The sequence below is a fragment of the Streptomyces sp. NPDC004065 genome, from assembly GCF_044903565.1.
Lineage (GTDB): Bacteria > Actinomycetota > Actinomycetes > Streptomycetales > Streptomycetaceae > Streptomyces.
The window spans coordinates 112898-170568 of the sequence record NZ_JBJDQT010000013.1 but is presented as its reverse complement, the minus strand read 5'-3'; the positions used below and the strand labels follow the sequence as shown (position 1 = coordinate 170568).

General features: G+C 74.6%; 48 protein-coding genes and 2 pseudogenes (2 of these 50 running past the window's edge). 28 read left to right on the top strand and 22 right to left on the bottom strand.

The features are described 5' to 3' along the window. From ACI2LW_RS16675 to ACI2LW_RS16640, 8 genes are all read left to right on the top strand, one after another. Positions 1–313 carry the 3' portion of an AAA family ATPase gene (locus ACI2LW_RS16675; protein WP_404731917.1) on the top strand. 1799 nt of this gene lie to the left of the window's left edge, so 313 of the gene's 2112 nt are visible here — the last part of the coding sequence; the start codon falls outside the window, past its left edge; the stop codon is at positions 311–313. Further along, on the top strand, positions 306–2597 hold the full coding sequence (locus ACI2LW_RS16670; RefSeq protein ID WP_404731916.1) for a WD40 repeat domain-containing protein: 2292 nt from the start codon (positions 306–308) through the stop codon (positions 2595–2597). The genes ACI2LW_RS16675 and ACI2LW_RS16670 overlap by 8 nt, the downstream gene beginning before the upstream one ends. Positions 2598–2960: 363 nt before the next feature. Next, the gene (locus ACI2LW_RS16665) at positions 2961–3554 is read left to right on the top strand and encodes an RES domain-containing protein (RefSeq protein WP_404731915.1); all 594 of its coding nucleotides are present in this window, start codon (positions 2961–2963) and stop codon (positions 3552–3554) included. 486 nt (positions 3555–4040) lie between these two features. Next, on the top strand, positions 4041–4430 hold the full coding sequence (locus tag ACI2LW_RS16660) for an XRE family transcriptional regulator (RefSeq protein ID WP_404731914.1): 390 nt from the start codon (positions 4041–4043) through the stop codon (positions 4428–4430). Positions 4431–4710: 280 nt separating this feature from the next. Continuing rightward, a complete protein-coding gene (locus ACI2LW_RS16655; RefSeq protein ID WP_404731913.1) occupies positions 4711–5310 on the top strand; it encodes a DUF6058 family natural product biosynthesis protein in 600 nt (199 codons plus the stop codon). 405 nt (positions 5311–5715) lie between these two features. Continuing rightward, positions 5716–6555 (top strand): hypothetical protein, encoded by an 840-nt coding sequence (locus ACI2LW_RS16650; RefSeq protein WP_404731912.1) that lies wholly within the window; start codon positions 5716–5718, stop codon positions 6553–6555. A gap of 332 nt (positions 6556–6887) precedes the next feature. After that, positions 6888–7472, top strand: coding sequence for a DUF4232 domain-containing protein (locus tag ACI2LW_RS16645; RefSeq protein ID WP_404731911.1), 585 nt, complete (start codon positions 6888–6890; stop codon positions 7470–7472). A 79-nt stretch (positions 7473–7551) separates the two neighbouring features. Further along, on the top strand, positions 7552–7968 hold the full coding sequence (locus tag ACI2LW_RS16640) for a hypothetical protein (protein ID WP_404731910.1): 417 nt from the start codon (positions 7552–7554) through the stop codon (positions 7966–7968). Positions 7969–7987: 19 nt separating this feature from the next. Here ACI2LW_RS16640 and ACI2LW_RS16635 read toward each other — a convergent pair whose 3' ends face one another. The 8 genes and pseudogenes from ACI2LW_RS16635 to ACI2LW_RS16600 form a co-directional block, all read right to left on the bottom strand. Continuing rightward, complete coding sequence (locus ACI2LW_RS16635; protein ID WP_404731909.1) at positions 7988–8947, bottom strand: hypothetical protein; 960 nt, start codon at positions 8945–8947, stop codon at positions 7988–7990. Positions 8948–9507: 560 nt separating this feature from the next. Next, positions 9508–10614, bottom strand: a complete 1107-nt coding sequence (locus ACI2LW_RS16630) for a CU044_5270 family protein (RefSeq protein WP_404731908.1) — start codon at positions 10612–10614, stop codon at positions 9508–9510. Beyond that, positions 10611–11396 carry an RNA polymerase sigma factor gene (locus ACI2LW_RS16625; protein ID WP_404731942.1) on the bottom strand — a complete coding sequence of 262 codons (786 nt, stop codon included), beginning with the start codon at positions 11394–11396 and terminating at the stop codon, positions 10611–10613. Before ACI2LW_RS16625 ends, ACI2LW_RS16630 begins: the two co-directional genes overlap by 4 nt. Before the next feature lie 74 nt (positions 11397–11470). Beyond that, the gene (locus ACI2LW_RS16620) at positions 11471–12910 is read right to left on the bottom strand and encodes a phosphatase PAP2 family protein (protein ID WP_404731907.1); all 1440 of its coding nucleotides are present in this window, start codon (positions 12908–12910) and stop codon (positions 11471–11473) included. Between the two features lie 834 nt (positions 12911–13744). After that, positions 13745–14956, bottom strand: a complete 1212-nt coding sequence (locus ACI2LW_RS16615; RefSeq protein WP_404731906.1) for an NAD(P)/FAD-dependent oxidoreductase — start codon at positions 14954–14956, stop codon at positions 13745–13747. A gap of 93 nt (positions 14957–15049) precedes the next feature. Next, complete coding sequence (sigJ, locus tag ACI2LW_RS16610) at positions 15050–15994, bottom strand: RNA polymerase sigma factor SigJ (RefSeq protein ID WP_404731905.1); 945 nt, start codon at positions 15992–15994, stop codon at positions 15050–15052. Positions 15995–18016: 2022 nt separating this feature from the next. After that, positions 18017–18718: pseudogene (locus tag ACI2LW_RS16605) on the bottom strand (ferritin-like domain-containing protein); the annotation flags it as partial. 176 nt (positions 18719–18894) lie between these two features. Continuing rightward, entirely contained in the window at positions 18895–19731 is an 837-nt protein-coding gene (locus ACI2LW_RS16600) for an SDR family oxidoreductase (RefSeq protein ID WP_404731904.1), read from the bottom strand. Between the two features lie 119 nt (positions 19732–19850). Between ACI2LW_RS16600 and ACI2LW_RS16595 the strand changes: the two genes are divergently transcribed. After that, positions 19851–20636 (top strand): TetR/AcrR family transcriptional regulator, encoded by a 786-nt coding sequence (locus ACI2LW_RS16595; RefSeq protein ID WP_404731903.1) that lies wholly within the window; start codon positions 19851–19853, stop codon positions 20634–20636. 15 nt (positions 20637–20651) lie between these two features. On the opposite strand, the gene ACI2LW_RS16590 is transcribed toward ACI2LW_RS16595, so the two are convergent. Next, positions 20652–20954, bottom strand: coding sequence for a muconolactone Delta-isomerase family protein (locus ACI2LW_RS16590; protein ID WP_404731902.1), 303 nt, complete (start codon positions 20952–20954; stop codon positions 20652–20654). 146 nt (positions 20955–21100) lie between these two features. Between ACI2LW_RS16590 and ACI2LW_RS16585 the strand changes: the two genes are divergently transcribed. The 4 genes from ACI2LW_RS16585 to ACI2LW_RS16570 all read left to right on the top strand — a co-directional run bounded on the left by ACI2LW_RS16585 (position 21101) and on the right by ACI2LW_RS16570 (position 24458). Beyond that, positions 21101–22015 (top strand): LysR family transcriptional regulator, encoded by a 915-nt coding sequence (locus ACI2LW_RS16585; protein ID WP_404731901.1) that lies wholly within the window; start codon positions 21101–21103, stop codon positions 22013–22015. Positions 22016–22300: 285 nt separating this feature from the next. Continuing rightward, positions 22301–23008 (top strand): SDR family NAD(P)-dependent oxidoreductase, encoded by a 708-nt coding sequence (locus ACI2LW_RS16580; RefSeq protein ID WP_404731900.1) that lies wholly within the window; start codon positions 22301–22303, stop codon positions 23006–23008. A 97-nt stretch (positions 23009–23105) separates the two neighbouring features. After that, entirely contained in the window at positions 23106–23489 is a 384-nt protein-coding gene (locus ACI2LW_RS16575; RefSeq protein ID WP_404731899.1) for an SgcJ/EcaC family oxidoreductase, read from the top strand. A gap of 222 nt (positions 23490–23711) precedes the next feature. Beyond that, positions 23712–24458 carry a DUF4142 domain-containing protein gene (locus ACI2LW_RS16570; RefSeq protein WP_404731898.1) on the top strand — a complete coding sequence of 249 codons (747 nt, stop codon included), beginning with the start codon at positions 23712–23714 and terminating at the stop codon, positions 24456–24458. Between the two features lie 58 nt (positions 24459–24516). On the opposite strand, the gene ACI2LW_RS16565 is transcribed toward ACI2LW_RS16570, so the two are convergent. After that, positions 24517–25038, bottom strand: a complete 522-nt coding sequence (locus ACI2LW_RS16565; protein ID WP_404731897.1) for a MarR family winged helix-turn-helix transcriptional regulator — start codon at positions 25036–25038, stop codon at positions 24517–24519. Positions 25039–25352: 314 nt separating this feature from the next. Next, a complete protein-coding gene (locus tag ACI2LW_RS16560; protein ID WP_404731941.1) occupies positions 25353–27188 on the bottom strand; it encodes a SpoIIE family protein phosphatase in 1836 nt (611 codons plus the stop codon). Positions 27189–27813: 625 nt separating this feature from the next. Between ACI2LW_RS16560 and ACI2LW_RS16555 the strand changes: the two genes are divergently transcribed. After that, positions 27814–28266: a hypothetical protein gene (locus ACI2LW_RS16555; RefSeq protein WP_404731896.1), complete on the top strand. Its 453-nt coding sequence runs from the start codon at positions 27814–27816 to the stop codon at positions 28264–28266. A gap of 227 nt (positions 28267–28493) precedes the next feature. On the opposite strand, the gene ACI2LW_RS16550 is transcribed toward ACI2LW_RS16555, so the two are convergent. From ACI2LW_RS16550 to ACI2LW_RS16535, 4 genes are all read right to left on the bottom strand, one after another. Then, entirely contained in the window at positions 28494–29129 is a 636-nt protein-coding gene (locus tag ACI2LW_RS16550; protein WP_404731895.1) for a hypothetical protein, read from the bottom strand. Positions 29130–29143: 14 nt separating this feature from the next. Beyond that, a complete protein-coding gene (locus ACI2LW_RS16545; RefSeq protein ID WP_404731894.1) occupies positions 29144–29848 on the bottom strand; it encodes a rod shape-determining protein in 705 nt (234 codons plus the stop codon). 248 nt (positions 29849–30096) lie between these two features. After that, positions 30097–30471 carry a TraR/DksA family transcriptional regulator gene (locus ACI2LW_RS16540; RefSeq protein WP_404731893.1) on the bottom strand — a complete coding sequence of 125 codons (375 nt, stop codon included), beginning with the start codon at positions 30469–30471 and terminating at the stop codon, positions 30097–30099. A 210-nt stretch (positions 30472–30681) separates the two neighbouring features. Further along, positions 30682–31008 (bottom strand): TraR/DksA C4-type zinc finger protein, encoded by a 327-nt coding sequence (locus tag ACI2LW_RS16535; protein WP_404731892.1) that lies wholly within the window; start codon positions 31006–31008, stop codon positions 30682–30684. A gap of 346 nt (positions 31009–31354) precedes the next feature. Between ACI2LW_RS16535 and ACI2LW_RS16530 the strand changes: the two genes are divergently transcribed. The 5 genes from ACI2LW_RS16530 (at position 31355) to ACI2LW_RS16510 (ending at position 37745) form a co-directional block, all read left to right on the top strand. Then, positions 31355–32350 (top strand): HAMP domain-containing sensor histidine kinase, encoded by a 996-nt coding sequence (locus tag ACI2LW_RS16530; protein WP_404731891.1) that lies wholly within the window; start codon positions 31355–31357, stop codon positions 32348–32350. 2 nt (positions 32351–32352) lie between these two features. Further along, complete coding sequence (locus tag ACI2LW_RS16525) at positions 32353–33036, top strand: response regulator (protein WP_404731940.1); 684 nt, start codon at positions 32353–32355, stop codon at positions 33034–33036. Positions 33037–33843: 807 nt separating this feature from the next. Next, positions 33844–36243 (top strand): protein translocase subunit SecD, encoded by a 2400-nt coding sequence (gene secD, locus ACI2LW_RS16520; protein ID WP_404731939.1) that lies wholly within the window; start codon positions 33844–33846, stop codon positions 36241–36243. 282 nt (positions 36244–36525) lie between these two features. Further along, positions 36526–37383, top strand: a complete 858-nt coding sequence (locus ACI2LW_RS16515; protein WP_404731890.1) for a hypothetical protein — start codon at positions 36526–36528, stop codon at positions 37381–37383. Further along, positions 37380–37745, top strand: coding sequence for a hypothetical protein (locus tag ACI2LW_RS16510; RefSeq protein ID WP_404731889.1), 366 nt, complete (start codon positions 37380–37382; stop codon positions 37743–37745). The genes ACI2LW_RS16515 and ACI2LW_RS16510 overlap by 4 nt, the downstream gene beginning before the upstream one ends. On the opposite strand, the gene ACI2LW_RS16505 is transcribed toward ACI2LW_RS16510, so the two are convergent. Then, entirely contained in the window at positions 37715–38956 is a 1242-nt protein-coding gene (locus ACI2LW_RS16505) for a hypothetical protein (protein ID WP_404731888.1), read from the bottom strand. The genes ACI2LW_RS16510 and ACI2LW_RS16505 overlap by 31 nt on opposite strands. Before the next feature lie 158 nt (positions 38957–39114). On the opposite strand from ACI2LW_RS16505, the gene ACI2LW_RS16500 reads away from it, so the two are divergent. Next, entirely contained in the window at positions 39115–40149 is a 1035-nt protein-coding gene (locus ACI2LW_RS16500; RefSeq protein ID WP_404731887.1) for a hypothetical protein, read from the top strand. Between the two features lie 155 nt (positions 40150–40304). On the opposite strand, the gene ACI2LW_RS16495 is transcribed toward ACI2LW_RS16500, so the two are convergent. Next, positions 40305–41243, bottom strand: a complete 939-nt coding sequence (locus ACI2LW_RS16495; protein WP_404731886.1) for an NAD(P)-dependent oxidoreductase — start codon at positions 41241–41243, stop codon at positions 40305–40307. A 122-nt stretch (positions 41244–41365) separates the two neighbouring features. On the opposite strand from ACI2LW_RS16495, the gene ACI2LW_RS16490 reads away from it, so the two are divergent. Continuing rightward, positions 41366–41854 carry a hypothetical protein gene (locus ACI2LW_RS16490; RefSeq protein ID WP_404731885.1) on the top strand — a complete coding sequence of 163 codons (489 nt, stop codon included), beginning with the start codon at positions 41366–41368 and terminating at the stop codon, positions 41852–41854. 186 nt (positions 41855–42040) lie between these two features. Then, positions 42041–42805, top strand: coding sequence for a DUF4142 domain-containing protein (locus ACI2LW_RS16485; RefSeq protein ID WP_404731884.1), 765 nt, complete (start codon positions 42041–42043; stop codon positions 42803–42805). A 141-nt stretch (positions 42806–42946) separates the two neighbouring features. Here the strand turns inward: ACI2LW_RS16485 and ACI2LW_RS16480 are convergent, their stop codons facing one another. Then, a complete protein-coding gene (locus ACI2LW_RS16480) occupies positions 42947–44620 on the bottom strand; it encodes a glycoside hydrolase family 13 protein (RefSeq protein WP_404731883.1) in 1674 nt (557 codons plus the stop codon). A 213-nt stretch (positions 44621–44833) separates the two neighbouring features. Further along, on the bottom strand, positions 44834–45823 hold the full coding sequence (locus tag ACI2LW_RS16475) for a nucleoside hydrolase (protein WP_404731882.1): 990 nt from the start codon (positions 45821–45823) through the stop codon (positions 44834–44836). A gap of 807 nt (positions 45824–46630) precedes the next feature. Between ACI2LW_RS16475 and ACI2LW_RS16470 the strand changes: the two genes are divergently transcribed. Next, positions 46631–47407, top strand: coding sequence for a hypothetical protein (locus tag ACI2LW_RS16470; RefSeq protein ID WP_404731881.1), 777 nt, complete (start codon positions 46631–46633; stop codon positions 47405–47407). Positions 47408–47523: 116 nt separating this feature from the next. On the opposite strand, the gene ACI2LW_RS16465 is transcribed toward ACI2LW_RS16470, so the two are convergent. The 3 genes from ACI2LW_RS16465 to ACI2LW_RS16455 form a co-directional block, all read right to left on the bottom strand. Then, a complete protein-coding gene (locus ACI2LW_RS16465; protein WP_404731880.1) occupies positions 47524–48876 on the bottom strand; it encodes a tetratricopeptide repeat protein in 1353 nt (450 codons plus the stop codon). Between the two features lie 354 nt (positions 48877–49230). After that, positions 49231–50376 (bottom strand): hypothetical protein, encoded by a 1146-nt coding sequence (locus tag ACI2LW_RS16460; protein ID WP_404731879.1) that lies wholly within the window; start codon positions 50374–50376, stop codon positions 49231–49233. Between the two features lie 305 nt (positions 50377–50681). Continuing rightward, the gene (locus ACI2LW_RS16455; protein ID WP_404731938.1) at positions 50682–51863 is read right to left on the bottom strand and encodes a PP2C family protein-serine/threonine phosphatase; all 1182 of its coding nucleotides are present in this window, start codon (positions 51861–51863) and stop codon (positions 50682–50684) included. A 244-nt stretch (positions 51864–52107) separates the two neighbouring features. Between ACI2LW_RS16455 and ACI2LW_RS16450 the strand changes: the two genes are divergently transcribed. From ACI2LW_RS16450 to metG, 5 genes and pseudogenes are all read left to right on the top strand, one after another. Then, positions 52108–52551 (top strand): hypothetical protein, encoded by a 444-nt coding sequence (locus tag ACI2LW_RS16450; RefSeq protein WP_404731878.1) that lies wholly within the window; start codon positions 52108–52110, stop codon positions 52549–52551. A gap of 299 nt (positions 52552–52850) precedes the next feature. Continuing rightward, positions 52851–53738: pseudogene (locus ACI2LW_RS16445) on the top strand (hypothetical protein); the annotation flags it as partial. Positions 53739–54199: 461 nt separating this feature from the next. Then, the gene (locus ACI2LW_RS16440; protein ID WP_404731877.1) at positions 54200–55189 is read left to right on the top strand and encodes an endonuclease/exonuclease/phosphatase family protein; all 990 of its coding nucleotides are present in this window, start codon (positions 54200–54202) and stop codon (positions 55187–55189) included. Positions 55190–55295: 106 nt separating this feature from the next. Further along, entirely contained in the window at positions 55296–56969 is a 1674-nt protein-coding gene (locus ACI2LW_RS16435; protein WP_404731876.1) for a VWA domain-containing protein, read from the top strand. 202 nt (positions 56970–57171) lie between these two features. Next, positions 57172–57671, top strand: partial view of a methionine--tRNA ligase gene (gene metG, locus ACI2LW_RS16430; protein WP_404731875.1) — the start only. Its footprint extends 1213 nt past the window's final position; only the first 500 of its 1713 coding nucleotides appear in the window; it begins with the start codon at positions 57172–57174; its stop codon lies off the right edge, out of view.

The following is a 57671-nucleotide window of genomic DNA, read 5'->3' as shown; positions in this document are numbered from 1 at the left end:
CCAGCAGGTCCAGGGCTTGCCCCCCGACGTTGCCCTGGCGTTGCTCCAGGCCGCGGCGTACGCCAAGGGGCAGGGAGTGCCCTGGGGGGAGGTCTGGCCGACCATCGCCGGCGTCTTCCTCATGCCGAAGCGGCTGCCGGCCGACGAATGGGACCCGATGATAGAGAAACTTCTCAGCGGGCGGCTCAGCGGCTATCTCGCGCATGCCGTGGAGGACGACCGGCGCGTCTACCGGCCCGCGCACGAGGAACTGGTCGACGTGCTCCTCGATCCGGATGCGGGCCTGCTGGACTTCGGAGGCCGGGATGCGTGACAGCACCGACAGCCGGCACACAGCCATCCACCGCGACATCGCTGCCGCACTTGCCGGTCTGGTCCCCGCGGATCCGACCATTCCGCCCCATCCCTATCTGCGCCGGCATCTCGCCGAGCATGCCGCGGAAGGAAACGTGCTGGATGACGAGCATGTCCCGCCGGCGCTGCTCGCCTGGGAGACCAGCTCCGAGGTACGCCGGCTGCTGGCGACGGAGGACAACAGGTCGGACAGGCGGCAGTGGCTGCACGCCTGGGCCAGGCTGGAGCCGTTCGCCCGCCATACGGATCCGGTGTCCCGTCTGACCAGTCTGCGGCTGTCCCACTACGCTGCGGCCTCGCTGCCGCAAGCCCGGGCCAAGGAGACGGCGCCGCCACAGACGTTCAACGCAACGCCGGTGACCCCGTTGTGGAGCCACTACGCCAGCCCGGTGCCGGCCTGGGCCGCCACGCCCAGCGACGTGACGTCACTGACCGCAGTCGAAAGCGCGAACGGCAAGGTCAAGGCCATCGCTGCCGGCGACAAGGGCGGAACGCTCCGCATCCTGCGCCTGGACGGGAGCCTGGCACACGCCCCCATCGAGGTGCACCGGGGCGCCATCAGTCACCTGCTGCCGCTCAGAGGCGGCCTGATCATCACCGCGGGCACGGACGGCTGCGTCGCCGCCGTGGACGCGGTCCACGGCCGGCTCATCCGCCAGGTCATCGTGCGCCGGGAACACACCTGGGTCAGCTCCCTCACCGCCTACCATCCCACCGGACACCTGCCGCTCCTGCTTGCCGCGTTCAGCGACGGCCATGTCGTGGCCTTCGACCCGGGGCGCTTCCAGGCCCACGCCCTCGCGCTGCCCGAGCTCGAGGACTCCTCAGCAGTCATGTGCAGCGTCCAGATGCCTGATGGGCACGCATGCCTGCTTTTCACCCAGCGCGATACCGTGAACTGCTTCGACGGCCACACCGTCTCTCAGCACTCCCGCCACCCAGCCCGCGTCCGTGCCCTGCTGCCCATGCCCCGAGCAGGCCAGTACGCCGTGGCCGATGAGGACGGCCACGTGTCCCTGTACGACCTGACGGCCACCGCGGTCGGCACGGCGCCCCTCGCGACCGCGCGCCACGCCGCACCCGTGACGAACTTGCACGTCACCTCTCTTGACCAGCAGCCGGCGCTTGTCTCGGCGGCAGGCGACGGCACACTGCGCCTCTGGCGGATTCCGGGTCTTCGACCCATCGAGGGGTCCTTGCCCGCGCACACGGCGCCGGTCACCGCGATGACCCACGTGGACGTCGCCGGCCAGAATCGTCTTTTCACCGCAGGCGCAGACCGCGTCGTGCGCAGCTGGCCAGTCGACCGCCAGACCTTCGCGCAGGCCCCGAAAGCCTGGAATCACATCACCGCGAGCGCCTTGTCGCCTGCTCCGAGACGTCTTCTCGCCGCAGCCCGGGCGTCCCGGATCGTCGTCTGGGATCTTGCGACCAACAGGCATCGAACCCTCTTGAAGGGCCGCAAGGTGACTGCCCTGGCCTGGCCCCGTCAGCACGGTCGTCTGCTGCTGGCCGCCGCCCTGAGCGACAACAGCATCGTCTGTGCCGACCCCGTCACCAAGCGGCAGACCGGGCCAGTGCTGCGCGGCCACTTCCTGCCGGTCAATGCGCTGGTGGCGTTGTCGGCCGCCCGAGGCGAACTGCTGGCCAGCGGGAGCGCTGACGGCCGGGTCTGCGTGTGGGACCTGCAGACTGGAGGCCTGCTCGAAGACTTCGGCCACCACAGGTTCAGCGTGCGCTGTCTGGCCACCCACCAATCCGGGGGCAGGGCTTTTCTCGCGTCCGGCGGCAGCGACGGCGCCGTCCGCGTGTGGGATGTGGACGGACTCGGGCAGGTCGGCCGGTCGATCAGATGTGATCAGGACATCATCAATGATCTGGCGTTCGTTTCCTGGCACGACGGGGGGCTGCTCATCGCCAGTGCCGGTCAGGACGGCACCTTGAAACTGTGGGACGTCGAAACAGGCCGGCTCACCGACGAGCTCGCTCTCCACGACGGCGAGCTCGGAGCTGTCACGGCTCTTCGCCTGCCGCTGGACAGAACCGCCCTAGCGGTGGCGGGCAGGACGAGCATCCACCTCTGGGACGCGACAGCCGGCCGTCACCTGCTCCGCATCGTGACGGGTGCGCCCCTGCGCACCTTGAAGACGGTGTCGGATCCCGATGGTGCGGCCTCCTCGATACTGCTCGCTTCCGGCGAAGCGGGGACCATGGCCTTCCGCCTCCACCATGATCAACTGTGAGGTCGTGCGCCGTCCCCTTGCACCAACGCACCGCCTGTGCACCGCCCATCATCCTGGCGGGAAGCGGACACGCGGCTCGCACGACGAGAGAATCTTCAGCCACGTCGGTCAGGCGCCCACGCCCTGATCACCCCTGTCAGAGCGGCACGAGTGAGGATCCATGACAGTCGCGTTATCCGGCCCGCCCCCGGCACCCGATGCCGCAGTGCGCCCTTCGGCGGACGCAATGCAGCAGAACAGGAGACAAGCCGGCGAGCAGGAGGGGTACCAGAAATGACCATCCCGCCCGTAACTCTGACCGCTGCCCCGGCCGAGGGCGTGTGGCGTCTTGGCTGGGCCCACAATCCCGTCAAGTACAACCGAGTGGAACCGGACACTTTCGACGGCTCGGCAGCCGGCCGGTACAGCCTGTACTCCTACAGCACGCTCTACTGCGCCTCCACGCCGGCAGGATGCTACGCGGAAGCCTTGGCCCCCTACCGCATCGGCCCCAAGATCCGCGAGCTCATGGGCAGCGCCGGAAACAACAAACCGCACCTGATGGCCATGGGGCACATCCCCTCCAGTTGGCGGGAGGAGCGCATCCTGGTACGCCTCATCCCCACCGACCGGACGCAGTTCCTCGACATCGAGACGGATGAAACCCGGGCGGTCCTCGCATCGGACCTCAAGGAAGAACTCAGCGCCATCGGTGTCACCGGACAACTGACCGACGACGACCTGCATGGCCCGAACCGGCGGATCACACGCCAGATCGCCGCATGGGCCGTCGCCCAGCGCAACGCGGACGGCCACCACCTCGTCCAGGGAATCACCTACCGCTCCGGGTACGGCGGACGGCGCTGCTGGGCCATCCTCCGCGACACCGAACTCACCGAGGTGGAACGCTGCGCCATCCGGGTGGAGGACGTCGCCCTGCAAGAGGTGGCCGACGAGTACGGCCTCACCGTCAGGTGAGCGGACTGCGTCGCTTGGCCGTACGTACCGTCGCCCGATCAGGTTGTCGCGCGCGTCCGGCGTCACGCTTCTGCAACTTGATGCACCGTAGTAAAAGCCCAGCTCACAGCAGTACACCGGCAACACCTGGTGGAATTCAGGAGTGTTTTTAGGGCGGAAAACCGTAGAGTAAGCCCACCCTAAACGGGTAGGCTTTCATCAACGCCACTGAGGAGCAAGCATGTTGACCGACATCACCTTCATAGCGCGCCACTTACCCAGCACACGGCGGTGCGGACACGGCACCACGAGCGAGTCCCTCATCGTCAGCGTCTCCTCCAGGCCGAGGTGGTGTGCTGCCTCCAGCAGCCAACCGGACACCGGCGACCGCGGCGCTGCTCATCACAGCGGCTGCGGCTTCCGGTCGAGCCCCACCACCCCCGCAGCCTTCGCGCACTGAGCGCCGATCCTTTGCCGCCTCACCGCCGGCCAGGAAACGAGGAGATCATGCAGACTCAGCAAGAGACCACCGCAGAAGCCGAGGCCCGCGCACACCGCGACACAGCCGGACAGCCCATCGCCGAGATCGCCCGCTTCCTGCAGGAGACTTTCAGCCAGCGCATTGCCGCACTCATCGCAGGCGTGGACGACGCGCGGCAGGTCGGCCGGTGGGCAAGGGGACAGAACGCCCCCCGATTCGACTCCGAGTTCCGCCTCCGCACCGCCTACCAGGTCTTCACGTACATCGCCAACTGCGAAAACCAGCACACCGCCCGAGCATGGATGATGGGGATGAACCCGCAACTCGAGGACGACTCGCCCATCGAAGCCATCGCCGACGAACGCTTCAAGGACGTGATGGCCGCCGCCCGCTCCTTCCGCCGTGGCGATCTGTAGGTACACGCAGAACCCCGTCGCGCTCGTTCCGCAGCTCAGGGTTTGACGTTCTCGTAAGGCACGGGTCTGGCGTCCACGCGTCGTGCGCCGTGGCAGGAGGCGGGGAGGCAGGCTGCCGGGCGCGGCCCGGCGGCTTCGCGTTTCTGCGTCTCCTGTCCGGCGAAGGTGCGCTCGGGCTGTCGGGGTCCCTCGATGGTTCGGTGGGGGCCGAAGTGTTCGGTCGGTAGCGTGCCGGGGCTGTGCGGGAGGTGCCCGCGCTGTGAGCGCCGGAGGCGATGGCATGTCGGAGGCAGACCTGAGGCAGCGGGTTGCCGAGCGGTTCCGCGAGGTCAATGGCGTCCATCCGATGACGGATGCGGATGACGTGTATGTCAGCGCGCAGTTCGTTGCCCTGGAGGAACTGTGCGCGGTCCAGGGCCGCGATGCCGATGCGGTGCGTCGGCTGATGCTGGGGCGGTGTCTGCCGCTTCCGGGGTATCTGCGCTCCGACGGCGCCGAGATGGTGCCGGCCGACCTGTTCGCTCTCGCCGGCCAAGCCGGCGGCGTGGAGCTGCTCGAAGCGTGGTTCACCGCTCACTGGGCCGACCCGGTCGCCGGGAAGGCGGAGTGGGACGCGTATCTCAGCGGGCAGTACGTGTGCCTGCACTCGGTGACCCCGGCCACCATTCAGCGCAAGGATCACCTGACGGCCGCGATCAGCGCCGCAGCGAACGAGCCGGATGCCGGTTCGGCACGCTGGTCCGAGCGGCTGCACACGCTCGTCGACGAACTCGATTCGCTGGAACCGGCGTTCACGGCCTATGACCGTCTTCGGTTCGGCGGGCCCACATCGCGGGACACCTGCATCGACGCCATGCGTGCCCGCTTCCCGCGCCCCTGACCCGGATCCATGGTGGCGTTCTGGAGTCCGGGGTGCTGTGGCCGGTGGCCGCAGCGCTTCCTCCTCTCCGTCACTGGCTGTCAGGCGGGCTCGAAGAACCGCTCGGGTGCGGCGTCGGCCACGGTGAAGGGCCGGAAATCGGGGTCGGTGAGGATCCGGTACAGGAACTCCGTGGTGGTCGTCGTAGCGGTACCAGTACTCGGAGTCCTTCCCCTTGGTGAGGATCGGCCATGCGTTCACCGCACCGTCGGTGACGTGCCAGAAGAACATCCGCACCGGTTCCCCAGGGGATCAGCCCGCCCGGCCTGATCACTCGCCCGCGTCCGCGAGCCAGGAAGCGCAGGCGCGCAACCGGTTGAGTCCGTTTCGCTCCCGGCAGCACCCGCTCAGTGCCACTCTGGTGCCATGGCAAGCGAAGCTCCGCCACCTGGCCGTGCGCCACGAGTTCTCAACCCCCTGTGGATCATCGCACTGTTCCTGGGGCTCTCCGAGACGACCGTCGGCATCGCGGCTGCCCAGTCGAGCGGCTGGGTCCAAGGCCTGCTGGCGGTGTTCGCCGTCGTGTTCCCCGTATTGGTGTCCACCGCGTTCTTCATCATCCTGTGGCAACGGCCCGAGGTGCTCTATGCGCCAGGTGACTTCCCGGAGCATGTGTCGATCGGCACCTACGTGGACAGCATGCGCCGCCGGTCGGCCCCGGCCCCGGACCCCGACACCATCCAAGCGGTCGTCACCGACATGCTGCGCACCGTCCTTCCGCCCGCTCTGGACAGCACCTCGGACTCTTCCAGCGTCCTGGAACAGACACTGGACAACGCCAGCAGGGTTCTGGCGGAGCGCACGCTGACCGTCGATGTGAGTGCCATCACGGAGACCCCAGGAGATCTGTTCCAGTGCACGGTCTTCAGCACTCAGACGGTGAGCAACTTCCTCGACTCCCTGTGGACCTATCTCCGTGAGTTCGTTCCGCCGTTTCGGTATGGGCGGGACTGGGTTCTCCTGGACGAAGAGAGCAGTGCGACGCTCAGGAATCTGGGGTCCTTCTGGGCTGCTCGCAACGGAACTGAGGAGGATTACAGACTCCTGAGCGGGGTGGGGATCACTCCGCTGTCGAAACTCAGTGCCGTCCGCTTGGACAGCGGCAGGATGGGCTCCCGCTCCCGCAGGAATCGAGCCCCGGGCACACCCCCGAGGGGGCTTCCGTACCCCCGGGGCACGGGCGGGCTGGGCCGGGCTCCCCGTTAGACGGTGCGGACGGTGCGGTCGCCGAGGGCGTGGTCGGCGGCGCACGGTGGTCGGCGCCATCGGTCCGCACGTGCCGGGCTGCCGGGCTGCCGGGGTGTCCCGGGCGGGCGTCCCAGCGTTGCGTGTTTTCGCAGGTGGGCGGGGGTGGGATCGTTCCAGCGTCGCAGGGTGGGCGGGGGTTGTTGTCCCAGCCGGGTGGGGCGTCCGACGCTGTGGCCGTCGCACCGGCCGGGGCGGCCGTCCGTCCGGCGGCGCCACGGCATCCCGGTTCAGTCGCGGTGGCCGGGCGCGGGCGGGTGCGACCTCGTACCGATCAGAGAAGGAACACGCAGATGAACATGAAGTCCCTCGCCGGCCGCCGTGCCGCTGCGGTCGCGGCCGTGGCCGCGGGTCTCGCCCTGGCCCTCGGGTCCGGTGTGCAGGCACAGGCCTCCGCCGGCGGGTCGAAGGCGGTCGGCGGGAAGGGCGCCGTCGCCGCCTGCTCCCAGAAGGTCCTCGGGGTGTCCGCCGTGAAGGAGCCCGCGGACGGCAGGGACGCCCGGCACCTGCTCCTCGTCGTGCAGAACGCCGGCGACAGGCCGTGCAATCTCTACCGCCACCCTCTCGTGCGGCTCGGGGCCGATGCCCGGACCACGGTGCCCGTGATCGAGGAGAGCGACCCGGACCCGGGGGTGCCCGTCACCCTCGCTCCGGGGCAGGAGGCCTACGCCGCTCTGCTCGTCAGCGGCGGCGCCAGGGACGAGTACGAGGCGAGGAGCATCACCCTCGGCCTCCAGGGCCGTACGCCCGGCAGCACCGCGGGCAAGCCGATCGACGTCCCCATGCCCGTCGCCACGCTGTACGCGGACGACGGCCAGCGTGTCACCTACTGGACGACCGCTCCCGGCTTCGCCCTCGACTTCATCATGTCGAAGTGACGGACCCCGGCCGGGGTCGGGTCCCGTTCGGCCCAGCAGTTGTCGAGTTGCCGAGTTCTCGAGTTCGGGAGGTTCAGTGATGTCCATCAAGTCCGTCGCCGTCGCATCTGTCGTATCCGTCACGTCCGTTGTGCGGAAGGCCGCGAGTTTCGCGGGGGTGGGCGCCGCCGTCGCGGCCATGTCCCTGAGCGGCGCGTCCGCGGCCCACGCGGAAGGTTCCACCCAGGGCTGCCCGTACCCCTACGTCTGCTTCTACGTGGACAACGACGCCCTGCTCGCGGGCCGGCCGATCTCGATGTACCGGGACGTCACCAGCGGCTATCAGCCGGTCACGCCCCGGCCGCACTACGGAGTCCTCAACACCCGGAACGACGACGTGGTGTACCTGCGGCTGCAGGGCGGCGGCTCGGTCTGCCTCGGGCCCAACTCCCAGACGGTGTTCGCCAACGCCGTCACCGTCAACGGCATCAGGATCTCCAGCAGTTCCAAGTGCTGAGTCCGTCGGTCGTCAGTCGTCAGTCGTCGGTCTCCGTCCCGTCGTACGTGGTGGTCATGGGGATCCAGCCGGAGGGGTGGCGGTACCAGTAGCGCGGCAGCCCCTCGATGCTGGTGGTGCGGAACGGGCGGCCGTGGTCGTCGATGCGCACCGTGCCGGTGCGGCCCCCCGAGGACCAGTCGAGTTCCAGGTACCAGTCGCAGGTGCAGGTCTCGGTCCGTGCGGAGACCAGCAGGACCTCCGGGTCCCGCAGGGACACCCGGTAGGGGAAGTCGATGGCGGGGGCCGGTCCGTCCGGGTCGTTGCCGGGCTTCGAACGGGCCAGGGGACGGCGTGCGTCGAGGTCCACGGAGAAGTGGCGGGGGACGAGGACGGCGCCGCAGCCCTCGTACATGGAGTAGGCGCTGCCCCGGCCCGCGGCGGGGGCAATGCGATTGACCACGCGCACGTGCAGTGCCTCCAGGACGACGGCGGCGTCGCCCCGTCCCTGCACCGAGATCCGCAGGTTGGTGGTGCGGCCGTGCACCGCGTGCTGGGACGCGGCCCACACCGCGGCGTCCTGCGGGGCCGGCGGCGGGACCTGCCGCGGTGGCTCGGCGATGACGTAGTCGTGGTCGCAGTCGAGGCGCCAGATGTGGGAGTCGGCCGTCCAGGTGAGCGGGGTCGGTGAGGAGACCGTGCCGGCGCTCGTCCGGTCCCTGGGCGGGCGGTCGCCGCTGTGTGCGGCCGGGGACGAGGGGAACGGGGTGGCGCGGGCGTCGGCCGGGCTCTCGCGGTCGCCGGGAGGGGGGTTGGAAGGGGAGGCGGAAGGGGGGTTCGCAGCGGAGGGCGGGCCGCCGTCGCGGTGCGCGGCCGGCGCGGAGGGGCCCGGGGTGGCGCGCGCGGTGGCCGACGCCTCGTCGCCGCCGGGAGGGCGGCCGGCGGCGGATGCGCTGAGGCCGGCGAGCGCCACGGCGAGCGAGGCGGCCGCCAGTGCCATCGAGCGCATGGAACGTCGCCGTGGGCGCCCGGCGTGCGGGCGCCCGGCGCGCGGCCGCGGGGCCGGCGGGGAGGTCGCGTCCGGGGCCGAGTCGGCGAGGGATGTCGCCTCCGGGCGTGGAGCGGGCGTTGGCGGGGTCGCCTCGGGGCGCGGAGCAGGCGTCGGCAGGGTCGGCCCAGGGCACGGAGCGGGCCGGGAGGTCGGCTCCGGGGTCCTGGGCTCCGGGCTGTTGTGGCGCGCGGCTGCGGCCGTTGCCGCCGTGACCGTGCTGTCGTGGGGTGTCGGCGGCCGCCGGGGAGCCGATGGACGCGCCGGGCGCGAAGGGAGCGAGGGGCGCGGACGTCTGCGTGCCGCGTGGGCCAGGATCCACTGACGGTGCAGTTCCACGCGTTCCTCGGGGGAGGCTCCGCACAGTGCCCTGGGCACCAGGCCCGGCGCTCCCCGTACCTGCACGCTCCTGCGGCCGGGATGGTTCCACCCGGCCGCTCCGCCGTCCCGTCGCCCCCGGCCGGTGGGCCGTGGACGGCGGGGGCGGGGGGCCGGGGACGGCCGGCGGCGGGTCAGCCGGCGGGATGCCCGTGTGCCTTGGGCTTCGCGGGTGCCTCGCCGTGCCGGTCGGTGACCGCGCGCTGCAGGACGGCGTCCACGCCGAACAGGGTGTCGGTCGTGACGCCCCTGGCCCGGTCCTTCAGGTACGAGCGCGAGCCGAGGTAGGCGAGGGTGTGCCTGTCGAAGATCCACTCACTGCGGGTGGCGGAGGAGGGGTCCACCCGGGTGATGCCGATGCCGTGGCGGCCGGCGGCGTCCACGGCGTCGGGGATCACCGTCACGCCGGGGATCCGTTCGACCGCCTTGTAGAGGGCGGAGGCGTTGGCGGGCGGCATGATCGTCGAACGCAGCAGCTCGCCGACCGCCTCGAACACCGCCTGGTCCCTGGACTCGCCCTCCGTCACCCTGGTCCGGGCCTGGAGCAGCCGGAGCAGGTCGTCCGGATCGGTGGGCAGCGCGGCCAGCCACTTGTACGTGGGGCGGTCCACGCCCACCGGTACCGGGCCGGCCGACTCGACGGGGATCACCTGGCCGGGCATCACGGCGTCCTTCCCCGTCTCGCGGATCCATCCGGTCCTGGCGACGGGGCGGGGGTTCTGCGAGCTCCAGACCTCCCGCTGGTGCGCGGCTCCGAGCCGCACCGGGCCGTCGAACGTGCCCGTGTTGTCGCGGACCAGGCTCCTCACGTACACGAACTGGCTGTCCTTCACCGGTGTCGCGTCGGTTTCCATGGCCGCGGCGGCGATCCGGTCCAGGGTGACGGTCGCACCGTTCGCCGGGGCGGTCGTGGTGGCCGCCCCGGTCGCCGGGGCGGAGCCGTGGCCGCCTCCGGTGAGGGTGAGGGCGAGCGCCCCGGCCAGCACCGCCGACGCGGCGGGCAGCAGCAGCGCCGGGCGGGGCAGCCGGCGGCGGTGCGGCGCCGCCGTGGCCGGCGCCGGGGTGGAGGGGGCGGGGGCGGTGTCGCGGTCGATCCGCTGCATCAGGACTTCCTTATGGTGGAGACGACGGCTCGGCGAGAGGTCCCATGCGAAGGGAGCGGCCAGCAACTCCTCGGCCCGGCTCCGGGGCGTCCCGGCGTCGGGCAGCTCGTCGGCGTCGGGCAGCCTGTCGGCGTTCATCGGGTTTCCTCCTGCAGAAACAGGGCCGCGAACGCGGCCTCACCCTCCACCTCTCCGCGGCGGCTCTGGGGTTCCGTCCTTTCCCGGCCGGACGGGGCGGATTGCCGCGCGGACAGGGCGGATTGCCGCGCGGACAGGGCGGCTTCCCGCGCGGACGGGGCGGATTGCCGTGCGGACAGGGCGGCTTCCCGCGCGGACGGGGCGGATTGCCGTGCGGACAGGGCGGCTTCCCCACCGGACGGGGTGACGCTGAGCCGGGCCAGTCGCGCACGGGCGCGCGACAGCCGTGAGCGCACCGTGCCGACCGGCACGCCCAGCGCCTCGGCGGCCTGCCGGTAGTCCAGACCGGCCGCCACGCACAGGGCGAGCACCTCACGGTCCTTGCGCCGCAGCCGGCTCAGCGCGTCGTGTACCAGCGCGAGGCGGCGGGCGTCGTCGATCCGGCCCGCCGCCTCTTCGGCGAAGTCCTCGACCGGGGGCGGGGGCGGGTAACGGGCCAGGAAGGAGATCCGGCGGCGCAGCCCGCGGTTGGCGTTGTGCGCCTTGTGCGTTGCGATGCCGAGCAGCCAGGGCTTGAGGGAACCGCCTTCCGGATCCACCGTCTCCCGGGTGCGCCAGGCGGCGAGGAAGGTCTCGGACATCGCCTCCTCGGCCTCCGACCAGTTGCCGGTCAGCCGCAGGGCGTGGTGGTAGACCGCCCGCGCGTACCGGTCGTACAGGTCGGCGAAGGCGGCACGGTCCCCTGCCCGTATGCGCGCGCAGTGGCTCTGCTGGTTCTGTATGCCTCACGCTGTGTACGCTCCGCGCGGGCGGGGCGGTTCCTGCGGGGTTCCCGTGGCGTGCGCCACACCGCCGATCAGATCGGTTCCGGCTGCGGTTCCGGCTGAGGGACCGTCATGACCCTCGGTTCCCACGCGGCGGTGGTCCGTACGTAGCCGTGGATCACCGAGATCATCGCCAGCAGGAGCAGCGGCCCGAACAGCCACGGGTACTCGGCCATGCGCAGCGGCAGGAAGCGGTACGACAGCAGCAGCGCGACGAAGACGGCCGTGCCGTGCGCGACGAGCACGACTCCCGAGCGCTCCCAGCCGCGGTCGTACGCCCGCAGGGCCGCCTCGATGGTGAGGACGAACACCACGCCGGCGATGAGGTCCGCGCCGTAGTGGTAGCCGAAGCCGAGCGTCGCGGTGAGCGTGGCGAGAAGCCAGAACGTGCCCGCGTACCGCAGGAAGCGCGGGCCCTTGCGGGAGTGGATGAAGATGGCGGTCGCCCAGGCCGTGTGCAGGCTGGGCATGCAGTTGCGCGGGGTGATCCCGTCGAACGGCATGGACTGCGGGGCGGTGACCGGCGGCTGGGTCCCCGGCCACAGGTTCGCCACCGTCCAGTGCGTGTCGAACGGTGTGTCCGCCGACCACAGGCTGACCGACGCCCAGTGCTCGGTGCCGGTGCCGTAGGCGAAGACCGGCCCGACCACGGGGAAGATCATGTAGACGGCCGGCCCGAGGAGGCCGATCACCAGGAAGGTGCGCACCAGGTGGTGGCGCGGGAAGCGGCGCTCGGCCGCGACGCCGCGCAGTTGGTACAGCGCGACGGTGACCGCGGCCACCGCGAGCTGTCCGTAGACGATGTCGAGGATGTTGAAGCCGATGAGGCCGCTGGCGGTGACGAGCCGGCCGGCCAGCCAGGACGGGTCGCCCAGCGCGTGATCGGCCGTCGCCACGTACTGGTCGAGCACCGTGGGGCGGGTCTTGGCGGTGATGAACAGCCATGTGTCGCCGGTCTTGCGGCCGGTCACCAGCAGCAGGCCCAGCGCGACGCCCTTCAGCAGCAGGACGCGTTCGGCGCCGGTACGGCGGGTCAGGGCGATGACCGCGCAGCCCAGGATCACCCACAGCGCGCCGTTGCCGAAGAGCTGGCCGCCGCCCGTATCGGCGTCCACCGCCCAGCGGACGAGCGCGAAGGCGATGTCGATGCCGACCGCCGCGCCGAACGCGATGAGCCGCTGCCGCCAGGTGAGCACCAGCATCATCAACGCCATCGCGCCGTACAGCAGGCCGCCCGACTTGGGGGCGGCGATCACCTCTCGCGCCTGGTTGGTGAGGGGGCCCCGCTCGCCGTAGCGGCGCGCGGCGAACTCCAGCGCGACGAGGAGCCCGAGGGCCACCACGCCCGCCGCGGCCCAGAGTCCCGCCCGCGCCCGGGGCCCCACGGAGAACGCGGTTCTCCGGTCTGTGCGCGGGAGGTCCCGCGAGGGTATGTGTCTCACTTCTCGGCTGCTTCGTCGGATGTCGGTCATGCCAGGGTGATGGGTCGCTCGTCGCCTTCCGGCCGCAATCGCCGTCCCGTCACGGGGAGTCGCTCATGGAAGCAAGACGGAAAGGCCGCGGCCCGGGTTGCCCGGGTCCGGTCGCGGCGCGGCCACGGCGGTCCGGCCGCGGTACGGCCACGGCGGTCCGGTGGCGGCGCGGCCACGGCGGTCCGGCCGCGGTACGGCCACGGCCCGCGGCGCCCGGGTCCGGCCGGGGCGCCGGCATGAGGGCCGGGCCGGTCGGGCCGGTCTGGCCGGTCTGGCCGGTCTGGCCGGGGAGCGTCCGGCGGACGCGGAAGCGGACGGCGGCCCGGCGGGGTGGCGCAGGGCGGGGTGGCGCAGGGCGCGGTGGGGTGCGGGGCGGATGTTTCGCTCCTGGTTCCGGCGCGGCTCCCGGTTCCGACGCGGCTCCCGGTTCCGACGCGGCTCCCGGTTCCGACGCGGCTCCCGCAGCGTGGGACAGCTCGTCCCCCTCGGCCCGCCCCTGCATGCCATCCCTGCCCCTGGTGTGCGTCTTCGGCGCGGACAGCCACAGTCAGCAGCGGTGTCCCAGACCCCGACGCCGAGGGAAGCACAGGCGATCCGTGCAGGTCAATAGCCATGTAGGCGCACAAACGCCCTCGCTTGGGACGTCGTGGGCACGGGGCCGTCGCCCGCTTCCCGCTTCCCCGGCCGGGGAACAGGTCCGGGACCTGCGCCTTTGACGCGCCCCCGGCCCGGTCGCGGGCCGGGGCGGACCGGGGGCGGACCCGCGCCGCTCACGCGCGAAGCGCCCGACCCGCAGGGGCCGGGCGCCCGTGGCGGACGGCTGCTCCGCGGGCGTCAGGCGGCCGTGGCGACCGCCGGGTCCGCGGTGGCCGGTACCCGGACGGTACGGCGGCGGCGGACCGGCATGCCGAGTGTGGGGTGGGCGACGCCCCAGGCCGCTCCCTTGCAGACCAGTTCCTTGTAGAGGGCGGCGAGCCGTCCGGTCAGGGCCGCCCGAACGGCGCGGTCGTCGGCGGTGACGTACTGGATCAGGCCCTCCGAGCGGCCGAGCGAGATGCACTGGTTGAAGTAGCGCGGCCGGCCGGTGGGCAGCTTGCCGCCGGTCAGGCGGGCCGCGATGGCGTCGGCGGCCTGCCACGCCATGGGAACGCCCGAGGCGCAGGACATCCGCAGCGGTTTGCCGCCGGGGCCGGTGGCCAGGGCCGCGTCGCCGATGGCGTACACGTCGGGGTGCGAGACCGAGCGCATGGTGCCGTCGACCACGATGCGGCCCGTGCCGGTGACCTCCAGGGTGGTGGCCGCGGCGATCGGGTGGACGGCGAATCCGGTGGTCCACACGGTGACCGCGGCCGGGAGGGCCGTGCCGTCGGCGGTGGTGACGCGGTCGGCCCCGACACCGGTGACGGTCGTGTGTTCGTGCACGGTGACGCCGAGCCGGCCGAGGACCTTGCGCAGGTGGCGGCGCCCCTTCGGGGAGAGCCAGTCGCCGAGGCCGCCCGCGGCGGCGAGGGCGACGTCGAGGTCCGGGCGCGCCTCGGCGATCTCGGTCGCTGCCTCCAGGCCGGTGAGTCCGCCGCCGACCACGACCACCGGCTGTCCGGCGTCCAGGCGGGCCAGGCGCTCACGCAGCCGGAGCGCTCCGTTCCGGCCGGCGATCTCGTAGGCGTGCTCGGTGGCGCCCGGGACGTCCCCGTCGGTCCAGGTGCTGCCGAGGGCGTACACGAGGGTGTCGTACGGCAGTTCCTCCGTCTTCCGCTCACCGGTGCCGTCCGGGCCGGTGACGGTGACGGTCCTGTGGTCGGCGTCGACGGCGGTGACCTTCGCGTGCCGGAAGGCGACGCCGGTACCCGCGAGCATCTCCTTCAGCGGGCGCGGCCGGAGGTCGCCGCCGGTGGCGAGCTGGTGCATCCGGACCCGCTCGACGAAGTCCGGCTCGGCGCTGACGAGGGTGATGGCGACGTCCTCGCGGTGCAGCCGCCTGGCGAGGCGTCCGGCGGCGATGGCTCCGGTGTATCCGGCTCCGAGGACGACGATGCGGTGCTGCATGTCCCTGCTCCTGTCTTCGGCGGGTTCGCCCCTTGAACCGGGCAGGCCGCCGATTCCTGACAGGAAGACGGTGTGAAGCACCTCACATGGGGGTCAGAAGGCGAGGAACAGGGGTTCGCCGTGGTCGGTGGCCGCCCACCGCCTGGTCGCGCGTTCGAGCTTGTCGGGGTTGACCTGGTTGCGGAACGCGGCGATGCCCTCGTCGGTGACCTCCAGGCACATGACGCCGATGACCCGGCCGTCCAGGACCGCCACGAGCGCGGGGCCGCCGTTGGCGGTCGCGGCGTAGATCCCGGGCGAGCCGCCGACCAGGTCGCGCTTGGCCTTGCCCGGCTTGAACAGGCCCCGCAGGAACGTCGCGACCGCGAGGGCGCCCTCGAACGCCTTGGCCCGGGCCGGGACCTTTCCGCCGCCGTCGCCGATCGCGACGGCGTCCTGGGTGAGCAGCCGGACGAGCGGCTCGGTCCTGCCGCTGGTGGCGGCCGCGAGGAACTCCTCCACGACCCGCCGGGCGGCGGCCTCGTCGACCTCGGCGCGGACCCTGCCCTCCGCGACGTGCTTCCTGGCGCGGTGGAAGATCTGCTGGCTGGCGGACTCGGTGATGTCGAGGAGGCCGGCGATCTCCCGGTGCGGGTAGTCGAAGGCCTCCCGCAGCACGTACACCACGCGCTCGTTGGGCGACAGCCGCTCCAGCAGGGCGAGGACCGCGTACGAGACCGACTCGCGCTGTTCGGCGGTGTCGGCCGGGCCGAGCATCGGGTCGCCGGCCAGCAGTGGCTCGGGGAGCCACTGCCCGACATACGTCTCGCGCCGCGCCCGGGCGGAGGTGAGCTGATTGAGGCACAGGTTGGTGAGGACCTTGGTCAGCCACGCCTCGGGGACCTCGATCCGGTCGGCGTCGGCGGCCTGCCAGCGCAGGAAGGTCTCCTGCACGGCGTCCTCGGCCTCGCTCGCGGAACCGAGCAGGCGATAGGCGATGGCCTCCAGCCGGGGCCTGGCCGCCTCGAACCGGTCCACGTCCTTCATGGTGAGGCCCATGGCCGGGATCCTAGCCCGCCCGGCGGCGGACGGCGGGGCGGGGCCTCGGAGGGCCGTGCGGGACCTCGGAGGGCCGTCCGACCTCGAAGGGCCATCCGGGATCTCGGAGGCCGTCCGGGATCTTCGGGGACCGTGCGGGACCTCGGAGGGCCGTCCGACCTCGAAGGGCCGTCCGGGACCTCGGAGGGCTGTCCGGGATCTTCGGGGACGGCGCGGACCTCGGAGGGCCGTCCGACCTCGAAGGGCCGTCCGGGACCTCGGAGGGCCGTCCGGGCTTCGCGCCGGGCGCGGGCCCACGGGCGCGCCGGTCGGGGTCTACGGGTTCCGCGGGTGCCGCTCACCGTCCCGGGTCGTGGTCCGTCCCGCGGCCGGGGCCCCGGGGTCCGCGCAGCCCAGGGCGCGCAGGATGCGGGTCAGGTCCGAGGGGGCCGCGGCGAGGCGGACCGGGGTGCCGGCGTCGTCGAGTTCGGCCACGTGCCAGCCCCGGGGGACGGTGTCGCCGTCGTCGCCCCGGGGCCGCCGTATCCGCTCGAGGCTGAGCCGCTGCGCGGGGATGCGCCTGGCCGCGAACCTGCCCGGCCCCGCATGCGGGGTCACCGCGGGCTCACCGCCACCGAGGACGATGTGGGTGCCGAAGCCATGGGGGTTGTAGTCGGTGTGCTCCAGGAAGCGGGCCGGCAGGAACGCCTCAGCCTCCGTCTCCGGCTGCCCGGTGGCGGGTCCCTCGGGGCCCTCGGGGCCCTCGGGGCCCTCGGCGTTTTCGGCGTTCTCGGGGCGGTCGGATCCCGGGTCTCGCGGCGTGGCCGGCCCGCGGGGGGCGCGGACCCGCGTGGCGTGCCAGGCCCCGGCGAGCAGGGCGAGTGTGGCCAGCGAACCGGCGGCCGCCCAGCTGATCGTGGTGGGAGAGCCCAGCGGGGACGTGGGGTGGAGGTAGCACAGCGGCAGCAGCCACAGCGCCGTACCGGCGAGCACGCCCGCGAACGGCAGGGCGGAGGGGAGCACTTCGTCGGCGGGGAGCCGGCGGGCGCGCAGGCGCAGCAGCGCGACGGCACCGGGCCAGCCCGCCGCCAGGACGAGGCCGGCCGCGACGGCGGCCTGCGCCCGCGCGGTGGAGACGTGCTCCTGCCACACGTGGTGCTCGCCGGCGATCCGCATCACCCGGCCACGCCAGACGGTCAGTCGGACCTCGTCGCCGGGGCGGTACTCGAGGGCCGCGTCCCGTGGGACCCCGGCCGTCTCCAGCGGCGGGTGCCCGGCGAAGTGCAAGACGCTGCGCTGCTTGGGCCCGTTGACGTCGATCCGCTCGATCACGGCCGGTGCGGTGCTCAGACAGTCCCGTGCGGGCGGCTCCCGGTCGGCGTCCCGCGGCTGTGCGGCGGAGGTCCCGGCGGGGCACGGGGCGGCCGACCGCCATGCCCGCTCGTCCGCGGCCACACCCGGTACGAACCACGCGGCCGCCGCCGCGCACGCCAGGAGCAGCGCGGCGAGGGCCAGCGGGCGGGCCGGGCCGCCGTACCCGGCGGTGCGGTGGGAGACCACGGCGAGGTGGTCGGAGGCGGGCTTTCCGTACTGGTGGAGCAGCGCGCGGAGGGCGGCCGTCCGTCTGTCGAAGTCCTCCTCGTCGTGCGTGCTCGCGTACGGCAGGGGGAGCAGCCGCACGCGTCCGTCGCGCAGCACCACGGCGACGCGCAGGGTGGTGCCGCGATGGCCGTGGTGGCGCTGTACGCGCAGATCGGCGATGTCGCTCCAGGCCACGCCGCGGCGGCGCAGCAGCGTCCGCCGGCGCAGACCGTGCGCGTCACCGCACACCGTGGCGGTCACCCAGTACAGCGCTGTCAGGCCGAGGGAGGCGAGCAGCAGCCCCGCGAGGAGCCACACGTCCAGCAGGCCGCCGCCGCGCAGGAGGCGCAGCACGGCCAGGGCCGCGCCGGCTGCCCCCAGCGCGACGAGAAGCCACAGGGCGCGGGTGTGTTCGGTGCGGATGGTCACCACATCAGCGGTGGTCGTGCGTACGGGCATGTCGGGCTCCAGTACCGCGGAGGTCACCGCGGCGGACGAGGTCATGACGTCGGCCACGAACCGCGGGCGGCCCACGCCCAGACGGCGCAGGGCCGGTCCGTGGTCGGCGGCCACGGCCAGGCAGACGGCGAGCAGGAGCAGCCGCCACAGGAGCATGACCGGGCGGCGCAGCGGGCGGGGCAGCCCGGCTAGCGCGGTGTGCAGTCGTGCGCAGTGGAACGGGACGTGGCGCTCCTCGTCGGACAGAATCCGTCCCGCCACGTCCGAGGTGAGCGGGTCCTGGGCGCCGTCGCGCAGGGCGCGGTAGTACCGCAGCGCGACCACTTCGGCGATCATCAGGACCAGCAGTTCCGTGCGCAGGCCCAGGAGGCGTCGCAGCCGTACGAAGACCGTGTCGCTCCAGTGGCCGGTCAGTGTCGGTCTGCCGCCGGCGGCCAGGAGCCGGGCGAGCAGACGGGCGTGGTTCTGCTCCTCGGCGACGAACAGGCGGGCCGCCCGCGCGTAGTCGGCGTCACCCGCCCGGTCCGCCTTGCCGACGAGGCTCGAGCCGTCGCCGTCCTCGCCGACCTGGAAGCGCTGGATGCCGGCCCACACCGCCGGGTGCAGTGTCGCCCCCCGCGTCCAGTCCGGGTCGCCCTGGGCGCGCCGGCGCTCTCGCTCGTCCTCGAACCGCCGCGTCCACTCCGCGAATGCGCCCTCTGGCACCGGTCTCCTCCCCGGGACCCGGCCATCGCGTCCCAGGAGGACGACGAAGGGGCGCCACGAAGGGTTGCAGGAGTTCCGCGAGGGAGTGCTGAAGCGTCCGCGGGGGGCCGCAGCGTCCGCGCGGGGGTGGGGTGCGGGAGTTCGCGGGCCGTGCGCCGGTCGACGAGCGGGCGGGGTCAGGCCAGGCCGCCGTTGGCGTACAGGATCTGGCCGTTGATCCAGCGGGCGGGGCCGGCGAGGAAGGCGACCGCCTCGGCTATGTCCTCCGGCGTGCCCAGACGCTCCAGCGGGGCCGCCTGGGACAGCCGGCCGATCGCGGCCTCGTCCTTGCCGTCCAGGAACAGGGGTGTGGCGGTGGGGCCGGGTGCCACCGCGTTGACGGTGATGTCCCTGCCGCGCATCTCCCGGGCGAGGATCAGGGTCATGGCCTCGACTGCTCCCTTGCTCGCCGCGTAGGCGCCGTAGGACGGGAACCGCAGACGGGTGACGGAGGTGGAGAAGTTGATGATCGCGCCGCCGGCGCGCACCCGCCGGGCCGCCTGCTGGGAGACCACGAACGTGCCGCGGATGTTGGTGCGGTGCATCCGGTCCAGGGCCTCGAGGTCCAGCGTGGCGATCGGGGACAGCAGCATGATGCCCGCCGTGTTGGCGACCACGTCGAGGCCGCCGAACTCCCGCTCCACGGCGTCGAACGCCGCCGTCATGGCGTGCTCGTCGGCGACGTCGCCGCCCACCGCGATCGCCCGGCCGCCGGCGGCGGTGACCGCGGCGACCGTCTCGTCGGCGCGGGCCTTGTTGCCGGCGTAGTGCACGCCGACCGCGATGCCGTCCTCGGCCAGGCGCCGGACCACGGCGCGCCCGATGCCTCCGGACCCGCCGGTGACGAGGGCGACCCGGGGCGCGGCGGGCGTGGGGGCGGCCGGGGCGGTGGCGGGAGCAGCGATGGGAGTAGTGGGCGCGGTGGGCGCGGTGGGCGTGGTGGTGGCCGGGGCGGGGGTGGGTGTGTCGGTCATGGTGGTGTGATCCTCACGTAGCCGCCGGGAGCCACACCTGTGGTCACATCGGCGATAACCGTTCTGACGCATCAACGCTAACACATCACCGATGCGGCGCAACTGTTATCATTGATTCCATGGCAACGGTCGAGACGAAGACGGCGCAGCCCCGCGAGCGGATACTGCAGGCCGCGACGGCTCTGCTGGCCGAGGGCGGCCGGGAGGCGGTGTCCACGCGTGCGGTCAGCGCCGCCGCCGGGGTGCAGGCGCAGACGATCTACCGTCACTTCGGCGACATGCAGGGGCTGCTCGACGAGGTGGCCCGGCGGGGGTACGCGTCCTATCTGGCCGCCAAGCAGTCCCAGGGCGACGACGGCGACCCCGTGGCGCAGCTGCGTGCCGGCTGGGACCAGCACGTCGCCTTCGGCCTGGCCAACCCCGCGCTCTACCGACTGCTCTACACCGAACCGCGGCCCGGGCAGCAGCAGTTCGCGGTCACCGGTGACGCCCACCGGGTGCTGCTGGGCATCGTCGAGCGGGTGGCCCGGGCGGGCCGGCTGCGGACCGGCGTCGAGGACGCCGCGGCGATGGTCCACTCCTCGGGCATGGGGGTGACGCTCACCCTCATCGCCGCCCAGGCCGACGGCAGGCTCGCTCAGTACGCGGGTCTGTCCGAGAACGTGCGGGAGGCCGTACTGGGCTCCGTGCTCGTCCCGGCCGACGAGGCCGCCGCCCTCCCGCACCGTGCGGCGAACGGCCCCGCGGCCGTGCACGCCGTGGCCCTGAAGTCCCTGATGAGCGACGGGATACGGTCGCTGAGCCCGGCGGAGCGCTCCCTGCTCGGCGAGTGGCTGGACCGTATCGCCTCCGGGGACGGCACCGCCGGGACGGCCCGGGAGGAGGGCGACGGCGACCGCCCCTGAGGAGACGCCAGGGACTCAGGAGGTGGCCCGGTCGCGGCCGGGGTCGTTGGGATGGGACTCCAGCGGGGTGACCGCGAAGGTCATCCAGGGATGCAGCGGCAGCGTGCCGAGCACCTTCTCGTGCAGCTCGTCCTCGTCCGCGGCCCGCCAGATCCCGATGCTGCGCAGCTCCCCCACGGGCCGCCACAGCCGCGCCAGACGGCCTTCGGCGGCCAGGTCCCTCGCGCGGACCGCCTCCGCGGCCCGGCGCCGGTCGACCTCCTCCTGGCTCGTGCCCTCGGGGACGGTGGTGGTGATCTCGACCAGGAACTCCCGCATGGCCGTACTCCTCTCCTACGGCGCCCGCGCCCGGCGGGACCGGAGCGCGCCTACCCGCCCCATCGTCCGTCCGGCGCCCGTCGGCGGCCACTACCCGCCTCCTCCGGCCTGGGAGGTTCGTCCTCCCAGCGCCGTAGCATGACCGCGTGGAGCTCCGCCAACTCCGGTACTTCGTCGCGGTGGCCGAGGAACTGAACTTCGGCCGGGCCGCCGAGCGGCTTCTGATCGCCGGACCGTCGCTGTCCCAGCAGATCAAGGCACTCGAGCGCGACCTCGGCGTACGGCTGTTCGACCGCGACCGCCGTTCGGTGTCGCTGACCCCGGCCGGGGAGGCCCTCCTCCCGCACACCCGGTCGCTGCTGGAGCACGCCGACGACCTGCGGCGGCGGGCGCGCGGCCTGTCGGACCCGGAACCGGTCCGGCTCGGCTACGTCAACTGGCTCCCCCCGGACCTGACGGCCCGCACCTCCGCCGTCGCGCAGGTCCACGTCGACACCTGGGTCGCCCCCTCGCACAGCCAGGCCGCCCGGGTCGCCGACGGCGGCCTGGACCTGGCCGTGTGCTGGGTGCGCACCGAGGACCTGCGGCGGCTCGGCCTGCGGGCCCGGCTGCTCGGCGCCGACCGGCTGTACGCCGTCGCCGCGGGCAAGGACACGAGCGCGGTGGCCGCGCGCGAGACCGTCGTCCTCCTGGACGACGACACCACCTCCTGGTCGTCCTGGAACGCCTACGCGGAGCACCTGTCCCAGGACACCGGGGCCCGCGCGGTGCGCGTCGCGGCCGGCGGCATCACCGGCGCGGCGTTCCACGGCCACGTCCGCCGCCTGGGCCGGCCGGTGGTCAACTCGCCCAAGGACCAGTCCGCCCCGCTGCCGCCCGGCCTCGTCCGGCGGCCCGTCGTGGCACCCGAGATCCACTGGACGTGGTCCCTGGTGTGGCGCGAGGACGAGGACCGGAAGGCGGTGCTCGCCGTGGTCGACGCGCTGTGCGACGACGTCGGCGACCTCGGACTGCACGGTCCGGACGCCTGGCTGCCGGACGGTGACCCCTACCGCCGCTGAAAGCGGCCGCCCACACCCCGGGGACCCGGCCCCGCTGCCCTGCGGCGGGGCCGGGAACCCCACTGACCTGCGGTGGGAGTCCGTACCTCCCAGGTGCGAGCAAGCCCGTCCCACCCAGGCCGCCCCGGCCTTTGACTCCTTCCGGCCGGCCACCTACGGTCAAATAGTCGACCGGTCGGCTAGTAGATCTCTCTCCGGATCTCACGGGCTCCCACGGGACCGGGATCTCAGGAACCCGTCCCGCTCGACACCCTCCTCCTCAACCACCCCCGGAAAAGGGTCATCATGAGCAACCAGAAGGTCGCAGTCATCACCGGCGCCTCGCAGGGCATCGGCGCCGCTCTCGTGGACGGCTACCGCAAGCTCGGTTACGCGGTCGTCGCCACCTCGCGCACCATCGCCCCCGCCGGCGACCCGGGCGTACTGACCGTCCAGGGCGACATCGCCGATCCCGCGACCGCCGAACGGGTGATCGCGGCCGCCGTGCAGCGCTTCGGCCGCGTGGACACCCTGGTCAACAACGCCGGGCTGTTCGTCGCCAAGCCGTTCACCGAGTACACCCAGGAGGACTTCGACGCCGTGACCGGGGTGAACACCGCCGGCTTCTTCCGCATCACCCAGCTGGCCGTCGAGCGGATGCTCGAGCAGGGCGGCGGCCATGTCGTCGGCATCACCACCAGCCTGGTCGACAGCGCCGACGCCCGGGTCCCCTCCGTACTGGCCTCGCTGACCAAGGGCGGCCTGCAGTCGGCCACCAAGTCCCTCGCCATCGAGTACGCCAGCCGCGGCATCCGCGTCAACGCCGTGTCGCCCGGAACCATCAAGACGCCCATGCACCCGGAGGAGACCCACGAGTTCCTCGCCGCACTGCACCCCGTCGGCCGGCTGGGCGGGACGGACGACGTCGTGGACGCGGTGATCTTCCTGGAGAACGCCCCGTTCGTCACCGGGGAGATCCTGCACGTCGACGGCGGCATGAGCGCGGGCCACTGACCGGATGCCCGGCACGGACGCCCGGAACGGATGCCCGGCACGGACGCCCGCACGCCCGGAACGGATCACCCGCACGGATCACTGAAGGAGAACCGTGATGCACGGTACGCACGACGGCACGGCCGACACCGAAACGGTCCTGCGCGACGTCCTGGACCTCTGGAAGGAAGCGGTCGACGGACATGAGCCGGAGCGGGCCGCGTCCGTGTTCACCGAGGACGCGGTCTTCCAGGGGCTGCGGCCCTACAGCGTCGGACGGCGGGGCGTGGCGGACTACTACGCGTCCCAGCCGCTCGGCCTGAGGGCCGACTACCGGGTGCTGGAGAGCAGACGCCTGTCCGACGACGTCGTACTCGGCTATCTGGCCGTCGACTTCTCGTTCACCGACCGGCCCACGCTGCACGTCAGCCTCGGTGTGGTCCTGCGTCGTACGGGGGACCGCTGGCGGATCAACCACTACCAGGTCTCCAGCCCGGTGTAGCGCGGGGCCGGCCGCGACGGGCGCGGGGCCGGTCCCGAGCGGGCCGGTCCCGCCCGCCCACGGCGAGCAGCGCATGGCGAGCGGGGAGCGGCACACGGGGAGCCGGGGAAGGGGTGCGGCTCGCAGCGCATGGCAGCGTGCAAATTTTACTCCGGGCAATGATCCGTTCCCGGTGGGCGTCCGTACCTCCAGGCGTACCCGCCGCTCGTGTCTGGAGGCACCATGCCCATCTCCCGCAGCAAGGCTGGAACGGCCGCCGTGATCGGTGCGCTGGGACTGACCGTCACCGCGCTGGTCTATCCCGCGATGCTCGGTGTGCAGAACACGTCCGGCTCGCCCAGCCGCGTCATCGCCAACACCCGCTACGGCCCCCTCACCGAGGCCGACCGGGACTTCGTCGTCAAGGTGCGCTCGGCCGGGCTGTGGGAGTACCCGCTGGGGGAGATCGCGCTCAAGAAGGGCTCGACCCCGGAGATGAGGGAGGCGGGCAAGCACCTGATCGTCGGGCACGCCGGACTGGACGAGCTGTGCCGGAAGATCGCACCCGAGCTGGGCATCACCCTGCCCAACCAGGCGTCCCCGCAGCAGCAGCAGTTCGTGGCGACCTCGGCGGCGGCGTCCGGCAGGCAGTTCGACACCACCGCCGCCAACATCATGCGGATCACCCACGGGCAGATCTTCCCGGCCATCGCCAAGATCCGCGCCACCACGGAGAACACGCTGGTGCGCGAGCTGGCCGATCTGGCCAACGACACGGTGCTGGACCACATCACCGTGCTGGAGAAGACCGGGGTGATCAACTTCGGTCAGGTCAACTTCCAGCAGACCACCCCGCCGAAGCTGCCCCAGGACCAGGTCACCCCGCCCCCGCCGCAGCCGGGAGCCCCGATGGTCGCCCTGACCGCCCGGCCCGACCTGAACGTCAACACCCGCTCGCCCGCACCCAGTCCGTCCGCGGCCGCCAACTGAATCGGGGGGCCGCCGGCGTTCGACGGCCAGGTCCGCGCCCCGGCGTGCGCGGTACGAGTCACGCTCCGTCCGGCAGCGCCGCCTCCGGGGTCCAGCCGAGGGGGTGCAGTTCCTGGTGGAGGTGGCCCTCCCCGGGGGCCGGGAACTCCTCGCCCGCCTCGTTGAAGACGGCCAGGGCCTCGATCAGCGCCGTCCGCTGTGCGGGGGCCAGCCGTTCCACGACCGCGGCGATCTCCGCCCGCCGGCGGGCCATGACGTGCTCGACGGTGCGCCGCCCCTCCTCGGTGAGCTGCAGCAGGTTCTCCCGGCGGTTCCCGGGCTTGGGACGGCGGTCGGCGAGCCCGGCGGCGATCAGCCGGTCCACCATGCGCATGGCGGTGGACGGCGCCACGCCGAGCAGTTCGGCGAGGACGACCAGCTTGGTGGCGCCCCGGGTGAACAGCACGACGAGCATGCGGAACTGAGGGAGCGTCACCCGCTCCTCGACCTCGGCCAGGGAGCGGGCCGAGACCGCCACCAGCAGGCGCGACGCCGTGAGCACCGCCCGGGTGACCGCGTCCACGTCGTCCGCGTCGGACACATCGGATGCGCCGGATGCGCCGGATACACCGGCCGCGTCGCCGATCGCCCCCGCGGGTCCCCTGCCACCTGCGGGAACCGCGGACCCCGCGGGTGCGGTGGTTCGCCTGGTTCCCGTGGTCCTCATGGGGAAGTAGCGGTCGGGCATGGGTCCTTTCTACCGCGCCCGGGTCGCCGCCCTTCCACCCGATGGGAACAGATTTTCCTTTCCCATGACCCGGCCCGGGGCGCGGCGGGACGCGGCGCGGCCACCCCGCGGGCGCACCTCGCGGGCGCACCCCGCGGGCGCACCCCACGGACGCACCCCGCGGGCGTTCATTCCTCCCGGTCGTGTCCGGGGCGGCGGGTGGGGTCCTCGACCGGAGCGTCCTGCTGCACGGAGCCGGGTGCGGCGCGCTCCGGTGCGGCGGGGCTGTGCGGGGACTGCGGGGGCGGGGGTGGCCGGCGGTCACCGGGCGCGCCGACACCGGCCGCCGGCAGGCGCAGGGCGAGCAGGGCCACGTCGTCGCCTCTCGGCGCGAGGCGCTCCAGCAGCTCGTCGCAGAAGTCGTCCACGGTCTCCCCGGCGGGCCGGCGGGCCAGGACGGAGGCGTGGTGGCGCAGCTTGGCCATGCCGAGGTCGATCGGCCGGTCACGGCTCTCCACCAGGCCGTCGGTGTAGAAGAGCACGGTGCATTCCGGCGGCAGGTCCATGTGCGCGTCGGGCCAGTCCAGGCCGAGGTGCAGGGTGGCGCTCATGCCGATCAGCGGGCCGTGGCCGCCCTCCAGGAAGCTCGTCTCGCCCTCGTGGGTGACCAGCAGCGGCGGCGGGTGGCCGGCGTTGACCCAGCGCAGCCGCCAGGGGCCGCCCTCGGGGCCCTCGACCCGCGCGAAGACGAGGGTGGCCATCGGGGCGTCGCTGGTGTTGGTGACCGCCTCGTCCAGCCGGCGCATGATCCGGCTGGGCGGCTCCCCGTGGTCCCAGGCCAGGGCGCGGAGCATGTTGCGGACCTCGGCCATGTGCGCGGCGGCCTGCAGATCGTGGCCGACCACGTCCCCGATGACCAGGGCCAACACCCCGTCGCCGAGCAGGAAGCCGTCGTACCAGTCCCCGCCGATCTCCATGGCGCGCTGCGCGGGCAGGTACCGGGCGGCCATCCGCAGGTGGTCGACCTGCGGCAGCGGGGTGAGCAGCCGGCGCTGCATGGTCTCGGCGACGTTCCGCTGCTCGTGGTAGAGCCGGACGTTCTCCAGAACGAGCCCGATGCGCCGGCCGATGTCGGCCAGCAGCCGCACCTCGGCCTCCGAGTAGTCCGCGGGGTCCTCGGCGCGGGCGACCGTCAGGATGCCGTACGGCCGCTGCCGGGAGTGCAGGGGCACGATGACGGCCGAGCGCCCGCCGAGCCGCTCGAAGAGCACACGGTGGGTCCCGGCGAGCGGCGCGCCGGGGTCACCGGCCAGGCCGGCCAGGTCGGCGGCGGTCAGCAGGACGGGCCCTTCCCGCCTCAGCTGCCGGATCGCCGCCGTACCGGCCCGCTCCGGCAGCGGCCCTTCCAGCCTCCTCGTCCGGCGCGAATGGCGGCGGCTGCGGACGGCGGCCCGGCGCAGCGTGTGCGGGTCGCCGCACAGGTCCAGCGCGGCCCAGTCGCCCAGTTCCGGCACCAGCAGCCGCAGCAGACGGCGGATGCTGCCGGAGATCTCCACGGTGGAGATCAGCACGGAGGAGACCTCCGCGACCAGGTTGAGCCGGGAGATGAGGGCCTCGAGTGCGGCGGTGTGCTCCGCCGCCTGCTCCTCGGCCCTGCGGTGCAGGCTGTAGTCGTGGAAGACCACGGCCATTCCGGCCTGCCGGCCCTCCAGCCGCAGCGGCGTGGACGACCAGATGATCGGCACGACCGTGCCGTCCGCCCGCAGGAAGTACTCGTCGCTGCCCTCCTCCGGGGACCGGCCGCCGAGGGGAGCCAGCATCGGGCACTGCTCGCGCGGCACGGTGGTGCCGTCGGGGCGGCGGTGGAGCAGGTCGTGCGCGTCGCGGCCGATCATCCGGTCCGCGGGCAGTCCCAGCAGCCGCTCGGCCCAGGGGTTGGCGCAGGTGATGCGTCCGGCCGCGTCGACCGTGAAGACACCGGCGCCGAGGTCGCGCAGGACGGCGTGGGCGAAGTCCGGCTGCACCAGGCATCCGGCCGCGTCGACCGGGCCGTCCGGCGCGTCGACCGGCCCGGCCGGCGCGTCGTCACGGACGCCCGTCCGCCGTGATGCCACGAGCCTCACCGCTCTCGGGGGCCGCCCACCCACCCGTTCCTGGGGTCCGTGCGGGTGCGCGTACGGGTTCCTGGGGTTCTCGGGTCCGTGCCGGTGCGTACGGCCCCCGGGTGCCCTGGTCCCCGGGTTCCTCTCACCCCGATTGTGAACCGCCCCCGTCCGGTGCGCCCCCCGTCGGCGCCCCCACCCGGCGCGCCCGACCGGCGCGCCCCCGACCGGCGCGCCTCCAGCCGGTGGCCGTGCGGGTGAGGACGCGGGACGCGGGAGGCGGGACGCGGGAGGAGGGAGGAGGGACGCGGGCGGAGGGACGCGGGAGGAGGGAGGAGGGACGCGGGAGGAGGGAGGAGGGACGTGGGAGGAGGGAGGAGGGACGCGGGAGGAGGGAGGAGGGACGCGGGAGGAGGGAGGAGGGACGCGGGAGGAGGGAGGAGGGACGCGGGAGGAGGGAGGAGGGACGCGGGCGGAGGGACGCGGGAGGAGGGAGGAGGGACGCGGGAGCGCTGCCTCGAAGCGTTTCCACGAACGGCTTGTCATCATGGTGCGTTCCACTGGCCCGGGCTGCCGGGCCGGACGCGTGAAGGAGACTCCCGTGGAAGAGGAGACGCCGCTGCCGCGGCTGCTGTGCGACGTCGGGGCGCTGGCCGGCGGCTCGTCCGACGCCTCCGGGGTGGTGTGGAGGCTCGCCGAGTCCGGGCGGCAGCTGGACGCCAACGTCGTGCGGCTCGCGCCGAACCGCCGGGTGGACACGCACACCGAGCACGACCTGGACGTCCTGCTGCTCGTCGTCTCCGGCGGCGGGCTCCTCGGCAGCGGAACGGCCGACGAGCCGCGGCAGCTCACCGAGGGCTCCCTGGTCTGGCTGCCGCGCGGCTCCACCCGCAGCATCACGGCGGGCCCGGACGGCATCGCGTACGTGACCGTCCACCGCCGGCGGCCGGGCCTGCGGATCGGCAGCGGCCCGCCTCCGGGACCGCGGCAGGAGGGGTGACCGGGAGGGGCGGCGGCGACCGGGGGCAGTGGGGCACCGCCCGGCTCATGTGGACGCCGGCGCAGGTGGGCGCCGTTCAGGTGGGCGCCGACTCCGGGCCGACACCGACTCCGGGCCGACACCGACTCGGGATGGACACCGACTCCGGGCGGACACCGACTCGGGGTGGACGCCGACTCCGGGCCGACACCGACTCGGGGTGGGCCCCGGCTCAAGTGGGCCCCGGCTCAGCCGGACGTCGTCCAGCGCGGGGCCGTGCCGGCCCATGCGGCGTCCCAGGCCGCGAGGTTGCGGCGGGCGATGACCAGGCAGGCGGCACCGTAGGCGGCGGCGCCGAGCCCGGCCGCGCCCAGGGCGGCGAGGATCGCCCAGCCCATGGAGCGGCTGCGGATCTGGTCGGTGCTCAGCGGCGGCCCGGTGAGCCGGCCCTCCGGGTCGGCCCACACGGTGACGGTGCTTCCCCGGGTCAGTCCCGGCTCGACGTCGGTGCGCACCGTGCGCGGCCGCCCGTCCGGGCCGGTGAGGCGGACCTCGACCGGATAGCGGGTCTTCTTCTCCTCGGCCGAGCCCGGCTCCGGATGGCGCGGCGCGTCCCGGACCAGGACCGCGGCGGTCCGCTGCCGCGTCTCCCGCTCGTGCTCCGCCTGGCGCGCGTAGTGGCGGTACGCCGTGTCGCCGGCCAGGAACATCGCGGCCGGCATGCCCAGCAGTACCGCCACGAACAGGCCGACGGCGATCCAGCCCTGCAGTACGTCGGTGGCGCGGCGCAGCGGGTTGCGGCGCAGGCGCCACAGCAGGACACGCGGGAGCGGTTCGCCGCCGTGTTCCGGGGGCGGCTGGGCCCGGGGGACGCCGCCGGGCATGACACTGCCTCCTCTCAGCGACAGGACGGGTGGGCGTGGGCGGCCCGCAGCAGCGCGGCGGCGCCGCGGACGGCGGCGGTGTGCGGCGCCGCCACCGTCCTGATCGGCGCGTGCAGCCTGCCGGTGAGGTGGTACGTGACCTCCGGGCGCAGTGCGCCTCCCCCGGCCAGCAGGGCGCCGCGGGTCAGGGCTTCCAGGGCGAGCGACGTACGGTCCTGGCGCAGCATCGCGGTCACCATGGCGGCCACCGCGTCGCCGAGCTCGCGGGGCGGACCGCCGTCGAGGTCGGCGGTGCCGAGCGCGGTACGGCGCGCGTCGACGACGGCCCCGTCCGCGAGGAGCACCACCTCGGTGACGTGGGCGCCGACGTCCACCACGAGCAGCGGCCGGGTCAGGTCCGCGCCCGCCGCCACGGCGACGGCCCGGGCGGCGGGGACGGTCAGCACGCTGCGCGGCCGCAGCACCTCCACGGCGCTGCGGGCCGCGCTGCGGTAGGCGACGCCGTCCAGCACGGGAGCGGCCACGACGACGAGCGGCCGGACGAAGCGGGGCAGGCGGTGTCCGAGCAGCCGTTCCAGCATCCGGGCGGCTCCGGGGGTGTCGACGACGGCGCCGCGCTGGACCGGGTACGCCGCGCCGGCGCCGGCGAACGTCACCGTGGGCACGTCCAGGACCAGCCCGCGGCCTGCGATCCACACCCGCGTGCGGGCGCTGCCCATGTCGAGCGCGACGCCGCAGCACCGCCGGCAGAGCGGCCATGGGCGGTGCCGAGGCCCCGAGCCGGGAGCCGGATCCGGGCCGGGGACGGGGACGGGGACGAGGCCGGGATCGGGGACGAGGCCGGGGACGAGGCCGGGGACGAGGCCGGGGTCGGGGTCGGGGTCGGGGTCGCGAACGGGGACGGGGACGGATTCCGGGAGGGGGAGGACGAAGGGCTCGGACTCGGGGCGAGGGCGGTCCGGCGCGGTCACCGGCCGGCCTCCCTCACCTGTTGGCAGCGGGCGCAGTAGCGGGCCTGCGGCACGATCGCCAGCCGCTCCCGTTCGACCGGGCGCCGGCACAGGTGGCAGTCGCCGTAGGTGCCCTCGTCCATCCGCCTGAGCGCCGCCTCGACGTCGGCGAGGACCATCCGCGCGGAGGCGGCGAGCTTGACGCGGACCTCCACCTGCGCGGGGGACCGCTGCTCGATCAGGGCGTCGGCCCGGGAGGTGGCCGAGGCGGCGATCTGCCGCAGCTGCTCCTGGCGGAACAGCCGCTGCTCCAGGAGGTTCTCGCGGTACGCGGCGAGTTCCTCGGGGGTCGGACGCGTGGCACGGTCGGCGACGGTCTGCTGATTCACCACTTCACCCCTCGGGCAGGGCGGGACGGACGGATGGACGGATGGACGGATGGATGGAGATGGACGGACGGACGTTGTGCGCCGGGCCGGGCCGGGCACCGGACCGCGGCCGGGGACACGCGGACGCGCCCGCGGCGGTGGACGGCGGTGGACGGCGATGGCGGACGGCCCTGGGTGGCGGCGGGCGGCCCCGGCGGCGGGTCGGGCCGCCGGTCAGGCCTCGCGGCGCAGGCAGGGCACGCAGTGGCGGGTGTAGGGAAGGATCTCCAGGCGCTCGGCCGGCACCGGCCTGGCGCAGCCCACGCAGGTGCCGTAGGTGCCGTCCTCGATACGGGCGAACGCCTCGTCGATCTCTTTCAGCACCCGTTCGATGGCCTCGCGCTGCGCGGACATCAGATGATCGTCCGCCATCTGCCCGGTCTCCCGCAGGGCCCGCAACTGGACCAGCCGGGTCCCCCGGGCGTGGTCGAGGCGCCGGCGGGCCTCCTGAGCGGTCGGGCGCCCGGGGCGGGACTCGGTCCGTGCGGCGTCGAGCGACATGGCGAGGGCCTTTCCGTCGAGTCGGGAGGAGGGTGGGACGTGTCTCCACCCTCGCCGTTTCCGGGGCCGGTTCCCATCGGGTCCGGACACCATTTGCGGGGGGCCGCGGGACCCATACCGCGGCCGTATGGGTGGGCCGCGCGCCCTGAAATGGGGACCGGAGCCCATCGACGGCGCCTCGGGCCCGGCGGCAGGATCGGCGGGGAGCAGGGCCGCATCTCGTCCGGGGGCGCGATGCCCGACAGTAGAGGCAGACCGCAGTGGAGGCGGACCGCAGTGGAGGCGGACCGCGGTAAAGGCAAACCCAGTGGAGGCGGACCGCCGCACGGAAGGAGGCGTCACCCCGGTGTCCCTGTTCTGGCGGATCTTCGGGCTCAACGCCGTGGTGCTGGGCACGGCCACCGCGCTGTTGCTGTGGGCCCCGGTGACCGTGTCCGTCCCGGTGGTGCTGACCGAGGCGGTCATCCTCGTCGGCGGCCTGGTGGTCATGCTCGTCGCCAACGCCGCCCTGCTGCGCTGGGGCCTGTCCCCGCTGGACCGGCTGACCCGGCTGATGACCACCGTGGACCTGCTGCGCCCCGGCCAGCGGCTGCCGGTGGACGGCGGCGGCGAGGTCGCCGAGCTGATCCGCACCTTCAACGCCATGCTCGACCGGCTGGAGCAGGAACGCGCCACGAGCAGCGCCCGCGTCCTGCTCGCCCAGGAGGCGGAACGGCGCCGTATCGCCCAGGAACTGCACGACGAGGTCGGCCAGAGCATGACCGCCGTCCTGCTGGCGCTCAAGCGGGCCGCGGACGAGGCCCGGGAACCGCTGCGCGAGGAGCTGCACCAGGCGCAGGAGATCACCCGGGAGAGCCTGGACGACGTGCGCCGCCTGGTGCGGCGGCTGCGGCCGGGCGTGCTGGAGGACCTGGGCCTGGTCAGCGCCCTGACCTCGCTCACCTCCGACTTCGCCACGCACACCGGGCTGGAGGTGCGGCGCCGTTTCGGCACCGACCTGCCCGCTCTGGAGCCGGAGACCGAGCTGGTCCTCTACCGGGTCGCGCAGGAGAGCCTGACCAACGTGGCCCGCCACGCCGACGCGCGGCGGGTCGAGGTCGCCCTCGGCCGCGCCGACGGCGCCGTACGGCTCACCGTCACCGACGACGGCCGTGGCGTCAGCGCGGCCTGCGAGGGCGCCGGCATCCGCGGGATGCGCGAGCGGGCCCTGCTCGTCGGGGCCGGCCTCGACATCGCCGACGCGCCCGGGCCCGGGACCGGCACCCGGATCCGGCTCACCGTGCCCCTGCCGGCGTCTCCGCCCGCGCCGGCGTCCGCGCCCGCCCCCAGGAAGCAGCAGTGACCATGCACGACTCCCCCCACGACTCCCCGCCCGCGACGACCCCGATCCGCATCCTGCTCGCCGACGACCACGCCCTCGTACGGCGCGGGGTGCGGCTCATCCTGGACCAGGAGCCGGACCTGCGGGTCGTCGCCGAGGCCGGTGACGGCGCGGAGGCCATCGAGATGGCCCGCACCCACGACGTCGACCTCGCCGTGCTGGACATCGCCATGCCGCGGATGACCGGGCTCCAGGCCGCCCGCGAACTCGTCGCGCTGAAGCCGGACCTGCGCGTCCTGATGCTGACGATGCACGACAACGAGCAGTACTTCTTCCAGGCGCTGAAGGCCGGGGCCAGCGGCTACGTCCTGAAGTCGGTCGCCGACCGCGACCTGGTCGCCGCCTGCCGGGCCGCGATGCGCGACGAGCCGTTCCTCTACCCCGGCGCGGTCACCGCGCTGATCCGCAACTACCTCGACCGGGTGCGCCACGGCGAGGAGACCCCCGACCAGATCCTCACCCCGCGCGAGGAGGAGGTCCTCAAGCTGGTGGCCGAGGGACACTCCTCCAAGGAGATCGCCGAGATCCTCTTCATCAGTGTCAAGACCGTCCAGCGGCACCGCGCCAACCTGCTCCACAAGCTCGGCCTGCGCGACCGCCTGGAGCTGACCCGCTACGCCATCCGCGCCGGCCTGGTCGAACCCTGACCCGTCCCGGCCCCTGCCCGACGACCGCCGGCCCAGCAGGAAGGGGAGGGCGCATGCACGCGGTGCCACGCACCGTCCCCAGGCCGCTCGCGGTGCCACGCACCGTCCCCAGGCCGCTCGCGCCGCCACGCACCGTCCCCAGGCCGCTCGCCCTGCTGACGGCCGCGCTGCTCGCGCTGTTCACCGTGGTCGCCGGGGGCGGCCCGGGCCCGGAGCCGCTGCAGCCGGCCCCCGCCGCCGGTACGGCCACTTCGGCCACCTCGGCCACCCCGGCCACCCCGGCCACCCCGGCCACCCCGGCCACACCGGTCACCCCGGCCGCCGGCAGCACAGCCATCACCGTCCCGGCCGGCAACACCTCCGTGGCGGCGCCCGACCCCACCGAAGCCACGCCCCACGCCGACGCACCGGCCCCCCGCGCCGACGAGCAGTGCCCCGCCGTCTGCGCCGCCTGGGCCGGTGTCCGCCACGAGCGCCACGGCGACCGGCCGGCCCCGCCCGGACACCCCGCCGCCACCGGCACGGCTCCCGCCCTGCCGGCCCCGGCCCCCGCGCGCGCCTCGCCCGGCGCCGCGCCCGCGCTCCTCCCCCGTACCTCCCCGGTCCCCGACCGCGGGCGGGCGCCCCCCGCACCCTCCGGCATCCGACACCCGACCCGTCCCCCGTTCCGTGTGCCGCCGGAGGCATTCCTTGATCCGTTCCACCCGTCCGACCCGGTCCACCCGCTCGACCCGGTCCGCCCGCTCGACCCGGTCCGCCCGTCCGGCCCGGTCCGCCCGTCCGGCCCGGTCCGCCGGCTCCGCCCGGGTGAGGGCGCTGTTCGCCCTCGCCGTCGTCGCCGTGTCGCTGTACATCGCCGTCACCGTCCCGGTCAGGCTCGGTCTCGACCTGCGCGGCGGCACGCAGATCGTGCTGGAGACCCAACCGTCCCCAGCCACCGGAAGCGGCCGGGAGGCCACCGACCGCACCCTGGAGGTGCTGCGCGGCCGTGTCGACGCGCTCGGGGTCGCCGAGCCCTCCCTGGTCCGCTCCGGCGACGACCGGATCATCGTGGAGCTGCCCGGCGTGCAGGACCCGAAGGAGGCCGCCGAGGTGCTGGGCCGCACCGCCCAGCTGACCTTCCACCCGGTGCTCGGCACGGCCGGCTCCGCGACGACGCCCGGCAAGGGGGCGGGGAACGGCGAGCGGGTGCTGCCCGACGAGTCCGGCCGGCCGCTGCGGCTCGCGGCCGCCGCCATGACCGGCAAGGACGTCAAGCGTGCCGACGCCCGGTTCGACCCGCAGACGGGCGCCGGCTGGCACGTCACCGTCGACTTCGACGCGGCCGGCCGGGACCGGTGGGCCCGGCTGACCGGTGAGGCGGCCTGCCGGCCGGACGGCGACCCGGCGCGCCGGGTGGCGATCGTGCTGGACGACCGGGTCGTCTCCTCGCCGCAGGTGGACCGGTCGGTGACCTGCGGCACCGGCATCGACGGCGGCTCCACGCAGATCACCGGCTCCTTCGGCGACCGCGAGGCCCGCGAGCTGGCCCTGCTGATCAACGGCGGTGCCCTGCCGGTGCCGGTGGAGACGGTCGAGCAGCACACCGTCGGCCCCACCCTGGGCGCACGGGCGATCGCGGCCAGCGCCTGGGCGGCGGCCATCGGCACGGCGCTGACCTCGCTGTTCATCATCGCCGTCTACCGGCTGGTGGGCTTCCTCGCGGCCGTGGCGCTGCTGTGCTACGGCCTGATCTCCTACGCCGCCCTGGCCGCCCTCGGCGCCACCCTGACCCTGCCGGGCCTGGCCGGCTTCGTCCTGGCGATCGGCATGGCGGTGGACGCCAACGTGCTCGTCTTCGAACGCGCCCGCGAGGAGTACGCCGCGCGCCACCGGCCCACCGCGCGCTCCTCGCTGACCGCCGGATTCCGCAACGCCTTCAGCGCGATCGCCGACTCCAACATCACCACGCTGATCGCGGCGGGTCTGCTGTTCCTCCTCGCCTCCGGGCCGGTGCGCGGCTTCGGCGTGACCCTGGGCATCGGGGTCGTCGCCTCGATGGTCAGCGCGCTGGTGGTCACCCGGGTGCTCGCCGACTTCGCCGTCTCCCGGTCCTGGGTGCGCCGCCGCCCCCGGCTGACCGGCCTTGCGGACACCGGCCGGGTGCGCGACGCGCTGGCGCGCCGCGACCCCCGGCTGCTGCGCAGGCCCCGGCGCTGGCTGGCGGCCTCCGCCGTCGTGCTGGTGCTGGCCGGGTCGGGCATCGCGGTCCGGGGCCTGAACCTCGGCATCGAGTTCACCGGGGGCCGGCTGCTCGAGTACGGCACGACGAGGGCCGTCGATCCCGAGCGCGCCCGTACCGCTCTGGCCGACGCCGGCTTCCCGCGCGCGGTCGTCCAGTCCTCCGGTGACGGCGGGCTCACCGTGCGCACCGGGGAGCTGACCGACGCCCGGGCCGAGGAGATCACGCGGACCGTCGGCGCGCTCGGCGGCGGGGCGGACAAGGTGCGCGACGAGCTGATCGGCCCCAGCCTGGGCGCGGAGCTGCGCCGCAACGCGCTGATCGCGCTGGCCGTGGCGCTCGGCGCGCAACTGCTGTACCTCGCGGCGCGGTTCCGCTGGCTGTTCGGCACCGCGGCGGTGGGGGCGCTCGCCCATGACGTGGTGATCCTGGTCGGCGTCTTCGCCTGGCTGGGCAAGCCCCTGGACGGGGTGTTCCTCGCCGCCCTGCTCACCGTGATCGGCTACTCGGTCAACGACTCGGTCGTCGTCTTCGACCGCATCCGGGAGCTGTCGCGCCGCGACCGCGGGGCAACGCCGGCGCGGATCGCCGAGCGGGCGGTCCTGCAGACCCTGCCCCGCACGGTGAACACGGGCATGGGCGCGGTACTCATCCTGGCCTCGCTGGCGGTGCTGGGCGGCGACTCGCTCACCGACTTCGCCCTCGCCCTGCTCATCGGGCTGGCGGTCGGCACGTATTCGTCGGTGTTCACCGCCGCCCCGCTCGCCGTCGAGCTCCAGAGCCGCGGACGCGGTGCACGCCGCCGCACGCCGCGCACCACCCGGCCGGCGCCGGGCGAGCACGGACCGGCGACCGCCAGGCGCGGACCGGCGGCGGACGGGCCCGGACCGGCGACGGAGGGCCGCGGACCGGCGGTGGATGACGACCGCGGACCGGAGGCGAGCCCCGGACCCGGCACCCGCCCGGCGGCGGACGACCGCGTATGACGTCCGCATCCGACGCGCACGCCCTCCACCCACGCCCCACGCCCGCGCCTGACGCCGACGCCCGACATCCACGTCCGGCACCCGCGTCCGGCACCCGCGTCCGACGCCCTCCGACGCCCTCCGACGTCCCGTCCGACGCCCGTCCGCCCACCGTGCGAGGGCCGCGCGACGGGCCGGTTCCCCGCGCCCGCCCCGCGACCTCCGGGAACGCGCGGGCCCGGTTCGCGGTCCATACGGATGTACGAACGGTCCGGCTGGGGAGCTGCTGCGAGGAGCCGAGCGGTGGGGCAGAGGTGGCACTGGTGGCAGGAGTGGCACGGTTGCAGAAGGGCCGCGCGCTTCGTGGCGCGGACCCTGCGCGACGAGTGGTACGGCATCGTCGTCGAACCGGTACGGCAGGTACGGCGCCGTGGCCCGTCCGGGCTGGTGCTGGCGTTCCTGGCCGCCTTCGGCGTGATCTTCTTCCACGGGCTGGCGCAGCGGCCCGCCGGCGCGGAGGCGGTGCGCGTCCTCGGCGGCGTACGGGGCGACCTGCCCCTGTGGCTGGCCCTGCTGCGCACCCCCGTCTCGCTCTACGTCCCCGCCCTGGACCTGCCGGTGTGGGCCGGTATCACCCAGCTGTTCCTCGCCTTCGCGCTGGCCGAGCTGAGCCTCGGCCGGCGCCGGACCCTGTTCGTCTCGTACGCCACCACCCTCGCGGGCACCCTCGTGGTCCGGGTGATGATCGCCGCGGGGCCCGGCCGGTGCGGGCTCGGGCTGCCGGCGGAGGCGGGGCACGTGCTCGACACCGGGCCGTCGGCGGCCGTGGTGGGCCTGTTCACGTATCTGTCGGTGGTGCGGCGCGCGCCGGTCGTCTTCCTCCTCACGGGCGGCTCGATGGTGGCCGAGTCGGTCGCCGAGCCGAACCTGGCCGGGCGGGAGCATCTGATCGCGGTGGCCACGGCGGCCGTCCTGGCCGTGGCCCACGAACGCGGTTGGCGGCGGCCGGCGTTGCGGCTGCCGCGCCGTGCGGGCCGGATCCCGCGCACGCCCCCCGCGGTTCCGGCGTCCACGGCCTATCCTGAGTCCGTGCACCGGTGCCCGGGCCAGACGCCGGCCTCGGCACCGACAGGGGGAAGGACGGGGGACTGGGACCGATGAGCTGGATCTGGTGGGTACTCATCCTGTTCTGGACCGGCGGCTTCGCATGGCTCGCGGACACCGCGCGCACCGCGCTGCGCAACCGGCACGAGCGCAAGCTGGAGCTGATGGAGGCGGCGAAGTCGGAGCGCCTGGCCGTGGAGGCCGCGCACAAGCCGCCGGAGCCGGTGTGCGGGTGCACCCACCACCTGGCCAAGCACGACAAGAGCGGCCGCTGCCACGAGCGGGTGGAGGTGCCGACCGCCTGGGACGAGAACAAGAAGCCGCTGCGCTTCGAGGCCGCGCAGTGCAACTGCCAGCAGTACGTGGGCCCGCAGCCGCTGTCGCAGGTCTACGCCGACGAACTGACCGACCTGGCCTGACCGTTCACCACGGCGGGCGCACGCCGCACGGGGCGGGGAGGCCGCGGGCCGCGCGGGCCGGGGCGCTGCCGCCTGCCGCGGGGCGTGCGCTGGGGCCACCACAGCACGTACGCCGCGGAGCCCGCCGCGAAGGCCAGCCGGATCAGTCCCCGGGCGGAGTCGGAGGGGACCAGCAGGGCGCTGCCGTACAGGGAGATCAGCGCCATCCAGCTCACCCACGGGACCAGGCGGCGCTGGCCGACCGAGTCCCAGATCAGCGTGCCCAGCAGCACCGAGGCGTTGTAGTACGTGTACACGCTCGGGTCGAGCATGATGCGCGCGTCCGCGGCCAGCAGCACCACGGCCGCCCAGCGCCCCCTGCGCACCGCGAGCGCGCCGAGCGCGATGCCCAGGCCCATCTGCGCGGGCCGGTCCCACCAGGGGGTGGCCGGGTCGTTCACCCCGAACCAGCGCAGCGACGAGGCGGGATGGTTGGGGATGGTGAAGCCGGTCGCGGCCATGGTCTCCGGATGGGCGAGGCAGAACGGCAGCCAGGCCGCGCCCACCAGCGCCACGGTCCACGCCCCGGCGCGCAGCCGTAAGGCGCGGGACAGCGCGAGCAGCAGCGGCAGGAAGCCCACCGCCCACGGTTTGGAGTCCACGGCCAGCGCCAGCAGCACGCCCACGGCGACGGCGTCGCCGCGCACCAGGGCGCGCACGGCGAGCGTGGTGAAGAACAGCGCCAGCACGTCGTCCAGGTGCGCGAACCGCACCGAGACCTCCACCCACATCGGGATGAAGGCCGCCCCGGCAACCAGCACCCGCTGCTGGAGGCGGCGGTGGTTCAGGCCGGTGCCGAGGTTGTGCTCGGCGGCCGTGCGGCCGATGAGCACCAGCATGTACAGGCCCAGGCCGGACATGAACGCCTCGGCCAGGTTCTCGCCGACGGCCGCGGGGAAGGGCTCGAACAGCGCGGCGACCACGAAGCTCACCGGGCCTATCTGCAGCTCCGGATGGTTGGCGTACAGCGCGAGTCCGCCGCCCGGCACCTGGCCGAACAGCAGCTCCTCACCGGTTCTCAGGTAGTGCCAGGACACCGCTCCGTGGCGCTCGGCGACGAGGTACCAGACCGCCGTCCACAGGGTGAGCAGGGCGGTGTGCCACCGCACCGGCAGGCGGCCGCGCGGGCCGGTGCCGGCGATCCGGCCGATGCCCCTGGTGCCGTCGTGCACGTCAGCTCCTCCTCCGCCGGGTCCGCCCCGCCCCGTCAGACGGCGATCGGCGGGCCCGGGTTCGGAATGTGCGCAGGAGCGTCACACAGGCTGCACACAGTGCGGGAAAAGCCTTGTTAGCGTGACTGGCCGCCCGGCCGGCCGACCCAGGAAGACCGATGGACTACTGCTCCACATGCCGACGCCACCTCAACGGGGCACTGGTGTGCCCCGGTTGCGGGGCGTACGCGCCCGACATAGCCCCCGCCACGACGGACTCCTCCGCCCTGCGCTTCGCCCCGGGACCCGCGGCGGAGGCGGCCGGCCACCCCACCGCGGGCTTCGCGGACCCGGCCTTCGGAGCGGCGGACACGACCGCCTCGCGCAGGCCCGGACCGAGCGGCCCGGCGCACCCGGCCGGCCCGGCGCACCAGGCCGGTTCGGCGGACCTGCCGGATCGCGCGGAACCGGTGGAGGAGGCCGGCACCGCCGGCGGGCCGGACGCGGGGCCCGTCGCACGGCCGGGACGGGCGGCGCGCCGGCGGCAGCGGGCGCGGTGGAAGAAGACCCAGCGCCGCGCCCTGGTCGCGACCGCCGTGGCCCTGGTGGGCGGCGGCCTGACCGTCTCCTCCCTGCAGGGCCACTCCGCGGGCCGCGCCCAGGCCGCGCCCGCGCCCGGCTCTCCGCACCCGGACTCGGTGAACCGGCTGCCGGCCGACCCCGCCCCGGCGGCGGGGAGGCCCGGCCCCGGTCACCAGGGGCGTACGACGGCGGGCGGGCCGGCCGGCCCGGCGGCGGACGCGGGGGCGCACACGGCGGCACCCCGGCCGGCCACCCGGACCGACCCGGCCGCGGCCGACGCGGGCGCAATCACCCGGCACACGTCCCGGTCCGCCGCCGCCGGCAGAAGCGCTCCGGGCACGGACGCGGATCCGGGCACGGCGGCCCTCGGCACGGGCACGAGTTCCGGTTCGGGTTCCGGTTCCGGGGCCGCGGCACAGACGGGCCAGGCGGCGCAGACGGGCCAGGCGGCGCAGACGGGCCAGGCGGCACAGAGCGGTTCGGCCGCCGCGGACCCGCCCGCGCAGTCCTCGTCCTCCGCATCCCCTCCGGCTTCCACGTCGACCTCGGCGCCGTCGCAGCCGCAGTCCCCGGCGCATTCCCAGCCGCAGTCGCCGTCACAGCTGTGCCTGCTGGTGATCTGCATCAGCTGAGAGCTGCCCCGCGTGCGCCGCGCACCCGGGCCCCGAGGTCGGGCGCACGGCGCACGCACCCGGCGCACGGCACCCCGCGCACGGCGTACAAGGGCCGGCCTACGGCGCCCGGAGGTCCTGCGTACACAGTCCGGCCGCGACGCCCGGCGTACGGCTCAGTCGGCGGACCCGGGAGCGAAGCTCGCGTAGTACGCGGCGGCCATGTCCTCCTCGGCGTGGCCCTGCGCCGCGGCGCGGGCGAAGCGCTCGGCGCTGGCGGCGGCCACGTCCATGCGGACCCCGTGCTGCTCGCCCGCCCGGACGATCAGCCGGGCGTCCTTCTCGGCGGTGGCCACCGCGAAGCTCGGCGGCGTCAGCCTGTCCTCGAGGATCAGTGCGGCCTTGGCGTGCAGATAGCCCATGTCCAGCGGGCCGCCGGCGATCAGGTCGAAGAAGTCCCGCGGATCCACGCCGAGCCCCTTGGCCAGGGCCAGCGCCTCACCGGTGGCGGTGGTCGCCGCGACGACCCAGCTGTTGGTGACGAGCTTGAGCCGGGTCGCGGTGGCCCGTGCCGCGTCCTCGCCGGTCCACACCGTGCGGGCGCCGACCGCCTCGAACACCGGTGTCACCGCCTCCCGCCCCTCCGCGGGCCCGGCCGCGAGCACCGTCAACCGGCCCGTCTCCGCCGGCTGCCTGGTGCCCAGCACCGGCGCGTCGTAGAAGACCAGGCCGTGCTCCCGGGCGAGGGCGGCGAGTTCGCCGACCGAATCCAGGCCGGCCGTGGTCGACTGCATCCAGGCGGCGCCCCGGCGGGCCGCCGGCGCGGCCTCACCCATCACCTCCCGCACGGTCCCGCCGTCGTACAGCATGGTCAGGATCACGTCGGCGTCCCGTACCGCCTCCGCCGCGGTGTCCGCCACCCGGGCGCCGTCGGCGGCCAGCGGCTCGGCCTTGGCGCGGGTGCGGTTCCAGACCCGCACGGTGTGCCCGGCGCGCACGAGGTTGCGCGCCATCGCGGCGCCCATGATGCCGGTGCCCAGGACTCCCACGGTGCGGCTGCTGTCGGCACTGTCGGCGCTGTCGGTGTTGTCCGTGTTGTCGGTGGTGTCCGCCATGTTCACTCCTCGGTCCGTACGGTGAGTATCACGTCTACGGGTGCCCGTACGGCGCGGGTCCGCATGCGGGTGTCACCGCGCGGTACTTCACTGGAGGGAGAGCACACGAGCCGGGAGGCGGGATGGCGGGTCATGGGACGCGCCGGGCGACGGGTGTCGCGCTGGCGGCGGTGCTGGCGGCCGGGACGGCCGCCTGTTCGGGCGGCGACGACGGCGGCCCCTCCGAGGGCGTGAGCAAGGCCGCGTCGGCGGCCTCCTCGCTGGCCTCGCGTGCGGACGAGGGGCTGGCCTCGGCGACCGCGGAGGCGGGCCGCAGGCTGGACGAGATCAAGAACGGCGTCGACGCCCGCGACGCCGTCACCCTGGGCGCCCCGGCCACCGCGCCGGACGGCCGCACCACGGCCGAGGTCACCGTGCGCAACACGGCCGGCTCGGCCAAGTCCTTCGCCGTGCAGGTCGAGTTCAAGAACGCGGGCGGCGGTCTGCTCGACATGGTCGTGGTCACCGTCGACGACGTGCCGGCCGGACGGACGGCCAAGGGCACCGCCCGCAGCACCCACAAGCTGTCCGGCGCGGCGAAGGCGGAGGTCGGCACCGCCCTGCGCTACTGACCCGACCGAGCGCGGCGCCCGGAAGTTGACGGAACCGGGTCGGCGGCCGCTACTTTTTACCGAACCAAAAGGTTGTTCGGGCTTCCCCGGACGTACTGCTGTGCGTCCGAACCGCCGAGCGGCGGGATCCATGACCGGGCAGGAGGCACGGTGCGCTTTTCGCGGAACGCGACGGGAACTCTCTTCGTGGGCGGAGCTCTCAGCCTGACGCTCGTCGCGCTGGTCTACCCCAGCATGCTCGGAGTCACCAAGGTCTCCAGCGATCCGTCGCGCATCGTCGCCCAGACGCAGTGGGGCCCGCTGACGGAGGGCGACCGCGACTTCGTGGTGAAGGTCCGGGCGGCGGGGCTGTGGGAGTACCCGGTCGGCCAGATGGCCGTGAAGAAGGGCACCACCAAGGAGGTGATCACCGCCGGCCAGCACCTCATCGACGGCCACGCGGCGCTGGACATCAGCTGCCGCAAGATCGCGCCGATGCTGAACATCACGCTGCCCAACGTGGCCAGCCCCCAGCAGCAGGGCTTCGTCAACCAGCTCAGCGCGGACACCGGCAAGAAGTTCGACTCGGACATGGCGAACATCCTGCGGGTGACCCACGGCTCGATCTTCAACACGATCGCGAAGATCCGCTCGACGACGAAGAACAGCCTGGTCCGGGCGCTCGCCGACCAGGCCAACGCCACCGTGCTGGACCACATCACGGTCATGGAGAAGACCGGCCTGGTGGACTTCGACCAGGCCCTCTTCCAGCAGACCACGCCGCCCAAGCTGCCCGACTCGGACCTCACCCCGCCGCCCCCGCCCGCCGGGCAGCCCCAGGTGGTGCTCACCCCGCCGCCGAACGCCACCTCGAGCCCGCTGCAGATCGACGGCGTATCCGGTGCGGGGACGGGAGCGGGGACGGGCCAGGGGTCGAACCCGGCGCCCAGCCCCAGCCCCACCGTGGGCTGAACCGGCGCCCGGACCGCGGCGTACCCCCCGCGCCGCGTACCCGCCGCGCCGCAACCCCAACGCGTTCCCGCCCCGGGCCCGCGTTCCCGCTCCGGGCCCGCGTTCCCCCCGGCCCGCGTCGTCCCGGCCCCGCCCGCGTCCTCAGGCGAGCCACACGGTGGTGTCCGGCTCCAGCCGGCCGTCGGCCGGCGGCGCGCTGCTCAGCAGTACCTCGCCCGGCGGCAGCGGCACGGTGGCGGAGGAGAGGTTGGTGACGCACCGCCAGCCCTCGCCGCGCGCGAACGCCAGCACCCCGTCCGGGGTGTCCTCCATCCAGGTGAGCGACTCGCCCCGGAGCAGCTTGCGGCGCAGCCTGAGGGCCGTGCGGTACAGCTCCAGGGTCGACCCCTCGGCCCCGTCCTGCGCCTCGACGGAGTACGCCGCGAAGCGCGCCGGCTGCGGCAGCCAGGCACCGCCCGGGCCGAAGCCGTACGACGGGCCGCCGCTGGTCCACGGCAGCGGCACCCGGCAGCCGTCCCGGCCCTTGCGCACATGGCCGGTCTGCTCCCAGATCGGGTCCTGGAGGACCTCGGCCGGCAGGTCGGCCACCTCGGGCAGGCCGAGTTCCTCGCCCTGGTAGACGTACGCCGAGCCGGGCAGCGCCAGCATCAGCAGCGTCGCCGCCCGGGCCCGGCGCAGCCCGGCCGCCTCGTCGACGGCCGGCGCCCGCCCGCCGGACATCAGCCAGGCCTCGCCGTCGGTGCCGGGCGGCAGCATCAGGCGCGAGGTGTGCCGGATGACGTCGTGGTTGGACAGCACCCAGGTCGCCGAGGCCCGCGCCAGCCGCGCGGTGGCCAGCGAGGAGGCGATCACCCGGCGCAGCTCCTCGGCGTTCCAGCCGGCCTGGAGGTACTCGAAGTTGAAGGCCTGCCCCAGCTCGTCGGGCCGCGCGTACAGCGCGCGCCGCTCGTCCGGCACCCAGGCCTCGGCGACGGCGGCGCGGGGCGGGGAGTAGGCGTCGAAGATCTTGCGCCAGTCGCGGTAGATCTCGTGCACCTCGTCCCGGTCCCAGTAGGGATGGCTGCCCGGCGGCACGTGCGGCAGCGCGTCCTCGCCGGTGGCGCCGATGCCGCCGACGTCCCGCAGCGGTTCGTCCAGGTCCTTGACCAGGGCGTGCGCCACGTCGACGCGGAAGCCGTCCACGCCCCGGTCGGACCAGAACCGCAGGGTGGTGCGGAAGTCGGCGCGCACCTCCTCGTTGCGCCAGTCCAGGTCCGGCTGCTCGGGTGCGAACAGGTGGAGGTACCACTGCCCGTCCGGCACCCGCCGCCAGGCGCTGCCGCCGAAGACGGACTGCCAGTCGGTGGGCGGGAGTTCGCCGTGCGCGCCGCGGCCGTCGCGGAAGACGTAGCGGTCGCGGGCGGCTGAGCCGGGCCCGGCCCGCAGCGCCTCCTCGAACCAGGGGTGCCGGTGGGAGGTGTGGTTGGGGACGATGTCGGCGATCACCTTCAGGCCGAGGCGGTGGGCCTCCGCGACCATGGCGGCGAAGTCGTCGAGGGTGCCCAGGCGCGGGTCCACGTCCCGGTGGTCGATGACGTCGTAGCCGCCGTCGGCCAGTTCGGAGGGGTAGAAGGGGCTGAGCCACACGGCGTCCGCGCCGAGTGCGGCGATGTGGGTGAGCCGCTGGGCGACGCCCCGGATGTCGCCGAGCCCGTCGCCGTCGGCGTCGGCGAAGCTGCGGGGGTAGACCTGGTAGACGACGGCCTGCCGCCACCAGTCGGGGTCCCTGGAGGAGAGGTCGGGCGGGAAGTCGTGCGTGGCGGTGCGGTCGGTCACGCGGTCTCCTCTTCGGTGCGGGTCGCCTTCGGTACGTCCATCGGCGCGGGTCGCCTTCGGTGCGTCCTTGGGTGCGTCCTTCGGTGCGGGTGCGCCTTCGGTGCGGCCTCGGGAAGTCCAGAACGCCGGAAAAGTGAACCCTTCCCCCTGCCGCCCGCACCCACGCCTCCCGCGCCGGGCGCACCGGGCGCACCCGCGGGGCGACGGGTCGCTCTACGACGGTCCGCTCCCCGGGCTCGGGGTCCTGCCCTCGACCGTGGCCAGGTAGAGGGCGGCGTACCGTTCGGCGTCGATGTCGAGGGCCACGTCCACCAGGCGCTGCTCGCGCATTTCGCCGTGCAGCTCCGCCTCGCCCGGGCGGGGGCGGCGGTCGACCACCGTCTGCCCGCGCGCCGGGCCCGGCGCCAGGTTCACCTCCACCGGCAGCCGGTGCGTGGTGAGCCCGTCCGGGTCGGCGACCGAGCACACCGCGCCCGCGTCGCCGAGACCGCCCGCGGGATCCTCCTCGGTGGTGACCGGGCCGCGGTGGGCCAGCAGCCGCCCGGCCAGACGGGCCCCGGGCTCGGCGCTCTCCCGCAGCCGCCGCACGTCGGGCGCCGGCACCGTCACCCGCTGGAACACGTCGAGGCCGTACATCGTGACCGGCACCCCGGCGGTGAGCACGATCGCCGCCGCCTCCGGGTCGTGCCAGACGTTGAACTCGGCGACGGCCGTGGCGTTCCCGGTGGCCACGGCACCACCCATGAACACGATCCGCTCGATGTTGCGCGTCACCTCCGGGTGGGTGCGCAGCAGCAGGGCGATGTTGGTCAGCGGCGCGGTGGGGATCAGGGTGACCGGGCGGTCGCAGGCGAGGATCTCGTGGCGCAGCAGCGCCACCGCGTCCACGCCGGCGGGCCGGCGGGCCGGGGCCGGCAGTCTGAGGTCGCCCATCCCGTCCGCGCCGTGCACGTGGTGCGCGTGGCGCGGCGGCTCGATCAGCGGCCGCTCGGCGCCCCGGGCCACGGGAACCTCGCCGGCGCCCGCCTGCTCCAGCACGGTCAGGGTGTTGCGCACCACCTGGTCGACGTCCGTGTTCCCGGCGACGCAGCCGACCGCGCGCAGGTCCAGTCCCGGGTGGCGGACGGCGAAGAGCAGGGCCAGGGCGTCGTCGACCCCGGTGTCGCAGTCGATGATCACGGGAGTGGGCCGCCGACCGGTCACAGGGGACTCCTTCCGTCCTGACCGCCTCAAGCGTCCACCCGCGGACCGCCGCCGCGCATCACCACCCGGTCCGGGAACCCGGCCCGGCGCCCCCGGGCGCCGTCACGGGCGGGCACCCGGATGTCCTCCACCGCACCACCACGACCGCGACCACCACCACGACCGGGACCGGGACCACGACCGGGACCGTGACCGCGGCCCGTTCCGTCACGGCCGTCCCGCCCTGGTCACCCCGTCCCGTCCCGTCCCGGTCCTCCCGTCTCGTTCCGGTCCTCCCTCTCGGCCCGTCCCCGCGTCCCAACCCGCTGGTCCCTTCGCGGCCGGTCCCTTCGCGGCCCGTCCCTTCGCGGCCGGTCCCTTCCGGCCGTGTCGTCCAGGGCCCCCGTACGCCCCGGTCACCGCCGCCCGTACGGCGGGCTTTCGCGGGCCGCCGCTCACCCGGACGGACCGGCGCGCTGGTGGGCGCGGCGCCGGAATGGTGCCGTGGGAGGGCCGACGCCCCGCGAGGTCCGCAGCCGAGCCGTCCGCCTGGAGGCACCCATGACCCGTCCCCCGGCCGCCCGTGCCCTCCACACCGCCCGTGCCCCGCACGCCGCCCGGCACCCGGCCGCGGGCCGGACCCCGACCGCGGGCCGGACCCCCCGCACCGACCGGCCCCTCGGCACGCCCCGCATCCCCGGCGCCCCTCAGCCGAGCGCCCCTCAGCCGGGCACCCCGGTGTCGCGCACCCCGCTGCCGGACGCCCCTCGCCCGGACACCACACCACCGGACGCCCCCCTCCCACGCGGCCCGGTGCCACGCGGCCCGGTGCCACGCGCCCCCGTGCCGCGCGCGGGCCGTGCCGTGCGGGCCGCCGTGTTCTGCGCGGCGGGGCTGCTGGCGGCGACCGCCTGCGGGTACGGGCGCGCGGACCGGGCCGCCGAGGCTCCCGCGTCCGCCCGGGCGACGCCTCCCGCCGCACCCGCGACCGTCCTGACCACCGCCCAGGCGCAGGCCGCCCTGCTCACCGAGGGGGACCTGGGCCCGCCCTGGGCGCCGACGCAGGGCGCCGCGACCTGGCGAGACGGGGTGCTCAAGGCGCGGGCCGACTCGCCCGACTGCCAGCGCCTCCTCGACGCGCTCTACGCCGACGAGCTGCTCGGCGCCCCGCCGTCGGCGCACGCGGTGGCCGCCTTCGACGACGCCGACGACGACGCCCAGCTTCGCTACCAGGTGCTCTCCCTGCGCGCCGCCGACGTGGACCGCGGCCTGGCCTGGATGCGGACGCTGCCGCAGACCTGCGCCAGTTTCACCGCGACCACCACACGGGCCGGCGTCCAGGCCGTCGAGGTGCACGAGCTGGCCCTGCCGGAGGTGGGCGACGCGCGTGCGGGACTGCGCGTCACGTTCACGGGCGAGTCGGCGGACGGGGAGATCGTGCCGACGCTCACGCTGGACGTCGCCGCCGTCCGCCTCACCGACGACGCGATCACCCTCACCAACGGCACCCAGGGCGCACCCCTGACCGACGGCGTCTCCCAGCCCCTGAACACCGGCGTCCAGCGCCTCACCGCCGTCCACCACCAGTCCCGGGCCCAGGCCTAGGAGCGGTAGTGATCACCGGCACGGTCGTCGCCGGTCCGCACGGCCACCGCCTCCTCGCCCACGCCGACGTGGCCAGGCCCGTGGCACGTACCCCCGGCCCGCCGGGAATCCGGCGGTCAGCGGGTCTGCAACGGCGGCTGGGCGGGTGCGGGCCCCAGCGTGGTGGTGCCGGGGGCGGTGCGGTGGCCGAGGCCCGTGCGGTAGGCGTCCAGGGCGGCCTCCACCCGGCCGGTGCGGCGCAGCAGATCGCCCAGCAGCCGGCACAGGTCGGCCAGGTCCCCGGCCGCGCCCGCGCGCTCCAGCAGGCTCAGCGCGCGCACGTAGTGCTCCTCGGCGGCCTCCGTGTCCCGCGCGTCCTCGGCGATGATGCCGAGCAGCCGGTGCGCGGCGGCGGCGTGCACCGCGCCCCGCTCGGAGGACAGGTCGCCCAGGACGTCCCGCAGCAGCGCCGCGGCCTCCTCGGATCTGCCGCGCCGGTGCAGCACGTCGGCCAGCTCGACCGCCACCTGGCTGCTGTAGAGGGCGGCGCGGCGGGCCGACAGCATGGCCTGCGCCGCGCGCAACTCCTCCTCGGCGCGGTCCAGTTCGCCGTTCTGGGCGCAGACGTAGCCGCGCATCCAGTGGCAGTTGGCGAGTTCGGTGCGCAGCTGGAGCTGCCGGTAGAGCTCGGCGGCCTTGGCGAGCGAGGCGTCGGCCTCGGCGATGCGGCCCTCGGCGAGCAGGGTGCGGGCGACCGAGCGGTGCATCCGGGCGACCAGCGCCGGGTCCTCGGCCCGCGGCGCCAGGGCGAGCGCGAACTCGGCGGCCTGCGCCGCCCGCGCGTGCGCCCCCATGTCCATGTACGGCCCGATGACCCCGGCGTACAGCATGAGCAGGGCGTCCGGGTCGTGCAGACCGCCGCGGTTGAGCTCGTCGAGGGTGGACTCGAAGAGGTAGACGGCGTACCGCAGTTCACCGGCCAGGTAGTGGGCGACGGCGCGGCCGCGCCGGGCGGGCACGCGGGCCGGCAGCGGCGCGTCGGCCAGCGCCTGCTCGGACCGCTCGAAGTACTCGCGGCCACGGGCCAGTTCGCCGGTCTCCAGGGCGCAGTCGCCGAGCCCGAGCAGCGCCTCGGCCCGGACGTCGGCGAGCTCGTGCTCGTCCGCCTCCGCGAGCAGCCGGGCGTACTGCTCGGCCGCCTTCTCGGTCTCGCCGGAGGCGAGCGTGCGCTGCGCCTCGGTCATCCGCAGCCGCAGGTCGGTGGCGAGGCGCGCGGGCCGTCCGGTGGCGAGTTCGTCGTAGGCGACACCGAGCCGCTCGGCGACGTGCCTCAGCGCCTCGTCGGAGGGCCGCACCCGCCCGGCCTCGAGGGTGGAGATGTAGGCGGGGGTGTACGCCGGCTCCGCCAACTGCCGCTGGGTCAGCCCCCGTTCCCGTCGCAGCCGCTGCACTCGGCGCCCGATGGTCTCCGGGTCGTCCCGCTTCACCATGCGGTTAATCATGCCAGTAAGCGGACTTACGGCGGGACCCCCGAGACCTTCCCGCACACCGGACATCCGGGGCACAGAGGAGGCCCAACTCCCCCTTGGCCTCTTCCCGTTCGGGCCTCGCACCCCCTAGGTTGGGGAGCGCGTTAAACCCGCTTAATCCATCACTGTCGTTGCGAGGTCGGTTGCCGTGCTCGGACGCACTGTCGCGCGCCATGGACACAACTCCGCACGTTACGCCAGAGGATTCGGCGCAGCCGTGATAGCCGTGGCCGCCCTGGTGACCGCCGCCAACGCGGGTCCGGCCAGGGCCGCGGACCCCGTGCCCCCGGACCGGCCGGCCGCCGTCCAGGCCCGTTAGGCGAGGGACTCACGGGACCCGGCCCCCGCGGCCGGCACCTGCCCGCTCCCCGCGAGCCCGTCGTCCCGGGCGCGGGCCTGCTCCGCCTGCCGCAGCCGGCGCCGTACGTCGTCCAGCGCGCCGCGCCGCCGGCCGGGCACCCGGCCGCGCAACTCGACGAGCGCGGGCCCCAGTTCGCACAGCTGCGCGGGGTCGCGCAGCCTGCCCCACTGGTGGTGGGCGCGGTCGGCGGCCGTCTCGACCGCCGGGGCGTCGGCGGCCTGCCCCAGCGCCAGCCGGGTGGTGGCGACGGCCAGCCAGGCCCGGCAGCTGCGGGCCGCGTCCCCGGCGAGCATGGCCAGGTCCGCGCGGACCTCGGCCCAGTGCAGCGCGTCCTCGGAGGCGGCCCCGTGCGTCTGCGCCGCGGCCCGCTCCCAGCGGGCGGCGAGCGCGTCGGCGTCGCCGTGCCGTCCCTCGCGCACGCAGGCGGCGACGGCGGCGTGCGGATCGGCCGCCGACGGCCGCCGCGCGGTCAGCACCAGCCCCGGGTCGCCGTCCCCGCCCGCCAGCCGGGCCAGCGCCCGCTCGTGCAGTTGCTCCGGCGCCGGCCGGTGCCCGCTGCGCAGCAGGGTCGCCACCGCCTTCATGTACGACGGCGCCGCCACCGCGCGGCGGGACGGCGGCGGCGCGATCCGGCCGTACAGGGCGACGTTGCGCCCGGCGTCCAGCGGGCGCTCCCGCAGCCGCCGCCAGCTCTCCGGGTCCGCGTGCAGATCGGCAACGAGCGTGGTGGTGCCGTCCGGGCGCAGCCGGAACTCGTCGCGCAGCCAGTGCCAGGGCAGGCCCGTGTAGCGCACCGTCGCCGGGGTGGTGCGGGCCAGCGCCAGGTGGGGCAGGTGCTGGCGCCGGTCGAGCTGGAGCTGGCCGGTGAGGAAGACGGTCAGCGGGCCGGGGGCCGCCGCGGCGGCGCGCAGCCGGGTGAGCACGGCCTGCGGCTCCAGCGGGTCGGCCAGTTCGACGACGTGCGCGGTGCCGGTGCCGGAGAGCACGGACGGTTCGACGGCGGCCAGCACCGGCAGCACCGAGGCGGCGTCCACCAGACGCCCCCGGCCCGCCGGCGCGGCCGCGATCAGCAGCACGGTTCCGTTTCCGGTTCCGGGCATCGTCCCCCCACGTCGGTGTTCCGGTCGGTCGCGTACGGCAGCACCGTAGCCTGGCGCGGCCCCGGTGGTGGGTGGTGCGAGCGGGCGCCGGAACCCGTCAGGTCCGCAACCGACGGGAGTCCCCGACCGTCAGCTCCCCGACCCGTCACGCCCCTGGCCCGTCAGGTCCCCGCCCTTTCCGGTCCCCGCCGTTTCCGGTCCGCGCCCTTTCCGGTCCCCAACTCGCCAGGTTCCCCACCGGTCACGTCCCCGACCCGTCAGGTCCCCGGCCCGTCAGGTTCCCGGCCCGTCAGGTCCGCAGCCCGTCAGTTCTCCGGGTGACGCACGGCCCCGGCGTCGTCCGGCGCGGCCCGGCGGCGCACGGCGAAGATCGTCGTGTCGTCGCCGAGGTGCCCCGCGCAGTGGCGCAGGGTGCCGTCCCGGACCAGGGCGACCAGGCGCTCCGGCTCGGCGGTGCGCGGGTCGGCGGCCAGCGCGCGGGCCACCTCCTCGGCGAGCGGGTAGAAGTTCCCGCCTCGGTCGCGGGCCTCGGTCACCCCGTCCGTGAACAGCAGCAGCGTCTCGCCCGGCGCGAGCCGCGCCCGCTTCACCGGCGGCAGGCCCCTCTTGGTGAGCTTCCCCAGGCCGAGCGGCAGTCCGTCGCCGGGCGGGAGCTGCCGCACCCCCCGGGGCCCGACCACGAGTGGCGGCTCGTGACCGAAGTTGACGACCTTGACCGTGCCGGGGTCGTCGTCGGGGAAGCCGAGCAGCACGGCGGTGGCGAAGCGGTCGTCGTCGTCCCGCCCGAGGGCCGCCGTGTGCTCGCGGTGGCGCACCATGCGCTGCTCCAGCCGGTCGGCGACCGCGGCCAGGTCCGCCTCGCGGTGACCGGCCTCCCGGAACGTGCCGAGCAGCGCCGCCGCCGCGTCCACCGCGCCGAGCCCCTTGCCCTGCACGTCGCCGAGGAGCACGCGGGTGCCGCCCGTGCCGGGCTGGATGTCGTAGAAGTCGCCGCCGATACGGGCGTCGGAGTCCGCCGCCAGATACACGCCCGCGTGGTCCAGGCCGCCGTAGCCCGGCGGCAGCGGGCGCAGCACGGCACGGCGGGTGGTCGCCGCGACATCCTGCATGTGCAGCATCCGCCGCTCGCCGCGCACCCGGACCACGCAGGCCAGCACCGACAGGGCGCCGCCCGCCGCGACCAGGATGAAGTCGGGTATCCCGGTCCGGTACTGGTGCGGCCAGGAGGTGTCCACCGCGACGTAGGCGACGATCGACAGCGCGGCGAGCACGGCCGTGCCCCACACCCCGCACAGCGCGGCGGAGATGGCGGGCACCAGCACGATCCAGGAGACGGTCCGGAACTCGCCCCCCGTGGCCCGGTCGACCGCCACGACCGCCAGGAGCAGCAGCAGCGGCGGCAGCCAGGCCACGCTGCGCCCGCGCACCCGCAGCAACGGGTGCCGCTGCGCGTCGGTCTCGCCCGGCGGCTGGTACCGCTGCGGGATGCTCCCACGACCGGTCCACGGGTCCGCGTCTCTCCGTCCGTGACCCCTGCCGCCGTCGCTCACGACCCTCAGCACAGCACAGGCGGACCCGTGCCGCATCCGCGCTCCCGCGTGCGCACCGCGCGCCCGCACGCGCACGGCGCGCCCGCACTTCTCACCGCATCCGCACCGTCCACCGACTTGCCAGGCCCCGGGCCCAGGTGTGCTCTGGTAGGCGGGGGCTACCAGAGCAAGGAGGGCTTCCATGGCTCACCCGGCACAGGTGACGGCCCGTCCCACCCGCGGCACCCGCACCCGCCCGCCCAACGTCCTCAGCGACCGGACCCATCGCATCGCACGGTGGGCGGTGCCCGTAGTGCTCGGGCTCCTCTACGGCTACTGGGCCGCGGCCAACCGCCGCGCCGGCGGGCCGATCACCGGCTGGAACATCCTGTTCGGCTTCGTCAGCGCGATCGTGTTCGCGCTGCTGATGGCGGGGGCGCTGCGCCTGGGGCCGCGCCTGAAGCGCGAGACGCACGCCGCGATGTGGTTCGCCTTCACCGGCCTGACGATCGGCTTTCTGTACAGCCAGACCGGCCAGTCGGTGCTGCTCGCCGTGGGCATCTCCCTGGCCCTCGGCGTGGCGGTCGGCCTCATGTGCTTCTACTGGTTCTACACGCACGAGGACGCGGAGGGGCACCGCATCTGAGGCACGCGCGGTGACCGTGGGCCGCGGACGGCGACCCGCGGCCCGCGGTCACCGTGCGGCCCGCACACCGCCGGGCGGACGGCCCATCCACCGCCGGGCGGGCCCGGGCATGTCCACCGCCGGGCGGCTCCCGCATGTCCCATGTCCACCGTCGGGCGGCCCGTGCACCGCCGGTCGGGCGGGCGGCCGGGCCGCCGTGACGGGTGCACTTCCCCCACTCGGCCGCGGTGACGGGCGGCCATTCACCCGAACGCGGCCCCCCGCTCGCGGCGCCGCCCCGCCCGGCATTGCCTGGGAGCGTGTCCCGACGCCTGCGAAGCGGCCTGTCGGCCGTGCTGATCACGCTGTCGTGCCTGCTCGTGCCGTTCGGCGCGTTGTCGGCCTGGGCGGCGTACGGCCTCGCCGACACCGGCCGCTACGTCACCACGATGGCGCCCCTGGCCCGCGACCCGGCGGTCCGCGACGCCGTCGCGGAGGCCGTCGGGGAGGGCATCCTGCGCGAGGTCGGCCACCAGATGGACGCCCGGGCCCTGCACGGCACCGTCGCCCCGTTCGTGCGCGACGCGGTGCGCTCGTTCACCCGGACCGCAGCGTTCCGTACCGCCTGGGACGAGGGCAACCGGGCCGCCCACGACGCCGTACTGCGCGCGCTGCGCGACGAGCGCGACCGCCCGGTCACCGTCGATCTGGCGCCCGTCACCGCGCAGGTGAAGGCCCGGCTCACCCGGGACCACGTGCCGCTCGCGCACCGCATCCCGGTGCAGCACACCGAGGTCGCCCTGCTCCCGGCCCAGGAACTGGGCCGTCTGCGGAAGGGGTTCCACGTGCTCGAAGTCGCGGGCTTCTGGCTTCCGGTCGCCGCCGTCGCGTTCGCCGTCGCCGGCATCGTCCTGGCCGCCTGCCGCCGCCGTGCGCTCACCGCCACCGCGCTCGGCACCGCCCTCGGCGGCGCCCTGCTCGCGCTCGCCCTGGCCGTCGGCCGCGGAATGACCCTGGCCGACCTGCCCCGGGAGGTGTCCCGCCCCGCCGTCGGCGCGGTCTACGACGCCCTCACGGCCACGCTGCGCACGGCCTCCTGGTCACTGGTCGGGCTCGGCCTGACGGTGGCCGCCCTGACCTGGCTCACCGGCCGCCTCAGCCGCCCGCGCCGGCCCGGCCCCGACACCGTCGCCGCCCGCACCAGCCCCGCCCGCGCCCGCCCCGCCCACAGCGGCCCCGCCACCCGCGGCCGCTCCGTGCGCACCCGCCTCGTGCGAATGCTCCGCGTCCGTCTGCTCCGCGCCCGACTGCTGAACGCCCGCCTTCTCGGCGCCCGCCTGCTCCACGCCCGGACCCACGGCGGAGGCACGGTCCCGGCACCACCCCCGGCGCTCCAGCCCACCACCCCGCCGCGGCCCCCCACCCCGCCACAGACCTCCACGGCGGCCCAGCCCCCCACCCCGCCGCAGACCCAGGTGGCGTCCCCGCCCCAGGCCCCCACCGGCATCGAGGCCTGACACGGCGGCCGGCCACCGGCAGGACGGGAGCACTCCTGGCAGGCATGCGCTGGGCACACTCCTGGCAGGCATGCGCTGGGCACACTCCTGGCAGGCATGCGCTGGGCACACTCCTGGCGCGAGGGGAACGACCACTCGTAGGCTCCTCCCCCGTGGACGGCACCAACCGGCGCGGACGGCGCCTCGGGACCGGGTGCGCCGGACTGCTGCTGGCCGCCGTGAGCGTCGTCGTCGGCTGCCGCCTCGCCGACAGCGACGGCATCACGCCCGTACCGCAGCTCCTCGCCTTCCTCCCGTGGCTGCTCGCGCCCACCGGACTGGCCCTGGCGCTCGCGCTGCTCGGCCGCTGGTGGGTGGGCGCGGTCTGGGGCGTGGCGGTGCTGGGACTGCTGGCCTGGTACATCGAGCCGTACGGCAGGACCGCCGACCCGGCCGGCGCGCCCGTGGCACGGCTGCGCGTGCTCACCTCCAACGTCGAGTTCGGCCGCGGCACCCCGGCCCTGGTGCCCGTGATCCGCCGGGAGCGGCCGGACATCGTGTTCGTGGAGGAGTGCGAGGACGTCTGCCGGGCGGCACTGCGGCGGGAGGCCGGCGCCGACTACCCGTACCGGCGGGCCGTGGAGGCGCCCGGCTCGAAGGGTTCGGTCATCCTCAGCCGGTACGCGCTGCGGGCCACCGCGGGAGTCACCGGCACGATGGGCATGCCGGGCGCGGTCGCCGACGTGCGCGGCCACGCCGTACGGCTCCAGCTCGCGCACCCCATGCCGCCGCTGCCCGGCCAGACGGCGCTCTGGCACCGGGAGCTCGGGCGGCTGAGGGCGTTCGCGGCGGCTGCCCGGGGCACTCCGACGATCCTGGCCGGCGACTTCAACGCCTCCCAGGACCACGCGGCCTTCCGCCGCATCCTCGACACCGGCCTGTACGACGCCGCCCGCCTGGCCGGTGCCGAGCGCACCCCCAGCTGGCCGTCGCGCACCGCGCCCACGCTGGGCGCGCAGATCGACCACGTGCTCGTGTCCCAGGACTTCTCCGCGACCGCGGCCCGGTTCCTGACCCTGTCCGGCACGGACCACCGCGCCCTGCTGACCGACCTCACGCTGCACGTCCGGCAGCCGGGCGCCGCCCGCCCGGACACGGCCTGATCTCAGCTTTCCGCCCCTGCCCGGGAACGCCCCTCCGGGCCGCTAACCTTACGTGTCCGTCCTGGCCAGGGATTGACGGGATCAATTCACGCGAAGGGTTGCGCACATGGGCATTCTCACTCGCCTGCGGAACGCGTTCGGCCGGTCACGCAAGGGGCGTGCGGCCGAAGCAGAGGGTGCGGAACAGGTCTCGGCCCAGGAATCGGCCCCGGCCGAGGCCGCCGCCGCGCCGCGACCGGAGCCGAAGGTCCCGTCCCCGGCGGCCGAGCCTCCCGCGTCGGCGCACGTCCCCGACCCCCGGGGCGAGCACGACCTGGTCTCGGCGGCCTTCGACAGCATCACGGTCCCCAAGCAGTCCCAGCCCGTGGACCTCCCGGCCTCCGAACCGGCCCCGAAGCCCGAGCCCGCCGCCGAGGAGCCGACCCCGGCCCCGGAACCGGCCGCCGAACAGCGGGCCACGGCGGAGCAGCCGACCGCCGAACCGGCCACCACCCCGGAGCCCGCCGCGGAGAAGCCCGCCCCGGCCGCGGAACCGGCCGCCGAGCGTGAGCCCGCCCCTGAGCCGGAACCGGCCGCCCAGGAGCCGGCGCCGACCCCGACCCCGCAACCGGCTCCCGAACCGGCCGCCGCGGAGGAGCCCGCCCCGGCCCCGGAGACCGCCGCCGAGCCCCAGCCCACGGCAGAGGAGCCGACCCCGGCCGCCGAGCCGGAGGCCGCCGAAGCGCCGGCCCCCGAGCCGGCCCCGGAAGCCGAGCCGCAGCAGCCGGAACCCGCGACCGCCGAGAAGCCGGCCCCCACCCCGGATCCGGATCCGGAACCGGAACCGGAACCGTCCGCCGAGCCGGCAGCGGCCCCGGCCGCCGCGGAGGAGCCCGCCCAGGCCCCCACGGACGACACCCCGCAAGCCGCCGACGGCGAGGCACCCCCGCAGGCGTCACCCGCACCCGACGACGAAACCGGCACGGGTGGTGCGGGTGGGAACGACCCGGCCGAAGGCGAAGCCGAGGCCGAAACCGCCCCCCAGGCGGAGCCTCCCGCCGAGGCCGGAACCCCCGCCCCGCAGGCGGAACCCACCGCGGAGCCGCCCACCGAGACGGACCCCCCGGCCAAGGCCGACCCCGCCCTCACCCTCGCCCGGGTGAAGTCCCGCGCCCCCGGCCTCGCCAGCGCCTACCGCGCGGCCGCGGCCGCCCTCAAGAAGAACGACCTCGCCGGCGCCCGCGCCAAGGTCTACCTGGTCCTGGACCGCTCCGCGTCCATGCGCCCGTACTACAAGGACGGCTCCGCCCAGGCCCTCGCCGAGCAGACCCTCGCGCTCGCCGCCCACCTCGACCCCGAGGCGACCGTCCACGTCACGTTCTTCTCCACGGAGGTGGACGGCACCGCCGACCTCACCCTCGAGGACCACGAGAACAAGATCGACGAGGTGCACGCGGGCCTCGGCCGGATGGGCCGTACGAGCTACCACGCGGCGGTGGAGGAGGTCCTCGCCCACCACGGCAAGACCGCCGGCTCCGACGCCCCCGCCCTCGTGGTCTTCCAGACGGACGGCGCCCCCGACGCCAAGACCCCGGCCACCCAGGCCCTCACCGACGCGGCGAAGAGCCACCCCACCGTGTTCTTCTCCTTCGTCGCCTTCGGCGAGCACGACAACAAGGCCTTCGACTACCTCCGCAAACTGAAGACCGAGAACACCTCGTTCTTCCACGCGGGCCCCACCCCCCGCGAGCTCACGGACAAGGAGCTCTACGAGGGCGTACTGGCCGCCTGGCGCCCGTAGCACACCGCCCCGCCGCACGGCAGCCGCACGGCATTCGTGCGGCAGCCGTACGGACTCCCGCGCCGTCCGCTTCCCACCCCGTAAAACGGGAAGCGGGCGGCGTACCCGTGTCGGCTACGATTTCAAGGTTCGTAGACGAATCGGACGGCCCGGAAGACTCCGCCCGGCGTCACCCCGCGTACCGACTTGGGAGCAGCCCGCGATGGCTCGACACCTCATCACCAGCGCCCTTCCGTACATCAACGGGATCAAGCACCTGGGCAACATGGTGGGGTCCATGCTCCCGGCGGACGTGTACGCGCGCTACCTGCGCCAGCGCGGCCACGACGTGCTGTACATCTGCGCGACCGACGAGCACGGCACCCCGGCGGAGCTGGCCGCCAAGGAGCAGGGCCTGCCGGTCGACGAGTTCTGCGCGCAGGCGCACGACGCGCAGAAGGCGGTGTACGACGGCTTCGCGCTGGCCTTCGACTACTTCGGCCGCAGCTCCTCCGCGGAGAACGTGGAGATCACCCAGCACTTCGCCCGCAGGCTCAACGAGAACGGCTTCATCGAGGAGCGCGCGATCCGCCAGGTCTACAGCCCGGCCGACGGACGCTTCCTGCCGGACCGCTACGTCGAGGGCACCTGCCCGCACTGCGGCTACGACCGGGCGCGCGGCGACCAGTGCGAGAACTGCACCCGGGTGCTGGACCCGACCGA

What these genes read in the sequence shown, in the direction of transcription:
- ACI2LW_RS16670 (WP_404731916.1), top strand. Translation starts at nt 306, where the DNA reads ATGCGTGACAGCACCGACAGCCGGCACACAGCCATCCACCGCGACATC.
- ACI2LW_RS16660 (WP_404731914.1), top strand. Translation starts at nt 4,041, where the DNA reads ATGCAGACTCAGCAAGAGACCACCGCAGAAGCCGAGGCCCGCGCACAC.
- ACI2LW_RS16655 (WP_404731913.1), top strand. Translation starts at nt 4,711, where the DNA reads ATGTCGGAGGCAGACCTGAGGCAGCGGGTTGCCGAGCGGTTCCGCGAG.
- ACI2LW_RS16650 (WP_404731912.1), top strand. Translation starts at nt 5,716, where the DNA reads ATGGCAAGCGAAGCTCCGCCACCTGGCCGTGCGCCACGAGTTCTCAAC.
- ACI2LW_RS16645 (WP_404731911.1), top strand. Translation starts at nt 6,888, where the DNA reads ATGAACATGAAGTCCCTCGCCGGCCGCCGTGCCGCTGCGGTCGCGGCC.
- ACI2LW_RS16640 (WP_404731910.1), top strand. Translation starts at nt 7,552, where the DNA reads ATGTCCATCAAGTCCGTCGCCGTCGCATCTGTCGTATCCGTCACGTCC.
- ACI2LW_RS16635 (WP_404731909.1), bottom strand. Translation starts at nt 8,947, where the DNA reads ATGGCACTGGCGGCCGCCTCGCTCGCCGTGGCGCTCGCCGGCCTCAGC.
- ACI2LW_RS16630 (WP_404731908.1), bottom strand. Translation starts at nt 10,614, where the DNA reads ATGAACGCCGACAGGCTGCCCGACGCCGACGAGCTGCCCGACGCCGGG.
- ACI2LW_RS16620 (WP_404731907.1), bottom strand. Translation starts at nt 12,910, where the DNA reads ATGACCGACATCCGACGAAGCAGCCGAGAAGTGAGACACATACCCTCG.
- ACI2LW_RS16615 (WP_404731906.1), bottom strand. Translation starts at nt 14,956, where the DNA reads ATGCAGCACCGCATCGTCGTCCTCGGAGCCGGATACACCGGAGCCATC.
- sigJ (WP_404731905.1), bottom strand. Translation starts at nt 15,994, where the DNA reads ATGGGCCTCACCATGAAGGACGTGGACCGGTTCGAGGCGGCCAGGCCC.
- ACI2LW_RS16600 (WP_404731904.1), bottom strand. Translation starts at nt 19,731, where the DNA reads ATGACCGACACACCCACCCCCGCCCCGGCCACCACCACGCCCACCGCG.
- ACI2LW_RS16595 (WP_404731903.1), top strand. Translation starts at nt 19,851, where the DNA reads ATGGCAACGGTCGAGACGAAGACGGCGCAGCCCCGCGAGCGGATACTG.
- ACI2LW_RS16590 (WP_404731902.1), bottom strand. Translation starts at nt 20,954, where the DNA reads ATGCGGGAGTTCCTGGTCGAGATCACCACCACCGTCCCCGAGGGCACG.
- ACI2LW_RS16580 (WP_404731900.1), top strand. Translation starts at nt 22,301, where the DNA reads ATGAGCAACCAGAAGGTCGCAGTCATCACCGGCGCCTCGCAGGGCATC.
- ACI2LW_RS16575 (WP_404731899.1), top strand. Translation starts at nt 23,106, where the DNA reads ATGCACGGTACGCACGACGGCACGGCCGACACCGAAACGGTCCTGCGC.
- ACI2LW_RS16570 (WP_404731898.1), top strand. Translation starts at nt 23,712, where the DNA reads ATGCCCATCTCCCGCAGCAAGGCTGGAACGGCCGCCGTGATCGGTGCG.
- ACI2LW_RS16555 (WP_404731896.1), top strand. Translation starts at nt 27,814, where the DNA reads ATGGTGCGTTCCACTGGCCCGGGCTGCCGGGCCGGACGCGTGAAGGAG.
- ACI2LW_RS16550 (WP_404731895.1), bottom strand. Translation starts at nt 29,129, where the DNA reads ATGCCCGGCGGCGTCCCCCGGGCCCAGCCGCCCCCGGAACACGGCGGC.
- ACI2LW_RS16545 (WP_404731894.1), bottom strand. Translation starts at nt 29,848, where the DNA reads ATGGGCAGCGCCCGCACGCGGGTGTGGATCGCAGGCCGCGGGCTGGTC.
- ACI2LW_RS16535 (WP_404731892.1), bottom strand. Translation starts at nt 31,008, where the DNA reads ATGTCGCTCGACGCCGCACGGACCGAGTCCCGCCCCGGGCGCCCGACC.
- ACI2LW_RS16525 (WP_404731940.1), top strand. Translation starts at nt 32,353, where the DNA reads ATGCACGACTCCCCCCACGACTCCCCGCCCGCGACGACCCCGATCCGC.
- ACI2LW_RS16510 (WP_404731889.1), top strand. Translation starts at nt 37,380, where the DNA reads ATGAGCTGGATCTGGTGGGTACTCATCCTGTTCTGGACCGGCGGCTTC.
- ACI2LW_RS16500 (WP_404731887.1), top strand. Translation starts at nt 39,115, where the DNA reads ATGGACTACTGCTCCACATGCCGACGCCACCTCAACGGGGCACTGGTG.
- ACI2LW_RS16495 (WP_404731886.1), bottom strand. Translation starts at nt 41,243, where the DNA reads ATGGCGGACACCACCGACAACACGGACAACACCGACAGCGCCGACAGT.
- ACI2LW_RS16490 (WP_404731885.1), top strand. Translation starts at nt 41,366, where the DNA reads ATGGCGGGTCATGGGACGCGCCGGGCGACGGGTGTCGCGCTGGCGGCG.
- ACI2LW_RS16465 (WP_404731880.1), bottom strand. Translation starts at nt 48,876, where the DNA reads ATGGTGAAGCGGGACGACCCGGAGACCATCGGGCGCCGAGTGCAGCGG.
- ACI2LW_RS16460 (WP_404731879.1), bottom strand. Translation starts at nt 50,376, where the DNA reads ATGCCCGGAACCGGAAACGGAACCGTGCTGCTGATCGCGGCCGCGCCG.
- ACI2LW_RS16450 (WP_404731878.1), top strand. Translation starts at nt 52,108, where the DNA reads ATGGCTCACCCGGCACAGGTGACGGCCCGTCCCACCCGCGGCACCCGC.
- ACI2LW_RS16435 (WP_404731876.1), top strand. Translation starts at nt 55,296, where the DNA reads ATGGGCATTCTCACTCGCCTGCGGAACGCGTTCGGCCGGTCACGCAAG.